This window comes from Azoarcus sp. L1K30 (assembly GCF_018122735.1).
GTDB lineage: Bacteria > Pseudomonadota > Gammaproteobacteria > Burkholderiales > Rhodocyclaceae > Parazoarcus.
In genome coordinates, this window is the sequence record NZ_JAGRRD010000001.1 from 2,374,408 (window position 1) to 2,432,078 (window position 57,671).

The following is a 57,671-nucleotide window of genomic DNA, read 5'->3' on the forward strand; positions in this document are numbered from 1 at the left end:
AAATTCATCGCCTCGAGCGCCCACGTCGACGAAGCTGCCATCGCCCCGCTGCCCAACTCGAGCAAGATCTACATTGCCGGCTCGCGTGACGACATCCAGGTACCGATGCGCGAAATCCGCCAGAGCGACACCCCGGCCTCTTTCGGCGCCGAGCCCAACCCACCGATCTACGTCTACGACTGCTCCGGCCCCTACTCCGACCCCGCGGCGAAGATCGACATCCGCTCCGGCCTGCCCGCGCTGCGCGCGCGCTGGATCGAGGAACGCGGCGACACCGAGGTGCTGCCCGACCTCTCCTCCGAGTTCGGCCGCATCCGCGCCGCCGACGCCAGGCTCGACGAGCTGCGTTTCCCGGGCCTGCACCGCAAGCCGCGTCGCGCCAGGACGGGTGCCAACCTCACTGGCAACGTCACGCAGATGCACTACGCCCGCCGCGGCATCGTTACCCCCGAGATGGAGTACATCGCCATCCGCGAGAACATGAACCGCAAGGCCTATATCGAATCGCTCCTGGCCGCCGGCCCCACCGGCAGCAAAATGGCCGCGCTGCTCGGGCGCCAGCATCCGGGCCAGCATTTCGGCGCCTCGATCCCGGCCGAGATCACCCCCGAGTTCGTGCGCGACGAGGTTGCCCGCGGCCGCGCGATCATCCCCAACAACATCAACCACCCCGAATCCGAGCCGATGATCATCGGCCGCAACTTCCTGGTGAAGATCAACGCCAACATCGGCAACTCGGCGCTGGGCTCGTCCATCTCGGAAGAGGTCGACAAGATGACCTGGGCCATCCGCTGGGGCGGCGACACGGTGATGGACCTCTCCACGGGCAAGAACATCCACGAGACCCGCGAGTGGATCATCCGCAACTCGCCGGTGCCGATCGGTACCGTACCCATCTACCAGGCGCTGGAAAAGGTCGACGGCAAGGCCGAAGATCTGACCTGGGAGATCTTCCGCGACACCCTCATCGAGCAGGCCGAACAGGGCGTGGACTACTTCACCATCCACGCCGGCGTGCTGCTGCGCTACATCCCGCTCACCGCCAACCGCATGACCGGCATCGTCTCGCGCGGTGGCTCGATCATGGCCAAGTGGTGCCTGGCACATCACCAGGAGAGCTTCCTCTACACCCATTTCGAGGACATCTGCGAGATCATGAAGGCCTACGACGTGGCCTTCAGCCTCGGCGACGGCCTGCGTCCGGGTTCGATCTACGACGCCAACGACGAAGCCCAGCTGGGCGAACTCAAGACCCTGGGCGAGCTCACCCAGATCGCGTGGAAGCACGACGTGCAGGTGATGATCGAGGGCCCCGGCCATGTGCCGCTGCACATGATCAAGGAGAACATGGACCTGCAGCTCGAGCAGTGCCATGAGGCGCCCTTCTACACCCTGGGGCCGCTGACCACCGACATCGCCCCCGGCTACGACCACATCACCAGCGGCATCGGCGCGGCCACCATCGGCTGGTACGGCACCGCGATGCTGTGCTACGTCACCCCCAAGGAGCACCTCGGCCTGCCCAACAAGCAGGACGTCAAGGAAGGCATCATCACCTACAAGCTGGCGGCGCATGCCGCCGACCTGGCCAAGGGCCACCCCGGTGCGCAGATCCGCGACAACGCACTCTCCAAGGCGCGCTTCGAGTTCCGCTGGGAAGACCAGTTCAACCTCGGCCTCGACCCCGACAAGGCCAAGGAATTCCACGACGAGACCCTGCCCAAGGACTCGGCCAAGGTCGCCCACTTCTGCTCGATGTGCGGCCCCCACTTCTGCTCGATGAAGATCACCCAGGACGTGCGCGATTTCGCCACCCAACAGGGCATCAGCGAAATCGATGCGCTGAAGAAGGGAATGGAGGTGAAAGCGGTCGAGTTCGTCAGGAGCGGCGCCGAAGTGTATCGGAACGTGTAAAGCGGTCGAGTTCGTCAGGAGCGGCGCCGAAGTGTATCGGAACGTGTAGTCACCACGCCTGCCATTGCGGGACAAAAACGGGCCGAAAACGGCCCGTTTTTTTGTCCTCTGGACGCTGTCAGGCGAGCTGTCCCCGCATCCGCTCGGCCCGCTCAGCCGGTGCCGGGTGAGTCGCCAGCCAGCCGCCGCCGGAGCCGCCGGAAAGCTTGTCCAGCTTCTCGAGCGCGGAGACGACTGCCTGCGGGTTGTAATGCTTGCCTTTCACGAAAGCCATTGCGTAGTCATCCGCTTCGTTCTCGTTGCTCTGGGAATGCTGCGCACGTACGACCTTCTCGAACAGTTCGCCCAGTTGCGAATCGGCCAGCACGGCCGCCCTGCCCCCGCTCGCCGACACCGCTTCACGCAAGCCCCCGGCAGCCAGCGCCAATTGCAGGCGCTTCTTCGAATGCCCTGCCTTGATGTGCCCCATTTCATGTCCGATGACGTAGCGGATCTCATCGTCCGTCATCAGGTCCATCAGACCACTGTAGATCCTGACCGACCCGTTCCCCATGGCAAAGGCGTTGACTTCCCTGGTCTGATAGACCTTGAAATCCAGCGTCAGTCCGTCATGTTTGCCCAGCCCCTTGGTCAGCGCTACGAGACGCTTTCCATATGAGGTTCCGGCCCCGGCGATCCGGCTTTGTGCGTCCATCTGCTTACTCATCTGCCCATAGTAGGCCTTGAGGTCGGCATCGCTGAGCGTCGCCGCCCCGGCAAGTGACTTCGCAGCCCCCAGGGCGCCGGCAAGATCGAAAGCCGAGACCGGCGCAGCGGCAGAAATACCAAGCGCAAGAAGGCAACGGCGAAGGGCATCGCGTCGATTCATGAATCATCTCCAGACATGCAATTGACAATGTCCGCATATGATGACATCAACTTCAATAAACCCAAAATAAATAATCACCATCTGCAATGCCCGGACAGCATTCCTGTCGCACCGGAAAGACAATGTGCCTACGTGCCCGCCTAGTGACGATGCGCTTGCAGATCAACGCGCTCGCGCAATGCGCCGAGCTTGACATAGAGCGTACTGCGCGAAATTCCGAGCGCCCGCGCGGCTCGGGACATGTTTCCTTTAGCATTTGAAATCGCCGCAAGAATGGCTTGGCGCTCAAGATCCTCGAGGCGGGCGCCGTCCAACAGTCCGTCATTCGCAGTACTTGCCTGCGCCTCGCCCGTGGCGGTCGCGAGCAACTCTTCCGGGAGAGATGCAAGCTCGATCACCCCTCCATCGCTGAGCGCAAACACACCTTCGAACACGTTCTGCAGCTCGCGCACATTGCCTGGCCAGCGATAGCGCAGAAAGGCGAGGCGGACCTCAGCCGAAACCGGCTTGACCGGACAGCCGTATTTCTGAGCAAGGCGCTCGTTCAGGTGATCCACGATCCGGTCGATGTCAGCGGGGCGCTCTCGCAGTGATGGCAGCCGGATGCTGGTCACGCACAGACGGTGGAAAAGGTCTTCGCGAAAGCGGCCTGCAGCGACTTCGCCCCGCAGGTCACGGTTGGTGGCAGCGATGATGCGGACTGTCACCTGGCGCTCACGCGAATCTCCCAGCCGCACGACGATGCCGTCCTGCAGCACACGCAACAGGTGGGGCTGCATATCCAGCGGCATCTCGCCGATCTCGTCGAGAAACAGTGTGCCGCCGTCGGCGAGTTCGAACTTGCCCGGCAAACCATGGCGACGCGCCCCGGTAAAAGCGCCCTCGACGTAGCCGAACAGCTCGCTGGCCAGCAGTTCGCGGGTCAGTGCACCGCAATTCACCGCCACAAACGGTGCATCTGACCTGACATCCGCCCTGTGGATGGCGCGTGCAAATACTTCCTTGCCGACACCGGTCTCACCCAGCAGCATGACCGGCAGATCCAGCGGAGCAAGGCGTCGCGCACGGTCCTTTGCGGCAAGCAACGCTGCGGATTCGCCCACGATGTCGGCAAACGGGTCGGTCTCCGCACATCTGCCGTCTTCACGCGGCGCAGACGCGCTCGCCGCGGCGACCCTGGCCGCCACCTGCGCCAGGGGGATGATCAACACGCAGCCCAGCTCACCCGACGCATCGCCAAGCACCTTCAGCCAGTCGCGCCGCAGCCACTGAGGCATCCTGATCGCGCGCTCGTCAGCCGACAGGCCAAGGTCGAGCGCGTCGATCCGCGCGCCCACGATGGACGGAATCTGGACACCGTATTGCTCTCGAGCCTGCTGCTGGCGACCGTTGCTCTTGAGCAATCGCCCCCGCCTGTCGAACAGCGCGACGAAGTCGCTCCCATAACGAACGAAGCAGTCCATCGACTGATCGAACAGACGCGCCTGCAGCTCGCGCTCGCGACTGGCCAGCACGGCTTCGACCTGCTTGGCCGCCGCGATGACCAACCCGAGACTGTGGCCGTGGAAGGTGTCCTTCACACCGGAAACATCGATCACGCCCAGCAGGGTCGTGCCCGTATGGTCGAGAATCGGCGCCGCCGCGCAGGTCCAGCGCTTGACATCGAGGCAGTAATGCTCGCTCGCATAGATCTGTACCGGTGCCTGTGCGGCGATGGCGGTACCAATCGCGTTGGTACCCATCACCTTCTCGTCCCACCGCCCGCCGGCGGCCAGATTGACCTGCTCCCCGGCATGGCGGGTCTTCGTGTCACCGTGCAGATCGATGATGGTACCGCAAGGATCGGTCAGCATGATGATGCTGCCCGAGGCCTGCAGCACTTCCTTCAAACCGACCAGCACCGGATGTGCTGCATCCTGCAATTGCCGATGCTGTTCGCGCAGCAGCCTGATGCGGGCATCGTCCGCCGCGGGTGCGGCGTTTCGCGCGGGGTCGACGGCGACCGAGCGACAGCGTCGCCATGATTCGAGCACCACTTCGCGAACCGGCGCGTCGACGAGCGGATCGTTGTGCACAAACCGCTCCCAGGACGCTGCGACGGCGCTCTCATTGCCTGTACGCGGAATCATGGGGTGTAAGGAACGCATGTCGTCATGGCCAATGCCCTGTCGCTCGTGTGGTGATCGCAGCTTTCAAGCTAATGCCTCGCCCCATTCAAGTCAACAAAACCCTTATCAGATCAATGACTTGTGCGGCGCACCATCCAGCCGGCGCACTGTCCGGCGTCCGGACAGTTCTGTCCAGCTGTCCGGATTCCGGACACCCCGGTCCAGCTCGTTCGAGAATCGGACGGAGGTCATAAAAAAAATTAAACCATTGATTCAATTCGCGATTGACCAACCTGAACCGGTTCGGTGCGCCGACTGGTACGGCCCTTGCGCTGACTGATTCGGGGGGACACCCCGGACGATAGAGACACCACGACACCGGACACAGGAACGGTAGCGGACACAAGGTGTTTTCAGGTCCAACACACCAATGACAGGAGGCGACATGCAAGTCCAGGACTCAACCGTACAGGTGATGGGCATCGATGCCGGCGGCACGATGACAGACACCTTCTTCGTTCGCGCCGACGGGCGCTTCGTAGTGGGCAAGGCGCAAAGCAATCCGGGCGACGAATCACTGGCCATCTTCAATTCATCCGAAGATGCACTGGCGCACTGGAACCGCACGGTAGACGACGTCTATCCGGAACTGGCGACCTGCGTCTATTCCGGCACCGCCATGCTCAACCGCATCCTGATGCGCAAGGGGCTCGACGTCGGCCTGATCTGCAACCGCGGCTTCGAGCAGATCCATTCGATGGGGCGCGCCCTGCAAAGCTACCTCGGCTACGCGCTGGAGGACCGCATCCATCTCAACACCCACCGCTACGACGACCCGCTGGTGCCGGTGTCGCGCACCCGCGGCGTCACCGAGCGCACCGACGTGCAGGGCAAGATCGTCATTCCGCTGCGCGAGGAAGAAGTCCGCCAGGCGGTGCGCGAGCTGGTCGAGGCGGGATCGCAGGCCATCGTGATCTGTCTGCTGCAGTCACACAAGAACGAAGCCAGCGAGCAGCGCGCACGCGACATCGCAAAGGCGGAACTGCAGGCGCTGAAGGTAGACATTCCGGTTTTCGCCTCGGTGGATTACTACCCGTCGCGCAAGGAAAGCCACCGCATGAACACCACCATTCTCGAGGCCTACGGCGCCGAACCCTCGCGCCAGACGCTGAAGAAGGTCAGCGACCGCTTCAAGAAACATGGTGCCAAGTTCGATCTGCGGGTGATGGCCACGCACGGCGGCACGATCAGCTGGAAGGCCAAGGAGCTGGCCCGCACCATCGTCTCCGGCCCCATTGGCGGCGTCATCGGCTCCAAGCTGCTCGGCGAATACCTCGGCGACGAGAACATCGCCTGCTCCGACATCGGCGGCACCAGCTTCGACGTGGCGCTGATCACCAAGGGCAATTTCGCCATCAAGTCCGACCCCGACATGGCCCGCCTGGTGCTGTCGCTGCCACTCGTCGCGATGGATTCGGTCGGCGCCGGCGCCGGCAGCTTCGTCCGTCTCGATCCGTACAGCAAGTCGATCAAGCTCGGCCCCGACTCCGCCGGATACCGCGTCGGCACCTGCTGGCCGGAAAGCGGGCTGGACACGGTCTCGGTGTCCGACTGCCATGTGGTGCTGGGCTACCTCAACCCGGAGAACTTCCTCGGTGGCGCGATCAAGCTCGACGTGCAGCGCGCCCGCGATCACATCAAGGCGCAGATCGCCGACCCGCTCGGCCTGTCGGTCGAAGATGCGGCCGCCGGCGTCATCGAACTGCTCGACCTCACCCTGTCCGAGTACCTGCGCGCCAACATCAGCGCCAAAGGATACAACCCGGCCGAGTTCACCTGCTTCTCCTACGGCGGCGCAGGACCGGTACACACCTATGGCTACACCGAAGGCGTCGGCTTCAAGGACGTTGTGGTGCCGGCCTGGGCGGCGGGCTTCTCCGCCTTCGGCTGCGCCTGCGCCGACTTCGAGTACCGCTACGACAAGTCGGTGGATCTGGGGGTTGCGCAGTTCGCTGCCGACGCCGACAAAGCCGCGGCCTGCGCCAGCCTGCAGGAGGCGTGGAGCGAACTCGCGGTCAAGGTGATCGAGGAATTCGTCATCAACGGTTACAAGGCCGAAGACGTGTTGCTGATTCCCGGCTACAAGATGCAGTACATGGGTCAGCTCAACGACCTCGAGATCGTGTCACCGGTCACCAGCGCCGCTACCGCCGACGACTGGAACAAGATCATCGACGCCTTCGAGACCACTTACGGCCGCGTTTACGCCAACTCGGCACGGTCGCCAGAACTGGGCTTCTCGATCACTGGCGCCATCCTGCGCGGCATGGTCATGACGCAGAAGCCCGTGCTGCCGGAGGACCCGGACGCCGGCCCGACCCCGCCGAAGGAAGCCTATCTCGGCACCCGCCCGTTCTACCGCCACAAGAAATGGGTGGAAGCCTCGCTGTGGAAGATGGAGTCGCTCAAGGCCGGCAACCACATCATGGGGCCAGCCATCATCGAATCCGACGCCACCACCTTCGTCGTGCCCGACGGCTTCGAAACCACGATCGACAAGCATCGCCTGTTCCATCTCAAGGAAGTCCGGTAATCACCGGCCACCCCGGGACTGACGGCACCCCTGCGGGGGCCCGTGCCGACGTCCAGGGGACCAATCAACTGTGAGGAGACAAATCATGAACATGATGAGCCACAAGGAAATGGGCATCGGCAACCTGCTCGAGAGCGGCCTGACGCTCAAGCAGCATCGCGATGCCATCATTGCCCGCACCCAGGCCACCGGCTACTACAACGGCCTGGAAAAACTGGAGCTGCGCGACAGCGACCCGATCGGCTACGAGAAACTGTTCTCAAAGCTGCGCGGCGGTCTGGTACATGCCCGCGAAACCGCGAAGAAGATCGCGGCCAGCCCGATCGTGGAGCAGGAAGGCGAGCTGTGCTTCACGCTGTACAACGCCGCTGGCGACTGCGTGCTGACCTCGACCGGGATCATCATCCACGTCGGCACCATGGGCGCGGCGATCAAGTACATGATCGAAAACAACTGGGAAGCCAACCCCACGATCAACCCCGGTGACATGTTCACCACCAACGACTGCGCCATCGGCAACGTCCACCCCTGCGACATCGCCACCATCGTGCCGATCTTCTGGGAAGGCAAGCTGATCGGCTGGGTGGGCGGCGTGACTCACGTCATCGACACCGGCGCGGTCACGCCGGGCTCGATGTCCACCGGCCAGACCCAGCGCTTCGGCGACGGCTACATGATCACCTGCCGCAAGACTGGCATCAACGACGAACCGCTGCGTGACTGGCTGCATGAGTCCCAGCGTTCGGTGCGCACGCCGAAGTACTGGATTCTCGACGAGAAGACCCGCATCGCCGGCTGCCACATGATCCGCGAACTGGTGGAAGACGTGATTCGCGCAGACGGTCTCGAAGCCTACGAGAAGTTCTCGCATGAAGTCATCGAAGAGGGCCGCCGCGGCCTGATGAGCCGGATCAAGGCCATGACCCTGCCGGGCAAGTACCGCAAGGTGTCCTTCGTCGATGTGCCGTACAAGCACGACGACGTGCAGGTCTCCAACGCCTTCGCCAAGCTCGACTCGATCATGCATTCGCCGTGCGAGATGACGATCAAACCCGACGGCAAGTGGCGGCTCGACTTCGAAGGCGCCAGCCGATGGGGCTGGCACACCTTCAACGCCCACCAGGTGGCCTTCACCTCGGGCATCTGGGTGATGATGTGCCAAACCTTGGTGCCGACCCAGCGCATCAACGACGGCGCCTATTACGCCACCGAGTTCCACCTGCCCAAGGGCACGTGGTGCAACCCGGACGACCGCCGCACCGGCCATGCCTACGCCTGGCACTTCCTGGTCTCGGGCTGGGCCGCGCTGTGGCGTGGTCTCGGCCAGTCCTACTTCAGCCGCGGCTATCTCGAAGAGGTCAACGCCGGCAATGCCAACACCTCCAACTGGCTGCAGGGCGGCGGCATCAATCAGGACGGCGAGATCCACGCAGTCAACAGCTTCGAAGCCTCCAGTTGCGGCACTGGCGCGTGCGCGGTGAAGGATGGCCTCAACCATGCGGCCGCCATCTGGAATCCGGAAGGCGACATGGGCGACATCGAGATCTGGGAAATGGCCGAACCACTCCTGTATCTGGGGCGCAACGTCAAGGCCAACTCGGGCGGCTACGGCAAGTATCGTGGCGGCTGCGGCTTCGAAACCCTGCGCATGGTGTGGAACGCCCAGGACTGGACGATGTTCTTCATGGGCAACGGCTTCATGAACAGCGACTGGGGCATGATGGGTGGCTATCCGTCGGCTACCGGCTACCGCTTCGAAGCGCACAAGACCGGCCTCGAGCATCGCATCGCCATCGGCGACTCCCTGCCCCTGGGCGGCGACATCGACCCCACGCGCCCGGACTACGAGCGCCACATCGACGCCACCGCCGTGGTCAAGCGCGACAAGCAGTGCATCACCACCGAGGACTGCTACGACAACCACGACCTCTACCTCAACTACCTGCGTGGCGGCCCCGGCTTCGGCGATCCGATCGACCGCGAGCCCAAGGCCATCGAGAACGACCTCAACCAGAAGTTCCTGCTGCCGGAGTACGCGCAAAAGGTCTATGGCGCGGTGTTCTCCGAGGATGCCAAGGGCGTGTTCACGGTCGACGTCGCAGCCACCCGACTGCGTCGCGCGGAGATGCGCAAGGAACGTCTGGCACGCGCGCTGCCGACCCGCGAGTGGATGAAGGAAGAGCGCGAACGCATCCTCAACAAGCACGCGTCGGTGCAGGTGCAGCACATGTTCGCCACCAGTTTCGCGCTGTCGGAGAAGTTCACCAACGAGTTCAAGGCGTTCTGGAGCCTGCCGGCCGACTGGACCCTGCTCGAAGAAGAACTCGGCGTACCGACCTATGGCTCGAAGCACCGCATGGACCTGTCGCTAATGCCGGACGTCACCACCGTCGTCCAGGTCGAAGAATGACCTCCGCCAAACCACATTGCTGAATCAAGGAGCACGAAATGTCTTCATACACGAATGAACAGGTCGCACACCTGGTTGACGGTTCGCTGGACTGGGAAACCACCTTCCGCATGCTCTCCATGCCCAAGGACAACAGCCGCTTCGAGCAATACGTCAATGCCTTGCAGAAGAAGGTCGGCTTCAAGGACCGCATCGTCCTGCCGCTGGGGCCCCACATGCACATCGTGCAGTCGGCCAAAACCAAGCAATGGCTGATCAAGTGCGACTGCGGCCACGAGTTCTGCGACTACCGCGAAAACTGGAAGCTGCATGCCGTCATCCATGTTCGCGACACCGAGGAAGCCATGACCGAGGTGTACCCGAAGCTGATGGCGCCCGACACGCAATGGCAGGTGTATCGCGAATACTACTGCCCGACCTGCGGAGCGATGCACGACGTCGAGGCGCCGACCCCGTGGTATCCGGTAATCCATGACTTCGAGCCTGACATCGAGGCCTTCTACAAGGAGTGGGTGAACCTGCCGGTTCCCGAACGGGCCGACTGAGCCTTGAAGCAGGCGGGGGCCGAAGGCCCAGCCCCCGCCTGCCCACTGCATTGGAAAAACCGTCAGGGGACTTCACGACATGAACAAAGTGTATGCCAATAGCACAGCCGCACTCGACGGCCTGCTCTTCGATGGCATGACCGTCGCCGCCGGAGGCTTCGGCCTGTGCGGCATCCCGGAAAATCTCATCAAGGGCCTGCTGGACGCCGGCACCCGCGAACTCACCATCATAGGCAACAACGCCGGTGTGGACGACTTCGGCATGGGACCGCTGCTCAAGACCCGCCAGGTGAAGAAAGTCGTCGCGTCATACGTCGGCGAGAACAAGGAGTTCGAGCGCCAGGTCCTGGCCGGTGAGCTGGAGCTGGAACTGGTGCCCCAAGGCACGCTGGCCGAGCGCCTGCGCGCAGGCGGCGCAGGCATCCCCGGCTTCTATACCCGCACCGCCTATGGCACCCTGCTCGCCCAGGGAAAGGAGACGCGCGAGTTCGACGGATTGAACTACGTCCTGGAGCCCGCCATCCGTGCCGACGTCTCCATCGTCAAGGCCTGGAAAGGCGACCATGCCGGCAACCTGGTGTTTCGCAAGACCGCGCGCAACTTCAACCCGATGATCGCCACCTGCGGACGGGTCACCATCGCCGAAGTCGAGGAACTGGTCGATACCGGCGCGCTCGACCCCGATCAGATCCACGTGCCGGGCATCTACGTCGATCGCATCATCGAGGGCAGGAACTACCAGAAGCGCATCGAATTCCGCACCACCGCGGACGCCGCTCCCCCCGGCAAGCACGACCCGGCGCGCGAGCGCATGGCGCGGCGGGCAGCGCAGGAGTTGAAGAACGGCTATTACGTCAATCTGGGCATCGGCATTCCGACCCTGGTCGCCAACTACATTCCGCACGACATCCACGTCACCCTGCAATCGGAGAACGGACTGCTCGGCATCGGCCCCTTTCCGAACGCGGACGAGGTCGATGCCGATCTGATCAATGCCGGCAAGCAGACCATCACGAGCATTGCCGGCAGCAGCTTCTTCTCCAGCGCCGACTCCTTCGCCATGATCCGCGGCGGCCACGTCGATCTGTCCATTCTGGGCGGTCTGGAGGTCTCGGCAAACGGCGACCTCGCCAACTGGATGGTGCCGGGCAAGATGGTCAAGGGGCCGGGCGGCGCCATGGATCTGGTCTCCGGCGTTGGTCGTGTGATCGTGCTGATGGAGCACACCGCGAAGGACGGCGCGCCCAAGATCCTGCCCGCGTGCAATCTGCCCCTGACCGGCAAGGGCGTGGTGGACATGATCATCACCGAGCTCTGTGTCTTCGTGGTGAACGATGGCGGCGGCCTGACGCTTGCCGAGCTTCAACCGGGCGTGACGCTGGAGGAAGTGCAAGCGAAGACAGGATGTCCGTTCTCGCTTCCACGCCAGCTCGCATGGCGGCTCGCGCCCGAAATGCTGTCCTGAGATGACTTCGGGGCATGCGAAGGGTCTGAAGATGCGCCGACGGGTCATGGGCAGCGATTTCGTTGCCCATGCCGCGCGAAGTACCAGCGCGTTCAGCCGCCCGCTTCAGGACTTCATCAACGCACACGCCTGGGGCAGCGTCTGGTGCCGTGAAGGACTCGACCTCAAAACCCGGAGCCTGATCACGATTGCCATGCTGACCGCGCTGGGGCGTGGCCATGAGCTCGCGGGCCACGTGCGCGGCGCGCTGAACAACGGTGCAAGCCCGGGCGAGATTCAGGAAGTCCTGCTGCATTCGACCGTCTATTGCGGCGTACCACTGGCGGCCGAAGCCTTCCGTGTTGCCGAGCGCGTAGTCGGCGGCACACCCGACGGACGCGCCGGGCCCGGCGCCGGCACCCCCACGCCGCCCTGATACGGTCGCGTCCCGCACCGCGGGTCTTGCGCCGGGTCACGCGCCCGCACCGGGCCATCGTGCACCGACCACGGCAGGCCGCCCCTTCCCCGCGGCTCCCCCTGCGGCCAAATCCCGTGGCGAAACGCACGGCTGGGCGTCATTTAAAGGTAAACTTCCGCCTTTCGCCCTCGTGTCCTCGACCGCCCGACTGCCGTGCTGCCATCACTGCCCCACTCGCTGCAAACCGCCGCATGACCGTGTTCGACACCTATTCCGAAGCGGATATCGCGACCTGGCTCGGCCAGCGCGAGCTGGAAAAGGGGCGTGCCTACGTGCGCGCCACGAGCGATTTGCAACTCGAGGGCGAACTGCTGACAGCGCAGGTGCAGGGAACGGTGCGCCTGCCATACAGGGTTGCGATCCGGATCAATCCGCACCCGCTCGCCGGGCGCACACTGCTGTCGTCCTGCAGCTGTCCGGTGGGCGGCAGCTGCAAGCATGTGGCCGCAACCCTGATTGCGTGGCTCAACCGACGTCGCGACCCGAACCGCCCGCGCGAACAGGTGCTCGCCTGGGTGGACGCATTCCGGGCCGCGTCAGGTCAGTCTGCCGCCGTGGCTGCCCGCAATACCTCCACGACCCACGGTTTGCGCTACCTGATCCGCTTGCAGCCCGAAACCCGTCGATACGTCGTAAGCTGTTTCAAGGTCAGGCTCGACCGTCAGGGACAGATTCGCAGCGCGGAGAGCTGGAGCAACTTCGAGCGTGCGCTCGACGCGCCGCCTTCCTTCATCGACGACACCGACCTCGACATCCTGCGCCTGCTCTGGGCCCATCGTCCTCGCGGCATGCATGACGACACTGCGCTGCCGCTGGCGGGACGCAACGAACAAGCCTTGCTCGAGGCCCTGCTGGACAGCGGTCGAGTGCACTTCGACGACCTGATGAGTCCCGTGCTCACTGCCGCCGCCGAACGGCCCGGACAGCTCGAATGGATCACCACCAGCGACGGTCGCCGTGCGCCGGCGCTGCGCGTCGAACCACCGGCCGAACTGGTCATGCCGCTGGTGCCGCCATGGTATGTGGAGCGCAAATCGAACCAGGCCGGGCCCATCACGCTGCAAGCGCCGCCCGAACAGGTCGTCCGTCTGCTTGCGTTGCCACCGCTCACACCGGCCGAATCCGAACTCGTCGCCGAAACACTGCGTGAGCTGGCGCCGGCGCTGCCCGGCCCCGCCAGCAGCGACGCCCCCACGGTGCGCATCGGCGGCCCTGCCATTGCCGTGCTGCGCATTGGCTCGGCGGATGTATTCGGCGTCAGCTTCCGCAATTATCCGCGCTATGGCGTGGACATCTTCGACTACGCAACGCTGGCCTTCCGCTACGGCGCGCTCACCATCGACGCCCATGACACGGCCCTGTTCCATGCGCTGCCCGACGGACGCACCGCACGCCTCGAACGCGACGCCGAATTCGAAGCCGCCGCCGCGCGCCGCCTGACACGCTGCGGATTGAACACCGTGCCGCCAGGCAAGGTCCAGACCGGTTACGACCTGCTGCCACCCAACATGCTGGGCCTGTCCGAGGAAGAGGACTGGGCGCACTTCACCGCGCGCGAGCTGCCGCTGCTGCGGGCCGAAGGCTGGGAAGTGGACATGCCTGCGGACTTCCGTCACCACGCGACGGACATCGACGACATCGTGCTCGACGTCGACGAGGACGAGAACGGTTGGCTCGACATCTCACCCGGCATCGAAGTCGACGGCCGTCCGGTGGCACTCGCGCCGCTGCTATCGACCCTGTTTGCTCAAGACGGACGCTGGCTGTCGGGGGGCCTGGAGCAGATCGGCGACGACGAATCGATCTTTCTCCATCACGAAGAGCTGGGGCGGCTGCGCATCCCGGCCCGTCGCCTCAAACCACTGGTGCGCGCGCTGGTCGACCTGTTCGACAGCCCTGGCGACCCCATGCGTCTGCCCGCCTTCGACGCCGCTAGGCTGGCCGACCTCGAACTCCCGGGACGCGGTGCGGAGACCCTCGCTGCACTCGCCGCACGCATCCGCAACGCCGAAGGCATCAAGAGCGTGCGCACGCCGCGCGGTTTCAAGGCCGAGCTGCGCCCCTACCAGCTCGAAGGCCTGGCCTGGCTGCAGCATCTGGTACGACACAATCTCGCCGGCATCCTTGCCGACGACATGGGCCTGGGCAAGACCGCCCAGGCGCTCGCCCACCTGCTGACCGAAAAGCAGGCCGGACGCCTCGATCAGCCGGCGCTGGTCATCCTGCCGACCTCGCTGGTATTCAACTGGCAGGCCGAAGCCAAGCGTTTCGCGCCGCGGCTGAAGGTACTGAACCTGCACGGCGCCGACCGCCACGCCCGCTTCGACGAGCTAGACGGTGTCGATGTGGCGCTCACCACCTATCCTTTGCTGTGGCGCGATGCCGAAGCGCTGCAGGCGCGAGAATGGAGCCTGCTCATTCTGGACGAGGCGCAGACAGTGAAGAACGCCGCCAGCAAGGGGGCGCAGGTGATTCGACAGATTCGCGCCCGGCATCGCCTGGGCCTGACGGGCACCCCGCTGGAAAACCACCTCGGCGAATTGTGGGCGCAATTCGACTTTCTCCTCCCTGGCTTTCTTGGCGACCTCAAGCAGTTCACACGCGTCTGGCGCACGCCGATCGAAAAGCACGGCGACACCGTGCGCCGCGACCTCCTTGCCGCCCGCCTCAAGCCCTTCATCCTGCGCCGGCGCAAGGAGGACGTAGCGACCGAACTGCCCCCCAAGACCATCATCGTGCGCAGCGTCGCGCTCGAGGGCGGCCAGCGCGACCTGTACGAAACCGTGCGCGCAGCGATGAACGAGAAGATCCGCGGCGAGATCGCCAGCAGGGGATTCGCCCGCAGCCAGATCGTCATTCTCGATGCGCTGCTCAAACTGCGCCAGGTGTGCTGCGACCCGCGCCTGCTCAAGTCTCCCGCCGCGGCACGTGTCGCCGAGCGCGCCAAGCTCGACATGCTGATGGACATGCTGCCCGAACTGATCGATGAAGGCCGCCGCATACTGGTGTTCTCCCAGTTCACCCAGATGCTGTCGCTGATTGCCGCGGAGCTGGACGCAGCCCAGATCGGCTGGGTCAGCCTCACCGGCGACACCCGCGACCGCCGCATCCCGGTGGAGGATTTTCAGAAAGGCCGTGCGCCGGTGTTCCTGATCAGCCTCAAGGCCGGTGGCGTCGGCCTCAACCTGACGGCGGCCGACACCGTGATCCATTACGACCCGTGGTGGAATCCGGCGGCGGAGAACCAGGCCACCGACCGCGCCCATCGCATCGGCCAGGACAAGCCGGTGTTCGTGTTCAAACTCATCTGCGCCGGCAGCATCGAAGAGCGCATCCTCAACCTGCAGGACAAGAAAGCCGCACTCGCAGCGGGTGTGCTGTCGGAAGACGGCAACGCACTGGCGAAGTTCGGCGAAGCGGACATCGCGGCACTGCTCGCACCACTTCCCGCGGTCAGAAAATAGCACCTCCGCCGGGCGCGACCGAAGGGTGGCCGTCAGTCCTCAGGCACGGAAAGCGTTGAACAGGCTGTACCCGGCCCACGTCATCAGGACCGACCCCGCCACATGCACCACGAGGTGCGCGCCGAACCACATCCATGCGCCGCGCTGGGCAAGATGAAAAGCCTCTGCCGAGAAGGTCGAGAACGTGGTCAGCCCGCCGAGCAGACCGGTCGTCAGCATGAGCTTGACGGCTGGTGACAGGGACGGCTGCGAATGCACCAGTGCAAGTGCCAGCCCCATCAGGAAACCGCCGGCGAGATTTGCCACCAGCGTACCGAGCGGCACCAGGACAAATACGGGGTTGAGCAGCACACCCAGACCCCAGCGCAGCCACGCCCCGCATGCGGCGCCCAGGCCGACGGCGGCAAAAGCAGAAATATTCATGACCCGATTCCAGAATCTTTACCGCAGTCTATCAGCCGGCGGCGGGAGCCTGCGCCACCGCCACGGTATCGATAGCACTCTCCAGGTGCACGGTACGGGTGGGGAATGCAATTTCGGCACCATGACGGGCGACGATATCGGCAATCTTCAACATGACATCCTGCTTGACCTCGTGGAAGGCCACCCACCCCGTCGTCACCGTGAAGGTGTACACCATGATGTCCAGCGACGATGCCGCAAACTGGGTGAAATTGACGATCATGGTCTGCGCCTGGTCGATCTCCGGATGCTCACGCAGCATGCGCTTGATGTCGGCTACCACGTCCGCCACCTTGTCGATGTCCGCATAGCGCAAGCCTACCGTTTCATAGATGCGGCGGTTGCTCATGCGCGACGGGTTTTCGACCGTAATCTGGGTGAAGATGGCGTTGGGCACGTATAACGGGCGCTTGTCGAAAGTGCGGATGCGCGTCAGACGCCAGCCGATCTCCTCCACCGTCCCCTCGATCTCCTTGTCGGACGAGCGGATCCATTCGCCGACGACGAAGGGGCGATCCAGATACACCATCAGTCCGCCGAAGAAGTTCGCCAGCATGTCCTTGGCCGCAAAGCCCACGGCAATGCCGCCGATGCCGCCAAAGGCGAGCACGCCGGAGATCGAGAAGCCGAGGCTTTGCAAGCCCACGAGCACGGCGGTGATCAGTACCGACACACGTAACAGCTTGCCAATGGCGTCGACGGTGGTGCGGTCGATGGACTCGCCCCGTGCCATGCGCTGCTTGATCACCCCATCCTGCACGTTGGAGATGAAGCACACCAGGAACCAGGTCAGGCAGGCAATCACGCCCACCGTGCGGATCGGACCCACGGCTTCGAACAACGCGGCATCGGCATGGCTCTGGACCATGCGCGCGGCGAAGGCAAGCCCGATGATCCAGGCCATCAGCGCCATCGGCTTGCGCGCCGCGGACACCAGCGCATTGTCCCAGGGGGTCGCCGTCAGGCGGGTGCGCTCGTCGAGTCGCGCCAGCACACGGCGCAGAAAGAAATTCGCCACCACCACCGCCAGTACGACGATGAAGACCTGCAACACAAGTGCCAGCAAGGCATCGCCACCAGTCAAGCGGGCCAGCCAGCCGTCCAGAAATTCGGGGTTCATGAGTCACACACGACAGGAAAACACCCGCCATTGTACCGAAGCCCTGCGGCCTGCCCGGACACGATCAGCCGCCAAGCGCGGTGCATCGGCTACAATTTCGCCCAGACGCCAGATCAACCCGGTGCAGCCCGCACCGCAACCCCGGATCCGCCCCACTCGATGAACCCGAATGACACCAAGGCCACAGCGGCCCCTGCAAGCAATTTCATCCGCAACATCATTGACGAGGACAATCGCAGCGGCAAATGGGCCGGCCGCGTGGAAACCCGCTTTCCGCCCGAGCCCAACGGCTACCTGCACTATGGTCACGCCAAGTCGATCTGCCTGAACTTCGGCCTCGCCGAAACCTATGGTGGCGCATGCCATCTGCGTTTCGACGACACCAACCCGGAGAAAGAGGAGCAGGAGTACGTCGACTCGATCATCGAGGCCGTGCAGTGGCTCGGTTTCGGCTGGGGAAAGCACCTGTACTTCGCCTCCGACTATTTCGACGTCATGTATGCGTGCGCGGTGTCGCTGATCAAGGCCGGCAAGGCCTACGTCGATTCGCAGTCGGCAGACGAAATGCGTGCCAATCGCGGCACACTGACCGCACCCGGCATCGACAGCCCCTGGCGCAACCGCAGCGTGGCGGAGAACCTCGATCTCTTCGCCCGCATGCGCGCGGGCGAGTTCGAAGAGGGCAGCCATATCCTGCGGGCGAAGATCGACATGGCCAGCCCCAACATCAATCTGCGCGATCCGGCGATCTACCGCATCCGCAAGGCCACGCATCACCGCACCGGCGACAATTGGTGCATCTATCCGATGTACACCTTCGCCCATCCGATCGAAGACGCCATCGAAAGCGTGACCCATTCGATCTGCACGCTCGAATTCGCCGACCAGCGCCCGTTCTACGACTGGCTGCTCGATGCGCTGGCCACGGCCGGGCATTTCCCCCGCCCGCTGCCGCAGCAGATCGAATTTGCCCGCCTCAACCTGACCTATGTCGTGCTTTCCAAGCGCAAGCTGATCCAGCTCGTCGACGAAGGTCATGTCGACGGCTGGGACGACCCGCGCCTGCCGACCCTTGTCGGCGCACGCCGCCGCGGCTTCACGCCCGAAGGCTTCCGCCTGTTCGCCGAGCGCATCGGGGTCTCCAAGGGAGACGCCTGGATCGACATGAGTGTGCTCGAGGAATGCATGCGCGAACACCTCAACGACAGCGCACCGCGCCGGGTGGCAGTGCTCGACCCGCTCAAGCTCGAGCTGACCAATTATCCTGTCGGCGACAGCGAGTTGTGCCATGCCCCGAACCACCCCCTCAAACCCGAACTGGGTAAGCGCGAAATGCCGTTCGGGCGGGAACTGTGGATCGAGCGCGAGGATTTCATGGAAGAGCCTTCCAAAGGTTTCCATCGTCTCTACCCGGGCAATACCGTGCGCCTGCGCTACGGCTACGTGGTGAAATGCACCGGTTTCGAAAAGGACGCCGAAGGCCGTGTCACCAAGGTGCTGGCCGAATACATGCCCGATTCGAAGTCGGGCACTCCCGGCGCCGACAACTACAAGGTCAAGGGTAACCTGCACTGGGTATCGGCCGAGCGCGGCTACGCGACCGAGATCCGCCTCTACGACCGCCTGTTCGCGCATCCGCATCCGGGTCAGCGCCGCGAAGGCGATGCCGAGGGCATGGAGCGCAATTTCCTTGACGACATCAATCCGGAATCGAAGCAGGTCCTCACCGCCTGGCTCGAACCTGCGCTGCGGGCGGCCCGTGCCGAAGAGCACTTCCAGTTCGAACGCCACGGCTACTTCGTGGCCGACCGTGTCGACTCACAGGACGGCAGCCCCGTGTTCAACCGCACCGTGACGCTCAAGGACTCGTGGGCCAAGGCGGGGCAGAAGGGGCGCTGAGACAACGGTGAAGGCGGCGCCCGCAAGCGGGCGCCAACCTGCGGCGCAGAACGACACAGCTGCCCATTCGACGCACTGACGGATTTCCAGCCATGAAGATCACCCGCGGCGTGTTCTACATTGTCATCGTCTTGATCATGCTCGGTGCGACCGCGTGGTGGTTTTCAAGACCGAAGCCGATTCCCGTGCAGGTTCACGAAGTCGGCCGCGGCCGGGTCGAAGCGAGCATCGCGAACACCCGTGCCGGCGAACTCGAAGCCTGCCAGCGCACGAAGATGTCCACCATCGTCGGCGGCCGTATCGAGGACCTGCTGGTCAAGGAGGGCGACCGCGTCAAGGCCGGACAGGTGATGATGAGGTTGTGGAACCAGGACCTCGACGCCCGCCTCGACATCAACCGCGCCCAGCTGGCAAGCGCGGGGCGCAGGCAGCAGGAATCCTGTGCCGTTGCCGACAACGCCGAGCGCGAGGCCGAACGCCAGGCCATGCTGGTCAAACGCGGTTTCGTCTCTGCCAGCGCAGAGGACAAGGCCCGTACCGAAGCCCGGGCGCGCCGCGCCGCCTGCGAAACCGCGCGCGCCGACATGGCCACCGCACGGGCGCAGATCGCCGCGACCAATACCGATCGCCAGCGCACGATACTGGTTGCCCCCTTCGACGGCACTGTCGCCAAGATCACCGGCGAACTCGGCGAGTACGCGACGCCCTCGCCGCCCGGCGTGCCGACCCCCCCCGCGATCGATCTGATCGATGATTCCTGCCTCTATGTGAAAGCCCCCATGGACGAGGTCGACGCGCCCAAGATACGGCCCGGTCAGACCGTGCGCATCAGTTTCGAGGCACTGCCGGGCACCATCTTCGCCGGCCACGTGAAACGCATCGCGCCCTACATCACCGCAGTCGAAAAACAGGCCCGGACGGTCGAGGTCGATGTCGACTTCGACGAGCCGGCACAGGCACACGGCCTGCTGGTGGGCTATAGCGCCGACGTCGAGATCATCCTCGCCACCCGCGACGACACGCTGCGCGTCCCCACTGCGGCACTGCGCGAGGGCAGACGGGTGCTGATCCTGGGTGAAGACGGCGTCCTCATCGAACGCGAACTGAAGACCGGCCTCGCCAACTGGGAGCAGACCGAAGTGCTCGAGGGCCTGAGCAGTGGCGAGCGCGTCGTGACCTCGCTCGAACGCGAGGGCGTCAAGGCCGGCGCGCTTGCGATTGCGGACGGCAGTGCGCGCTGAGCGCTGGACGGCAGCGGCCATGGCACAGATCGAACTGTCCGGCATCGAGCGCACCTTCACGCTGGGCGACAGTGAGGTCCATGCGCTGGACAAAGTTTCGCTGCGCATCGAGGCCGGCGAATACGTTGCGGTGATGGGGCCTTCGGGCTCGGGCAAGTCCACCCTGCTCAACCTGCTCGGCCTGCTCGACCGCCCCGACGCCGGGCACTATCTGCTCGAGGGGCGCGATGTAACCACGCTGTCGGCGGACGAGCAGGCCACCGTGCGGCGCGCCCGCATCGGCTTCGTATTCCAGAGCTTTCATCTCGTCCCCCGCCTGACCGCCGCGGAGAACGTGGCCCTGCCGCTGATGCTGGCGGGCGTGCCCGCGCACGAGCGCACCCCGCGCGTGGCGCGGGCACTGAAGGATTTCGGCCTGCAGGCGCGCGCCGACCACCGCCCGGAAGAGCTCTCCGGCGGGCAGCGCCAGCGCGTGGCCATCGCCCGCGCCACCATCATGCAACCCGCGGTCCTGCTGGCCGACGAGCCCACCGGCAATCTCGATCGCCATACCGGGGAAGAGGTCACCGCGCTGCTCGAGGCGCTCAACGCCGACGGAACGACACTGATCGTGGTCACGCACGACCCCGCGATGGGGGGGCGCGCGCGCCGTCGCCTGATGATGGAAGATGGCGCCCTGCGCCAGGACCTGCGCGCCGGCGCCGCCACATCGCCGACCGCCGCGCCGACATGACTTCCGCCGACACCCTGCGCTTTGCCGCCCGCGCCGCGCTCGGCTACCCCCTGCGCACCTCGCTGATGGTGCTTGCAATGGCGATCGGGGTGGCTGCGGTGGTCGTGCTGACCGCACTCGGCGATGGCGCCCGGCGCTACGTGGTCGGCGAATTTGCCTCGCTCGGCGCCAATCTCATCATCGTCTTGCCCGGCCGTAACGAAACCGGTGGTGTCAATGCGGGCAGTTTCGTGACCAGCACGCCGCGCGATCTCACGGTCAGCGATGCGACGGCCCTGCTGCGTGCGCCGCTGGTCAGTCGCATCGCGCCACTGTCGGTGGGCAACTCCGAGATCTCCGTTGGCGGCAAGCTGCGCGACGTCATGGTGCTCGGCACCAACGCCGACTACATCGACATCCGCCAATATCACATGGCGCAGGGCCAGTTCCTGCCACGGGAGGAACTCGGCCGCGCAAGTGCAGTGGCCGTCATCGGCGACAAGATCCGACGCGAGCTGTTCGGGGCGACGGCCGCCGTGGGCCGCATGATCCGTGTCGGCGACAATCGCCTGCGCATCATCGGCGTGCTGGCGCCCGCCGGTCAGGGTCTGGGCATGAGCACCGACGAACTGGTGATCGTGCCAGTCGCCACCGCCCAGGCCATGTTCAACACCAACACGCTGTTCCGCATCATGGTCGAGGCCCGCCATCGCGATGCCCTCGCGCCAGCGCAGAAGCAGCTCGAAGACATCCTGCGTGCCCGTCGCGAGGGCGAACTCGATGTCACCCTCATCACCCAGGACGCGGTGCTGGGCACCTTCGACCGCATCCTCGGCGCCCTGACCCTTGGCGTAGCCGGGATCGCCGCGATCAGCCTGGCGGTGGCCGGCATCCTGGTAATGAACGTGATGCTGGTGGCCGTGACCCAGCGTACGGGCGAAATCGGACTGCTCAAGGCCCTTGGCGCCACCGGCCGCGACATCCGCCTCGCCTTTCTCAGTGAGGCTGCGCTGCTATCCATCGCCGGCGCTCTGGTCGGCTATGGTCTCGGCCACCTCGGCGCCTGGGGCATTCGTCTGGCCTACCCGGTGTTGCCGGCGTGGCCACCGAACTGGGCGGTCGCCGCCGGCCTGGGCACTGCACTGGGCACCGGCCTGTTGTTCGGCGTGCTGCCGGCGCGACGCGCATCGCGGCTCGATCCGGTACAGGCGCTGGCAAAGCGATAGACCCCATGCTGTGGCGAGACTTTCTCCAGCTTGCGTTACGCGCCCTGATCGCCCATCGCATGCGCAGCTTTCTGACCCTGCTCGGCATTGGTGTCGGCATTGCCGCGGTGATCCTGTTGACCTCTATCGGCGAGGGCCTGCATCAGTTCGTACTCAAGGAGTTCACCCAGTTCGGCACCAACCTCATCCAGATCACCCCCGGTCGTCGCGGCACCCGCGGCGGTCCCCCCGGCCTGCCATCGACCACTCGCGACATCACCCTGGACGACGCCGCCGCACTGCTGCGGGCCCCCTTCGTCAGCGGCGTAACGCCCAATGTATCGGGCAACTCGGAAGTTCGCGCCAACGGCCGAGTGCGACGCACCTTCATCATGGGCGTGGGCGCCGACATGCAGCGCGTGTTTTCCATGCGGGTCAAGAGCGGCCAGTTTCTGCCGCCAGACGATGCCGCCAGCGCGCGCGCCTTCATCGTGCTCGGCTCCACGCTGAAGCAGGAGCTTTTCGGCGCCGAGAGTCCCCTGGGCGAACGCGTGCAGATCGGCAACGAACGTTTTCGTGTCATCGGCGTCATGGAGAGCAAGGGACAGTTTCTCGGCATCGATCTGGACGACACCGCCTATATACCCACCGCGCGCGCACTCGCCCTCTACAACCGCGACGGGCTGATGGAGATCAACGTCACCTACGATGAAGGGATGGCCGCCTCACGGGTTGCCGCCGGCATCCGCAAGATCCTGCTCAGCCGCCACGGACGTGAAGACTTCACCCTCACCACACAGGAAGACATGCTTGCCAGCCTGTCCAACATTCTCGACATCCTGACCGCCGCGGTCGGCGCGCTGGGCGGCATCTCACTGTTGGTAGGCGGCGTCGGCATCGTCACCATCATGACCATCGCCGTCGCAGAACGCACCAACGAGATCGGTCTGCTGGTGGCGCTGGGCGCGCGCCGTGGAACCATCCTCGGCCTGTTCCTGGGCGAGGCCGTGGCACTGGCGGCGATCGGCGGGTTGCTCGGACTGGCGCTGGGCGCCGGCATGGCGCAGCTGATCGGACTCTTCGTACCGGCACTGCCGGTCACCACGCCATGGCACTTCGTCGTCGTTGCCGAAGCGAGCGCGGTGGGGATCGGGTTGGCGGCTGGCGTACTGCCGGCACGGCGCGCCGCCGGGCTGGACCCGGTTCAGGCATTGCGCGCAGACTGAAACGAACATGAACACGATGAGGCATCCACTCCCGATCCTGCTGCTGTTGGCCACAGCGAATCTGGCCATCGGCGCACCGGCGCCCTGGTACCGATGGGAGAGTCGGATAGACGGCCGCCAGGTCTGCGCTCAGGCCTCGCCCGGCGCAGGCTGGCGGCAACTGCCTCGCGCCTACGTCGACCTGAACTGCAGGCATCCGGCACGCACCGACCAGCCATCCCCTCCTGCTGCATTTGAGCCAGGTCAACCCGACGCCAAGTTGCCGATCATTTCGCCACCGCAACGCCTAGACTGACATTGACATGCGGATGCGAGAGTGATTCCGATACCAATTGCAGGAGACAATCATGAGCATATTCGACTCCCCCATCGGCCGCTGCGAAGCCGTCAAGGAAATGGTGCTCCTCGACGAAACGCAGACGGAATGTGCGCGTGAGCACGCGTGCCCACCGGGCAGGGCATGCCCGCTGGATGGCTGCTTCACCCCGGTCAGCGGCGTATCGGCCGAGCACGCGGCAGCCATGGCTCGAGCACCGGCAAAGCGAAGATCCCGGACCCGCTAAGTTGAATCGCGCACACCGCAATCTACCACCAGCGCGCGCGGATCAGCGGGCGCGCGCCCGCTGACGCGCCGAATGCAGCAGGCTGACGCTCACCGACAGCGCCAGCAACACCGCCACGACGCCGAGCGACACCATCACCGGAATCCGTACCCACTCGACGATCAGCATCTTGGTTCCGATGAACACCAGGATCGCCGCAAGACCGTACTTGAGCAGAGAAAAGCGGTCGCCCAGGTCGGCCAGCAGGAAGTACATCGCCCGCAACCCCAGAATCGCGAACAGGTTCGAGGTCAGCACGATGAACGGGTCGGTAGTGATCGCAAAGACTGCCGGGATGCTGTCGACGGCAAAGATCACATCCGAAATCTCGACCAGTACCAGCGCAAGCATCAACGGCGTTGCCATGCGAACACCGTTGCGCATCACGAAAAAGCGCTCGCCCTCGAGACCCTCGGTAATCGGGTAGTGATTGCGTATCCACCGGATGAAGGGATTCGTTGCCAGATCCGGATCGTGCCCGGCAAACCACACCATCTTGATCCCGGTGACCACCAGGAAAGCCCCGAACACGTAGAGCAGCCAGTGGAACTCGGTGACCAGCCAACTGCCCGCAAAAATCATCGCCGTGCGCAGGACGACTGCGCCGACGATGCCATACAGCAGCACACGCCGCTGCAATTCGAGGGGCACGGCGAAATAGCCGAAGATCATCATCCAGACGAAGACATTGTCCACCGCCAGCGACTTCTCGACCAGATAGCCGGTCAGGAACGCCACTGTCCTGTCGTTGGCAATCACCCTGCCGAAGCTGAGATCGAGATACCACCACAATCCCGCCGCGAACAGCAGTGCCACTGAGACCCAGGCTACCGACCAGGCGGCTGCCTCCCTGAACGACACGCGGTGCTGCTGTCCGCCCTTGAACAGAAGAAGATCTGCCGCCAGCATCGCCAGCACGATGACGGCAAATACAATCCACATCCACCAAGTTCCGATTGATTCCACCCGGGACTCCGCACAGAAGAGAAAAAGGGCCTGTTCCCGAAGGACACAGACCCTGTTTGCACACGACTTCTGCACGGACCTTGCCCTCGGGCAAGGTCTTGCTTGCGACAGCATCCTGTCGCCCGAAGCACCGGGCAGCCGTCGCGAGACGAACCTGCCGTGATGACGATGCTGCGGCCTTGAAAAGCTACTCCCCTTGATTGATCTGAGTCTATATTGCGCCACCGCAAAGTCAAGTCGGGGCCGCTAGCGTGTGGAATGGACGCCGGGCGGAACAAGCCTTGAATTCCCGGTCACATCGGCTCTCCGCCGGATAATCATCTCACCCGACTGACCGCGGCCATACGCCGTGCGCCATGCTCAGGCAAACGATTCGTCGTCGGCCAGATAGCGCCATTGCCCGAGGGGCAGATCGCGCAGTGCAACCTTGCCGATTCTCACCCGCTTGAGACCGACGACGCTCAGCCCAACCAGCTCGCACATGCGCCGGATCTGACGCTTGCGCCCCTCGCGCAGCACGAAGCGCAATTGATCTTCGTTGATCCACTCGACCTTGGCCTCGCGCAGCGGACGATCGTCCAGCCACAGCCCGTGGTTGAGCAGGGCAAGCCCGTTCTCGGCCAGCTTGCCTTCGACCCGCACGATGTATTCCTTCTCGACCGTCGAATTCTCGCCGATCAACTGCCTCGCAATGCGCCCATCCTGAGTGAACACCAGCAGGCCGGTCGAATCGATGTCGAGTCGCCCCGCGGGCGCCAGACCCTTGAACAGCGAGGGATGAAAACGCTGGGCCGTATCACGGTCATATTGGGTGTCGCTGCCGATCAGCGCCATCGCCGGCTGGTATCCCGGCTCGGGCTGACCGGAGACGTAGCCCACCGGTTTGTGCAGCAGGATGGTGACGCGCTGTGCCTGCTCCTGCTTTGCTTCGGGCGCAAGGGCAATTCGTGCGTCGGGATCGATGCGCGTACCCAAGGCCGATACACGCTTGCCGTCGACGAAGACCCAGCCGCGTTCGATCAACTCGTCGGCCTCACGCCGCGAACAGATTCCGCGATCGGCCATGACCTTGGACAGACGCAAACCTTCAGCCGTCGACGTGCGTGGGGTCAGTGGCGGACCGGACGGATGCGGACGCGACTCCCGCGTTGCCTGCCCGCGCCCGACGCGGTCGCCGTTACGGCGTGAAGCGCCACTTTCGTCCGATCGACCGGACTCTCGGGCGGCGGGCTTGCCGGCAGGCCGGGACGACTTCGCTTCCCGCGCACGCCCGTCGTCAGTGCGCGCATCGCGGCTGCGCCGCTCTTTGTGCCCGCCATCCCGCTCCGATTTGCGCCTCACTTCTTCCGCCTCGGGCGGTGTCACCTCTACGGGCTGGCGTTTTGCCTTGAGCGTGCCGGAAATGCGGGATGGTGCCGGCTGCGGCGGATTCTTGCGAACAGAGTTCAAGACAGACCTCGGGCGTCGGACGACGTTTTCAGATAAACAGGTTCAATTATGCGCCGAAGCGCGGTGCAAGGCGCGCACAACAATGCAGGCCTTGCAACCTCGTTCCACTCCGCAGACGGCTGAGGGCGGCTTTTGCTGCGCCAAACGCAAAACCCGGCACGCGGCCGGGTTTTGCGGTGTGCCGCAACGCCTGCAGCTTACATCATGCCCAGTGCCCTGGGCAGGAAGGTCGAGATGCTCGGAATGTAAGTAATCATCATCAGGAATGCCAACATGGTGTACAACCACGGCATCACCGCCTTGCTCATCTCGGTCAGGCCGGCATTGGTAATGCCGCTCGCCACGAACAGGTTGAGCCCCACCGGTGGCGTGATCATGCCGATCTCCATGTTGACGGTGATCATGACGCCGAAGTGGATCGGGTCGATGCCCAGCGCGACGGCCACGGGGAACAGGATCGGTGCCAGGATGAGGATGATCGACGACGGCTCCATCAGCGCGCCGGCAACCAGCAACAGCAGGTTTACCACCACCAGGAAACCGATCTGACCCATGCCGCTGGCCACAATGGCATCGGCCATGCGTTGCGGAATCTGCTCCGAAGTGAGGATGAACGAGAACAGGATCGCACTGGCGATGATGAACAGCAGCATCGCGCTCATGTTCGCCGAGTCGAGCAACACGCGCGGAATCTGCTTGAAGGTCAGATCCTTGTACACGAACACGGCGATGAAAAAGGCGTACACCGCGCTCATTGCCGCCGCTTCGGTCGGCGTAAACATGCCGGAGTAGATGCCGCCCATGACCACGACGATCAGCATCAGCCCCCAGAATGCATCCTTGAAGTAGCGAAACTTCAGCTTCCAGGGTGCGCGCGGCAAGGTCGGATAATTATTCTTCCGGGCGACATACCAGGTGCACAGACCGAGCATGACGGCCAGCAGCAAACCCGGAAACACCCCTGCCATGAACAGCGCGCCGACCGACGAGTTGGTGGTCACCGCGTACATCACCATGACGATGGACGGCGGAATCAGGATACCCAGACCACCGGCCGACGCCACCACCCCGGCGCCAAAACGCACCGGGTAGCCCTGCTTGACCATCGCCGGGATCAGGATCGAGCCGATTGCCACCACGGTCGCAGGACTGGAACCCGACACGGCGGCGAACAGTGCGCAGGCAAGCACCGCCGACATGCCCAGTCCGCCACGCAGGTGACCGACCATGGCAGTGGCGAAGTTGATCATGCGTCTGGCCACCCCGCCATGGGTGAGGAAGTTGCCCGCCAGGATGAAGAACGGGATCGCCATGATCTCGAATTTCTCGATCCCGGTGAACATCTTGAGCGCAACCGCCTCGAGCGGAACGTCCGTGAAGATGAACATGAAACTCAGCACCGTGAGGCCAAGTGCCACGCCTACCGGCATGCCGATCGCCATCAGGACGACGAGCAGGCCAAAAATCGCAAGTGTATTTGTCATTCTTGCATGCTCCTGTTAGCGCTTGCCGCCGGTGTCGGCTCGTCCGGAATCGGGTTTGCCGGCACGTCCGTGCTCGATATCCTCGGCCAGCGAAATCGCCTCGCCTTCGAGAAGAACGCTCTCGTCCTGATCCTCATCCAGCCCCTCGACATGGCCGTGGTCATGCCGCGGCAGTTCGCCGGTCCGGGCAAAGCTGACCATCACCTGCAGGAAGCGGAAACACATCAGGAAAGAGCCGAGCGGCACCGCTGCATACACCGCCCAGGTCGGCCACTCGAGGTCGGGCGTGGTCGGCCCCTCGTAATAGCCACCACCATCGCCGCCGAACAGGCTCAGCACCGCGTGCGCCATGCCGTTCTCCCAGATGAACAGTGCGCCGAAGACACCGATGAGTCCGGTAAACACGACACCGCATATCAGGCCGATATTGACCAGCACGGTGCGAGGCTTCTCGCCAACCTTGTTGATGAGGATGTCGACACCGACGTGAATGCCGGTACGCACCCCGTAGGCCGCACCGAACTTGGCCATCCAGACGAACAGGATGATGCAGAATTCCTGCGCCCAGCCGAAGTTCATCGACAGCAGCCAATCCTGCACGACGGGAATCGAGAAACCGGACCCGTAGCGATGGACTACCGAGACGAAGATGACCACAGTGGCCACCGCCATCAGGGTCCCAATGATGAACTCTTCGAGCCGATCGAGATATTTGATCATGATATGTCTCCCCGCAAAAAACGCCCGTCAGGAGAGAGCCTGACGGGCGTTCTGGAGTACAGGCAAATTAGAGCTTGGACGGGTCGAACCCGGTTTCCTTGTAGATGGATTGGATCAGTTCGGCACCGATCCGCGATTCCATCTTCTTGTGCACCGGCAACAGCGCCTTCTTGAACGCGAGCTTTTCAGCCGGTGTGGGCTGGTACACCTCGGTCTTGCCCGACGCGCGCACTGCAGCGAGCGCCTTTTCGTTCTCTTCACGGGCGATGGCGTTGGCGAACGTGGTGGATTCAGCCATTGCCTTCTCGAGTTCGGTACGGACATCCGACGGCAGGCCGTCCCAGAACTTCTTGTTGGTGATCACCGCATAACCCAGGTAACCATGCTCGGTCAGCGAGACATTGCTCTGCACCTCGTGCATCTTCTGCGTATAGAGGTTGGAGTGCGGATTCTCGGTGCCATCGACAACGCCGGTCTGCAGCGCCTGGTAGACCTCGGAGAAGGCCATCACCTGCGGCAGGGCCTTGAGTTCGCGCATCTGCTCCTCGAGCACCTTGGACGACTGGATGCGCATCTTCTTGCCCTTCAGATCCTCGGGCGCCTTGATCGGGCTGTTGGCCGAGAACGACTTGAATCCATTGTCCCAGAACGCCAGCCCCTTGATGCCCTTGGGCTCGAGCTTGCTCAGCATCATCTTGCCCACCGGACCGGTCGTGACCTTGTGCAGATCGTCGTAGCCGTCAAAGATATAGGGCAGGTCGAACACCTCGAATTCGCGCACGCCGAGGGGGCCGAACTTGGCCAGCGACGGCGCCAGCATCTGCACCGCGCCAAGCTGCAGCGCTTCCATCTCTTCCTTGTCCTTGTACAGCGTGCTGTTGGCATAGACTTCAACCTTCACCGCACCCTTGGTGTACTTCTCGGCCAGCTCCTTGAACTTCTCGGCAGCCTTACCCTTCGGGGTGTCGGTTGCAACGACGTGGCTGAACTTGATGACGATCGGATCGGCAGCAGCGGCAGTAGCAGTGATACCTGCAGCGACGAGACCCAGCAGAAGCGCACGAATTTTCATAACCCATCTCCTCCAATTGAAAAACTGACGCACTGGATGCGTTTTCGACCTGCCTGCGGGGCGCAGCGCACCATCACTGGCAAGACCTTCGAAAGCGGGCAACCCGCCGGAAAGTGGAGTGATAATGGTCCATCGACGCAAACGTCGCTATTGTGGAATACCGCAAATCCATTCGATGCGCGCATAAGATCAGTCAATATAGCCCCCTGCAGGGACAACCGCCCGCCGCCACCATTTGCTGCCGCTCAATGCCCTCGACACTCACGAACAGTCCCTCCGCAAGAAGGCGCAACCGCTGGATCGGCCGCCTGCCTTATTTCGCACTCGCCTTCTTCCTTGCCACCATCGCCTTGTTGGTCTGGCTCACGCGCCAATACGACGCGGAGGAACAGCAGTCGGCCCTGATCACCGATGTCTTGTGGATGGAGCAGAACCTGCGCTTCCAGCTCGACCGCAATGAAGCCCTGCTGCAGCAAATCGGGCCGGAATTGCTGGACCGCAGCACGCGCCCCTCGAACCAGACCGAGGCCCAGCTCCGCCAACTGATGAGCCAGGATCGCGGCATCGTCCGCGTGCTGTGGATCGACGCCCAGGGGGCGCTGAAGGGTTCGCTGCCGCCACAGACGGAGACCAGTGTCGTCGGCGAGAGCGAGGGCGCGTCGCCTTCTGAGTCGGTGATGAAGCTGGCGCGCGCGCTGGGACGTCCGGTCTACGGCCCGGCTTACCCTGTGCTTGGCGACGAATACCATTTCGAAGTCTATGTTCCCGCTTGGTCCGAGGAAGCCTTTCTAGGCGTCGTGGTCGCGGAGTACTCGCTCTCGGACCTCGTTTCGCGAGAACTTCCGTGGTGGTTCTCGGAACGCTACCGGGTCGCCGTGCTCGACCCCGACGGACGCGAGATCGCGGCGAAGTCCAAGATTTCGCCGCTCGCCTCGCACCTGAGCTATACCACCCCATTCGAGCCACCGGGCCGCGGGCTGACGCTGCAGATCACCGCCTACAAGGGTGAAACGCGCTGGATGCCAGTGCTGCTGATCGCCTCCATCGTGCTCTTCGGCGCGGTCATCGTGTGGAGTATTTGGCAGTTGCGACGGCAGCTTGCTCGACGCCAGGAGGCCGAGCAGGCATTACGCAGCGAATCGGCGTTCCGCAAGGCGATGGAGGATTCGGTGATCACCGGACTGCGGGCGCGCGACCTCGACGGCCGCATCACCCACGTCAACCCGGCCTTCTGTCGCATGACCGGATTCAGCGCCGACGAGCTGATCGGCGCCATGCCCCCCATGCCCTACTGGGACCCGGACCAGATCGACAACACGCTACAGGTTCACGACGTCGTCATGGCCAGCGGCACCCCGCCCGACGGGCTGGAAGTGTCGCTGCGGCGTAAGAATGGCGAGCGCTTCAGCGCCCTCATTTTCGAAGCCCCCCTGATCGACGCCGAGGGCCACAACAACGGCTGGATGGGCTCGGTACTGGACATCACCGAACAGAAACGGGCGCGCGAACTGGCCCGCCAGCAGGAGGAAAGACTGCAGGCGACATCACGCCTGATCACCATGGGCGAAATGGCCTCCACGCTCGCACACGAACTCAACCAGCCTCTGGCGGCCATCGCGAGCTACAACAGCGGCTGCATCAACCGAATCGACGCCGGCGAGGTCGACCCCGCCGAACTGCGCGAAATTCACGAAAAGATCGGGCGTCAGGCGAGAAGGGCTGGTGAAATCATCCGCCGTGTCCATGATTTCGTGCGTCGATCCGAGCCCAAGCATGAATCCATCGACCTCAACGGCGTGATCCGCGAAGCCGTGGGTCTGGTCGAGGCCGATTCGCGCAAACGCCAGATGCGATTAGAGATCGATCTCGCGCCCCAGTCGCCTCGCGTCATGGCCGACCCGGTGATGATCGAGCAGATCATGGTCAATCTGGTACGCAATGGCATGGACGCGATGCGCACCACCCCGGCAAAATCACGGGTCATTCGCATCCGCACCCGTTCCGCGGCGAACACCGCCGAGGTGCGCGTCATCGACCACGGCAGCGGCATTGATGGCGAGACAGCAGAGCATCTTTTCCAGCCGTTCTTCACCACCAAGAATGAAGGCATGGGAATGGGCCTCAACATCTGCCGCTCCATCGCGGAACTGCATCATGGCCGCCTGACGTTTGAACCGAACCCTTCAGGCGGTACCATCTTCATCCTTACGCTACCGGTGGAACGCCCATGAACGATGCCTGTGCCCACATCATCGACGACGACGAAGCCATTCGTGATGCCCTGCAATGGCAATTCCGCACCCGTGGCGTGGCGTGCAGAATGTGGTCGGGCGCGGAGGCCTTTCTCGAGGCCTGGCAGCCGGACTGGCGCGGTTGCATCGTCCTCGACATCCGCATGGAGGGGATGAGCGGGCTCGAGTGCTTCGACGAACTGCTCGACCGCAACTGCACGCTGCCGGTCATTTTCATCACTGGTCACGGCGACGTGCCGATGGCCGTCGGCGCGCTCAAGAAGGGCGCTTTCGATTTCATCGAGAAGCCATTCAACGACAATGACCTGATCGAGCACGTCCAGCGCGCGATGGCGCAGGACGAGGCCAGCCAACGCGCGGCCGCCGACCGCGACACCGTGGAAGCGCGCCTGGCCACCTTGACCGCACGCGAGCGGGAGGTCATGGAATTGATTCTGGAAGGAAAGTTCAACAAGGTGATCGCCGACGAACTGTCGATCTCGATGCGAACAGTGGAAGCCCACCGCTCGCGCATCTTCGACAAAATGATGGTGCGCTCGGCCGTTGAGCTGGCGCAGATGCTGACTGCGCTCAGGACCTGATCGGCACCCATTCCGGCAATACGCCCTCGGCCTGGGGCGGGCAGGCAAAAGCAGCGTCGACACCAATCCCCCCAATCCACGCGACCCTGCCATCGATCTCGAGCACGGGCAGTCGGTCCCGCATCCAGGGTGGAATGGCAGCTTCCTGGCACAGGTTCTTGAACGAGCGCGGAGGCCGGTTCATTGCCAGCCGCAGCCGCAACCCGGCAAAGCGCGGGACCAGTCGCGGCCCCGGATCGCACGCCAACGCCGAGCGCGCAATACCCTCCCCCCGCACGCCCCGGAACACCACCCGGCCTTCGCCCCAATCGGCGGACACGGGCGTCGGGGAGGACAGATCGACTTCGCACGCTGCAGGAAGCGCTGCAGCGGTCCACTCCAGCCAGACCTCGCCGCGGTATGCACAGCATGACAGCGGACCGAGATCGACACGCAGCGGATGGGTCGCACCTGACGTACGCAACTGGCGCATCGCCTCGAACAGGCGCGCACGCGAGCTCGCCTCCGCCCCCCGGCAACGCGCCTGCCAACGCAGCAGATTGGCCAAGCGCGCATCCGACAGCCGCAATAGCGCCGCGTGACCCAGCACGTCGCCCCCACAGCGGCGCGCGTCCTCCTCGGCAAGCTCGTCGAGCAGCGCCCCCGCCTCACGGAAATGCGTCGCGGCTCGCGCGATCGACGTCGACGCGGCGGGGAAGGCGGACTCGATGGCAGGCAGGATCCGATGGCGAATGTCGTTGCGGGCGAAGCGCCGGTCGCGGTTGCTGTCGTCTTCGACCCACTGCAGGTGCCGGCGCCGGGCCCACACCAGGATCGCACGTCGCCCCACCTCGAGCAAGGGACGCAGCCGCCCCGGTCCGGTCGCTGCGCCGGTCTCGACCGCGCGCATCGCGCCCGCCCCCCGCACCCCGGTGCCACGAAACAATCTGAACAGCAGTGTTTCCGCCTGGTCGTCCCGATGATGGCCGAACACCAGCCAGTCGCACACGACCGTCTTCAGGGCGTCATGACGCGCCACGCGGGCAGCGGCCTCGAGCCCGTCGGGGTGGTCACGCACCACCTCCACCGCAAACGTCTGCAGCGGAACGGCCAGCGCCGCACACCGCTGAACGCAGAAATCGCGCCAAGCCCCGGCCGACGGGTTCAGGCCATGATGAACATGCGCCGCCTGCAGATCGAAGCCAAGGCGGGAACGCAGTTCGACCAGCAGATCGAGCAACACCACCGAATCGACGCCGCCGGACAGCGCACAGCACAGACGACTGCATGCATCAATGCCGGCCGTCTCGAGGACCGCCGACACCTCGTCCAGCAACGACCGTTCAGCTTGCGAGTTCCTTGAAACGCCCATAGCTCATCAGCTTCTCCATCCGCTGGGCCACCAGATCGGTCGGAGACAGGGAATCCACCTGGCGCAAGGCATCGGTCAGGGCACGCTTGAGCGACTGCGCCATGGCGCGGTGGTCACGGTGGGCGCCGCCGACGGGCTCGTTGACGATCTTGTCGATCAGGCCAAGGGATTTCAGCCGCGCAGCCGTGATTCCCATGGTCTCGGCCGCCTCGGCAGCCTTGTCCGCGCTCTTCCACAGGATGGAGGCGCAACCTTCTGGGGAAATCACCGAGTAGGTGGAGTATTGCAGCATCATGACCTGATCGCCCACCGCGATCGCCAGCGCGCCACCGGACCCGCCCTCGCCGATGATGGTGCAGATCAGCGGCACCTTGAGTTCGGCCATCACATACAGATTGTGCCCGATCGCCTCTGACTGGCCACGCTCTTCGGCGCCGATGCCTGGATAGGCGCCGGGGGTATCGACGAAGGTAAACACCGGCAGACCAAACTTCTCCGCCAGTTTCATCAGCCGCATCGCCTTGCGGTAGCCCTCGGGACGGGGCATGCCGAAGTTGCGCACGATCTTTTCCTTGGTGTCGCGTCCCTTCTGGTGGCCGATGACCACGCAGCTCTGGCCGTTGAAGCGGGCCAGGCCACCGACGATGGCCTTGTCGTCGGCAAAGGCGCGATCGCCATGCAACTCCTCGAAATCCGTAAAGATGTGCTGAACGTAGTCGAGGGTATACGGGCGCTGCGGATGGCGGGCGACCTGCGCGATCTGCCACGGCGTAAGTTTGCCGTACAGATCCTTGGTCATGGTCAGACTCTTGGCCTCGAGCCGACCGATCTCTTCGGAGATATCGACCGCAGAATCATCCTGCACGAATCGCAACTGCTCAATCTTGCCTTCAAGCTCGGCAATCGAATGTTCGAAGTCCAGAAAGGTGGTCTTCATCTGACCTTTCCCGTTGAAAAAAGTCGCCCATTGTAACCGCTCGCGCACCGTGCAATGGCAGCAAACGCAAAAGCAAGGGGGCGACTGCCCTGCGGCAACCGCCCCCAAGTCCGGACCAATCTTGAGGGATCAGTCGTCGCTCATGAATCCCAGCAAGTGCAGCAGACTGGTAAAGAGATTGTAGATCGTCACGTACAAGGTGACCGTCGCCATCACATAGTTGGTTTCTCCACCATGGATGATATTGCTGGTTTCGTAGAGGATCAGCCCCGACATCAGCAGCACGAACATCGCCGATACTGCCAGCGACAGGCCCGCCATATCGAAAAACACCGCCCCCAGTCCGGCCAGGAAAGCCACCAGGATGCCGACCATCAGGAAGCCGCCCATGAAGGAGAAATCCTTGCGCGTCGTCAGCGCATAGGCCGACAGCCCGAGGAAGATGGCCGCCGTGCCGCCCATCGCCTGAATCACCACCTGCGTGCCGTTAGGCAGCGCCAGGTAGTGCGAGATGATCGGTCCCAGGGTGAAACCCATGAAACCGGTCAGCGCAAACACGAACAGCACGCCCAGACTACTGTTGCGGAACTTCGTGGTCAGGAACAGCAAACCGAAATAGCCCACCAGCGTGACGATGATGCCGAGTCGCGGAGCCCCCATCGCCATCGACAGCCCCGCCGTCAGGGCGGAGAAGGCAAGCGTCAGCGACAGCAGCATGTAGGTGTTTCGAATGACCTTGTTGGTCGAAAGCGCCGAGGCTTCCGACCGGGTCATCGAGGCAATGCGATTTTCCATGTGTGACTCTCCTTGATTCGTGCGGCAACGCCGCAATCCCGTTTGTCGTTAGATTTTCAGCCGCGCCCGGTCTTCAGGCCGGCATTTCGGTCAGCGCCGCGGCGCGGGTGTGTACGACCCGTCGCGTGCGCCGCAGGCGCTGGGCCAGCACGCGCGACACGCGGTCCGCAGCCTCGTCCACCGCCGCGCGCACATCGAGCTGAGTAATGGCGAACACGACGTCGGGCAGATTGCGCAGCCTCAACTGCACCACGCAGCGCTTGTCCGCGCCGCCCCTCGGTCCATTGACGTCCGCCACCTTCACTCTGGCCCACTGGATATGATCACGAAACCGGCCGATCGCAAAGCGCATGCGCCGTGCCACGTAATCCTGCAGCCCCGGTGCCGCTTCCACGCCATCACAATGCAGATCGATTCGCATACTTTGTCTCCTAGGTCTGAAGCATTCACCGTCCTGCTCAAACACAGTTCGGATGCTAAGGCTCAGACTGTTCGATAAACTCCGGGTTCAACTGAATGTTAATCTGGTTTTTTCGAACAATAGGCGCGATGATCAATTTCAAGCAGCTTCATCATTTCTGGAGCGTCGCCCGCGCTGGCGGTGTCGTGCGGGCCAGCGAACGCAGCGGCCTCGCACCGCAGACGCTGTCCGGACAGATTGCGGCACTCGAAACCACCCTCGGCGTCAGTCTTTTCCGCCGTCAGGGGCGCAGGCTGGTGCTGACAGAAACCGGCGACATGGTGCTCGATTACGCGGAGGAGATCTTTCGCCTGGGCAACGAACTCGAGGACGCGCTGAGCACGCGCTCGGCCGGACGTGCGCTTCCGTTCCGCGTCGGCGTATCGGACGTCGTTCCGAAAGCGATTGCCTATGTGCTGCTGGCCCCCTCGATGGCGATCCCCGAACCGATGCGCATCGTCTGCCGCGAGAGCAAGCTCGATCAGCTGCTGGGTGAGCTTGCGGTGCACAAGCTCGACGTCGTGCTTGCCGACAGCCCGCTCCCGCCCAATATGGATGTACGCGGCTACAGCCACAAACTGGGAGAGTCGCCGGTCAGCTTCTTCGCCACACCAGCCGTCACCGCGACACTGAAGGGCGCCTTCCCCGCTTGCCTGGACGGCGCGCCGCTGCTGCTTCCGGGCGCGGACGCCTCGGTGCGGCGCCCGCTGCTGCGCTGGCTGGAAGAGAGCAAGGTGCGCCCGCGCATCGTGGGCGAATTCGACGATAGCGCCTTGATGAACGCCTTCGGCGAAGCCGGCGTCGGGATCTTTCCTACGGCAGACCTGATCGCGGACGAAGTCTGCCGCCAGCATGGGGTGCTCAAGCTCGGCACCGCCGAGAGCGTCATGGAGTCCTTCTACGCGATTTCGGTGGAGCGCCGCCTGACGCATCCTGCGGTACGCGCGATCAGCAGCGCCGCACCGATGCAGGCCGCACCGGAAAAAGCCGGGTGAAAAGTAGGGTGTTATCCGCGCCGGACTGCGGCGCGCGGTCCCGGGCATCGCCACCGCCGCAACATGCAGCCGGACGGAACGGTCAAGCTGACACAAAAGGGTTTTGACGAAAGCTGCTAGAATCCGCCGCTTTCGATGCGCGCCGACTTGCCTGGTGCCGGGAGAGGGACTCGAACCCTCACACTGTTACCAGCGGCGGATTTTGAATCCGCTGCGTCTACCGATTCCGCCATCCCGGCAGGGAAGGGCTCGCATTATCACTGAACATGACCGATTGCGGCAAGCCGTTACGGTGAATTGATGCCTTTGACCCTCAACGATTTCGATTACGACCTTCCGCCCGAGCTGATCGCGCAAGCACCGCTCGCCGAGCGCAGTGCAAGCCGTCTGCTGATCGTAGGTGACACTCTTGATGACCGGCAGTTTGCAGACTTGCCCGAGTACCTGCGCGCGGGCGATCTGCTGGTATTCAACGATACCCGCGTGCTTCATGCCCGACTGTATGGCACGAAGGCCTCCGGCGGCCACATCGAGGTGCTGATCGAGCGCCCCATCGGCCCCCACGAAGCGCTTGCCCAGATTCGCGCGTCGAAGTCTCCCAAGCCCGGCAGCACCCTGCGTCTGGCCGATGCCTTCGATGTCACCGTGCTCGGCCGCGCAGGCGAATTCTTCCACCTGCGCTTCCCCGACACCGAAGACCTCGTCGTCCTGCTCGAGCGGCACGGCAAGCTGCCGCTGCCGCCCTATATCCAGCGTGCGGCAGGTGACACGGACGAAAGCCGCTACCAGACGGTGTACGCCCGCTCGCCGGGCTCGGTCGCCGCACCGACGGCCGGTCTTCACTTCGATCAGGCGCTGCTCGAACGCCTTGCCCAGTGCGGAGTGAAGTGCGCGTGGCTCACCCTCCATGTCGGCGCTGGCACCTTCCAGCCGGTCCGTGTAGACGACCTCGGCGAGCATCGCATGCACCGCGAACGCTATGTGATTCCGCAGGAAACGGTCGACGCCATCGACGCCACCCGCGCCGCGGGCGGACGCGTGATCGCGGTCGGCACCACCAGCATGCGCGCACTCGAAGCGGCCGCGCAGGACGGCCCGCTGCTGGCCGGCACGGGAGAAACGGAGATTTTCATCCTACCCGGCTTCCGTTTCCGCGTTGTCGACGCGCTGATCACCAATTTCCACCTGCCCAAATCCACCCTGCTGATGCTTGTCTCCGCCTTTGCCGGCATGGAAACCATGCGTCAAGCCTACCGCCACGCCATTGCCCAGCGCTATCGCTTCTTCAGCTACGGCGACGCCATGCTCCTGACCCGGAACGATCATGCAGTTTGAACTCCTCACCACCAGCGGCGGCGCCCGTCGCGGCCGCCTGACGCTGGCACACGGCGTCGTTGAAACGCCCGTATTCATGCCCGTCGGCACCTACGGCACGGTCAAGGCCATGACCCCGGACATGCTCGAAGGCATCGGCGCACAGATCTGTCTTGGCAACACCTTCCATCTGTGGCTGCGCCCCGGCCTCGACGTCGTCGCCGCGCACGGCGGACTACATGGCTTCATGGGCTGGAACAAGCCCATCCTCACCGACTCGGGCGGATTTCAGGTCTTCAGCCTGGGCGCGCTGCGCAAGATCACCGAGGAAGGGGTGAAATTCGCCAGCCCGATCGACGGCGCAAAGTGCTTTCTCACCCCCGAGATCTCGATGCAGATCCAGCACACGCTGGATTCCGACGTGGTCATGATCTTCGACGAGTGCACGCCCTATCCGGCAAGCCGCGACGAAGCGGCCAAGTCGATGCGACTGTCGCAACGTTGGGCACAGCGCTCGCGCGATGAATTCGATCGACTGGAAAACACCAACGCACTTTTCGGCATCGTCCAGGGCGGCATGTACGAAGACCTCCGCGACGAGTCGCTCGCCGCGCTCGATGAAATCGGCTTCCACGGCTTTGCCATCGGCGGCCTGTCCGTGGGCGAACCCAAGGAAGACATGCAGCGCATCCTTGCCCATACTGCCCCGCGCCTGCCGACGGATAAACCGCGTTACCTGATGGGCGTGGGAACGCCAGAGGACATTGTCGAAGGTGTTGCCGCCGGTATCGACATGTTCGACTGCGTGATGCCGACCCGCAATGCCCGCAATGGCTGGCTATTTACCCGGTTTGGCGACATCAAGATAAAAAATGCAGCGCACAAGCTTGATACCCGTCCGCTCGACCCCACCTGCGACTGCTATACCTGTCGCAACTTCAGCAGGGCTTACCTGCACCACCTTCACCGTACCGGCGAGATTCTGGGCAGCATGCTCAACACCATCCACAACCTGCGCTACTACCAGATGCTCACCGCCGAGATTCGTGAATCCATCGCCACCGACGCCTTTGGTGCGTTCGTCCAGCGCTTCCGCAGTGAGCGCAGTACCGGAACCGCCTGATCGTCACGAGGGCAACATGGCTTCGCTGCTATAATTCAACGCTTTTTGCAAACTCTGGAGTAACAACGTGCTGATTTCCAACGCATACGCTCAAGCCGCAGGCGCAGCCGACCCGACCGGCGGACTGATGGGCATGCTGCCTCTGATCCTGATGTTCGTGGTCCTGTGGTTCCTGATGATCCGCCCGCAGATGAAGAAAGCGAAGGAGCACAAGGCCATGGTCGAGGCCCTGAGCAAGGGCGATGAGGTCGTCACCGGTGGTGGCATCGCCGGCCGCGTCACCGATGTCGGCGACAGCTTCGTGCAGGTCGAGATCGCGGCCAACACCGTCGTCGCGGTGCAGAAGCAGGCCGTCGCAATGGTGTTACCCAAGGGCACACTGAAGGCCCTCTGAGCCGTTTTCAACCCGGGGGCGGCCCGCGCCGGCCCCGCGAGCGACACTCCTGCGCTGCCGAGGCGCCGGGGATGCCTTTCTCGTTGAGCGAGCGACCCGCTCCCGGGCGTGTCCGATCGCAGCAACCTCATCCTCACCGCACAGCCCTCTACAATGAATCGCTATCCACTCTGGAAGAACATCCTCATCGGGCTTGTCCTGTTGTGGGGCCTGATCTATACGTTGCCCAACTTCTACGGCGAAGTGCCCGCGGTACAGGTTTCCAGCGGCAAGGCCACGCTCAGGCTCGACCCGACCGCCGTCACCAGCCAAGTGGCGGAAGCGCTGCGCAGCGCAGGCATCGAACATAACGGGATATTCTCCGACGCCACCAGCGTACGTGCCCGCTTTGCCAGCACCGACATCCAGATCAGGGCGAAGGACGCCATCGAGCGCGCCTTCAATCCGAATCCCCAGGACCCCTCCTACGTCGTCGCCCTGAACCTGCTGTCGGCCTCGCCTTCCTGGCTCACCGCGATTCACGCGCTGCCGATGTATCTCGGGCTGGACCTGCGCGGCGGTGTGCACTTCCTGCTTCAGGTCGACATGCCCGGCGCCCTTACCAAGCGTCTCGACTCGACCACGGGCGATCTGCGCACGCTGATGCGCGACAAGAACGTCCGCCATGCCGGCATCACCCGCGAAGGCAATACGATCCACATCCGCTTCCGCGATGCCGAACAACGCGAAGCCGGCCGGCGCGCCATCCAGGACAGCACCAAGGACCTCCAGCTCACTGACCGCGACGACGGCAGTGACGACTTCAAGCTGGTGGCCACGCTGACGGCGCAAGCGCAGCAGACCATGCGCGACTTCGCCATCAAGCAGAACATCACTACGTTGCACAACCGCATCAACGAACTCGGTGTCGCCGAGCCGGTGATCCAGCAACAGGGCGCCGAACGCATTGTCGTCCAGCTGCCTGGCGTGCAGGACGTGGCCAAGGCCAAGGACATCCTCGGGCGCACGGCCACGCTCGAAGTGCGCATGGTCGATGACACGCCGGGTGCGCTGGAAAACGCGTTGGCCGGCAACGTGCCATTCGGCACCGAGCTCTATTCCGAACGCGGCGGCCAGCCGTTGCTGGTGAAGAAACAAGTGGTCCTGACCGGCGACCGCCTGACCGATGCGCAGCCCGGGTTCGACAGCCAGACCAACGAGGCGGCGGTCCATCTTACGCTGGACGCCGCCGGCGCCCGTATCTTCCGTGATGTGACGCGCGAAAATGTCGGCAAGCGCATGGCGATCCTGCTGATCGAGAAGGGCAAGGGCGAGGTGGTGACCGCGCCGGTAATCCGTGGCGAGATCGGTGGCGGGCGAGTGCAGATATCCGGACGCATGACCACCACCGAAGCCAACGATGTCGCACTGCTGCTGCGCGCGGGATCGCTCGCGGCACCGATGGAGATCATCGAGGAGCGCACGGTCGGACCGAGCCTGGGCGCGGAGAACATCGCCAAGGGCTTCAACTCCACGCTGTGGGGTTTCCTCGCCATCGCGGTGTTCATGTGTGCGTATTACGCCCTGTTCGGCGTGGTTTCCACCATCGCCCTGGCGGCCAACCTGTTGTTGCTGGTGGCGCTGCTGTCGCTGCTGCAGGCCACCCTCACCCTGCCGGGCATCGCCGCCATGGCACTGACGCTGGGCATGGCCATCGACGCCAACGTGCTCATCAACGAACGCATCCGAGAGGAACTGCGCAATGGCTCGACCCCGCAGGCGGCCATCGCGGCAGGTTACGACCGCGCCTTTGACACCATTCTCGACTCCAACATCACCACCCTGATTGCAGGCATTGCGCTGCTGGTGTTCGGATCCGGTCCTGTGCGCGGATTTGCGGTCGTGCATTGCCTGGGCATCCTGACCTCGATGTTCAGTGCGGTGCTGGTATCGCGGATGATGATCAACCTGATCTACGGCCGCCGTCGCAAGGTGGAATCGCTGGCCATCGGCCAGGTGTGGAAACCGGGTAACAACTGAGCGGAAGACGAGGACACGCAATCATGGAATTTTTCCGCATCAAGAAAGACATCCCGTTCATGCGCCATGCGCTGGTGTTCAACATCATTTCGTTGATCACCTTCATCCTGGCCGTGTTCTTCCTCGCCACCCGGGGCCTGCACCTGTCGGTGGAGTTCACCGGCGGCACGCTGATCGAGGTGAGCTACGCCGATTCGGCGCGGCTCGAACCGATTCGCGACGCACTGGGCAAGGACGGCTATCCGGACGCTCAGGTGCAGAACTTCGGCAGCGCGCGCGACGTGCTCATCCGCCTGCCGAACCGGGAGGATCTCGATACCAACCGCGTATCCGAGCGGGTGATGAACACGCTGGGCACAATCGATGGCCCCAAGGCCGAGCTGCGCCGGGTGGAATTCGTCGGGCCGCAGGTCGGCAAGGAGCTCGCGACCGATGGCGCAATGGCGCTGCTGCTGGTGATCGTGGGCATCATGCTGTATCTGGCTGTGCGTTTCGAATGGCGCTTCGCGGTATCGGCCATCATCGCCAACCTGCACGACGTCATCATCATCCTCGGCTTTTTTGCCTTCTTCCAGTGGGAGTTTTCGCTGCCGGTGCTGGCGGCGGTCCTGGCTGTGCTGGGCTATTCGGTCAACGAGTCGGTGGTCGTGTTCGACCGCGTGCGGGAAACCTTCAAGAAGAAGCGCGCCATGAGCACCCCCGATGTGCTCAACCACGCCATCACCAGCACGATCTCTCGGACCGTGATCACGCACGGCAGCACCCAGATGATGGTGCTGGCGATGCTGGTATTCGGCGGCGAGACGCTGTATTACTTCGCCCTCGCCCTGACCATCGGCATCCTGTTCGGCATCTATTCCTCGGTACTGGTAGCCAGTCCGCTGGTGATGTGGCTTGGCGTCTCGCGCGAGCAGTTCATCAAGCCGAAGAAAGAAAAGGAAGAGGCCGTGGTCTGAGTACGCCATGCTCCACAATCAAGAAGGGCACCGGTCGGTGCCCTTTTTCATGTCATGGCCCTGCCTTCTGCACGACAGCCGCTCAGACGGCGAACACCTGCTTGACCCGTAATGTCTCACCGCGCTCGATCAGGCCGATCAGGCGGTCGATGTTCGGATGCTTGCCCGGGTTCATGCGCGCATCCTCGGTATGCTCGGCATACAGCTCCAGGCCCTTCGATGCCGCCTCGGGCGTGATCGCACCATGAATCTGGGCCAGATGGTTGTACACCGCCAGCGAACCGCCCTGGCCGGGCTTGTTCTCGATGGTCGCGACCACCGCGTCCGCCGCGTCGATCAGGTTGATCGCGGCCAGGTGGGATACCTTGGGCAACTGCTTGAGGTTGTCGGCAAATGCCATCCTTCATCACTCCGTTCTCGATAAAAAACGCCACCCCCTCGGGTGGCGTCGAATTCATGCCGGCAATCCGGCCAGCATCCTTGTGCCTCAGATCGCGCGAGCCAGCTCCGCGGCCTTGCCGATATAGCTCGCCGGCGTCATGGCCAGCAGGCGCTCACGCTCGGACTGCGGAATGGCCAGCGTGGAAATGAATGCGTGCAAGGCCTCGCGCGTAATGCCCTTGCCGCGCGTCATGGCCTTGAGCTGCTCGTAGGGATTTTCGATCGCGAACCGACGCATGACAGTCTGCACCGGTTCGGCCAGAACCTCCCAGCAATCGTCGAGATCGGCCGCCAGGCGGGCCGGCTCCGCCTCGAGCTTGGACAGGCCGCGCAGCGCGCTGTCGAGCGCGAGCACTGTGTGGCCGAATCCCACCCCCATGTTGCGCAGTACGGTGGAATCGGTCAGGTCGCGTTGCATGCGCGACACCGGGAGCTTTTCCGAGAAGTGGCGCAACACCGCGTTGGCGATGCCGAGGTTGCCTTCCGCGTTCTCGAAATCGATCGGGTTGACCTTGTGCGGCATGGTGGACGAACCCACTTCGCCGTCCTTGAGTTTCTGCTTGAAATAGCCCAGCGAGATGTACATCCAGATATCGCGACAGGCGTCGATCAGGATGGTATTCATGCGACCCGTGGCATCGAACAGCTCGGCCATGGCGTCATGGGGCTCGATCTGGATGGTGTAGGGGTTGAACGCCAGCCCCAGCGATTCGATGAAGCGACGATTGAATCCCTCCCAGTCGAACTCGGGCCACGCCGACAGGTGGGCGTTGTAATTGCCGACCGCACCGTTGAACTTCGCAGTGAGGGACACGGCCGCAATCTGCGCACGGACGCGGATCAGACGCGCGGCGATATTGGCCATTTCCTTGCCCAGTGTGGTCGGGCTGGCGGGCTGGCCGTGCGTGCGCGACAGCATCGGCAGATCGGCAAGCTGATGCGCAAGTTCGCGGAAGCGGGCAATGACCCGGTCCACCGCGGGCAGCAATACCTCGTCACGCCCCGCCTTCAGCATCAGGGCATGAGACGTGTTGTTGATATCTTCGGAGGTGCACGCGAAGTGAATGAACTCAGACACTTTCATCACTTCGGCGTTATGTCCGAGACGCTTCTTGAGCCAGTATTCCATGGCCTTGACATCGTGGTTGGTGGTGGCCTCGATGGCCTTCACCGCCTCACTGTCTTCCGGTGCAAATGCGCTTACCACGGCGTCGAGTTCAGCTACGGTGGCGGCGGAGAAGGGGGCGATCTCGGCCAGACCGGCATCAGCGGCCAGGGCCTTGAGCCACTCCACTTCGACTTTCACCCGGTTGCGGATCAGACCGTGCTCGGAAAAATGATCGCGCAAGCCCCCGACCTTGCCGTGGTAACGGCCATCGAGCGGGGACAGGGCAGTAAGGGCGGAGACGGACATGACGGATTTTCCGGACAAAAATGTTATTTTACCGCTCTGATTCCCGTCTTGCCCGATTTCGCGGCGAGAATGCCATCAACACCCGGCGGCGGCTGGTGCGTCAGCACCGCCTCCAATGCTCAATCCAGGAGAATTACGCGCGTGAGTACGTCAGACGCCTATCGCATCGCGGTCGAAGCGGTCGCCGAGTTCATTCCGGCTCAATCCAATCCCGACGAGGATCATTTCGTCTTCGCCTATCACATCACGATTCGCAATACCGGTACCGTACCGGCACGACTGGTGAGCCGCCACTGGGTGATCACCGACGGCACCGGCAAGGTGCAGGAAGTACACGGCCAGGGCGTCATCGGCGAGCAGCCGGAACTGGCGCCGGGCGAAGTGTTCCGCTATTCGAGCGGCTCGGTGCTCGAGACCGCAGTAGGCACCATGCACGGCAGCTATCAGATGGAAGCGGCCGACGGACATCGCTTCGAAGCAGAAATTCCTCCCTTCATGCTGGCCATGCCGCGGGTATTGCATTAAGCAAGCGGCAGCAGCGCGGCGATGCATGCCGCCGGTCCAAGCATGGCGCGCAATGCGAACGGGCCGGACTTGCGGCCCTGAGACCGGAAGCACGACCCGTTTTCGCCTCGGGCCCGATGGCCCGCTCGCCCGCGTCAGATCAGACGAAAGTGTCTGCCATCAGCGACCTGAACCACTTGTTCATCTGCTCGTAGTTGTTCTTGGACGGCGCAGCCGCCTCGCCCGACGCATTGGGCACCACCTTCATCGTCTGAGTGGCCGGATCGTATCCGAACACGGCCGTTAGCCACGACGCGGTGTTCGAGGTAATCGGCGAGTAGCAGGCCGAATTCGTCACCGGCGACGGATCCGGCGACATCCCGGCAAACAGACGCGTGATTGCATCGGCACAGACCTTGGCCTCGGCATTTGCGATATGGCCGGCCTTCGGCTGTGTCGTGGCGCTCGCGTCGCCGATGATGTGTACCGACTCCGCACCCGCGACCGTTGATTGATACGACAGCACGTCGACACCGGCCCAACGGTCATTGACATTCACCAGCCCCGTGTCCGCTGCGATACTGCCTGCCCGCTGGGACGGGATCGGATTGATGACGCGTCCGTTCCAGGCCCCCATGGTGGTATAGACCATGCGATTCGCGCGGTCGATGTGGTCGATTTCCGCGTTTGGAATGTAATCGATGACGCCGCGATGGATGACGTCGAATGCATTCTGGAAGGTGTGTGCTTCGGCCATGATCCCCGGATTGGCATCGAGCACCACCACGCGTGCGCCAGGACGGTTCTTCTTCAGCCAGTCGGCAACGAGGCAGGCTCTTTCGTACGGCCCCGGTGGGCAGCGATACGGCGCCTTGGGAATGGTCATGACGAAGGTCTCGCCGGACTGCATGGCGCGGATCTGCTGACCGAGCAGGGTGGTCTGCGCACCGCCCTTCCACGCGTGGGGGAAGAGTGTATCGTAGTCCCCGGCATCAAGCCCCGGCAGCATATCGAAGTCGATCCCCGGCGCCACCACCAGCCGATCGAAATCGAGCACCTTGCCACCTGCCAGCCACACCTTCCTGCCTGTCGGGTCGATGTCGACAACCGAATCGTTCTCGACGGCAATGCCATAGTTGGCCTTCAACGCGTCGTAGCCGAAATAGAGCTCCTCGATGGTGCGCTGCTGGTTGAGCACGAGGTTGCTCATGATGGACGAAATATAGAACGATGAGCGTTCGACCAGAGTGACCTGGACGCCCTGCCCGCCCCACAACCGCAGGAACTTGGCGACCGTCGCACCGCCCATGCCGCCTCCGATTACGACCACGCGACCATTTGCGCCGGTGTTGCCCGGCACACCCGACGACGGCGTCGAGGACGAACGACTGCGCTTCTTGTCGTCTGCCAGGGAGAGCGCCGGAACACCGGCCACGGCAGCGACACCACACATCTCGATAAACTGTCTACGCTTCATGCTGATATCTCCTTATTCGAGGTATGCGGCTCAGCGGCCGACATTGGCAAAATAGTCGGCCAGCAGACGCAACTGCTCATCGCTGTAGCCGAAGGCATGCACGCGCATGATCCCTTTGTCGTCCTCGTACTTGCTGCGCATTTCAGTGAGCTCACCGATGATTTCCCGTGAGGACTCTCCTGCCAGGGAATCAAACCCGCCGTTGCGCCCATCCGTGCCGTGACACTGAAAGCAGTTCGACGCAAGGAGGCGCCCCGGATGCCCCACAATCGCCGATCCTGCACTGGTCCCTGCACTGGAAGAAGTGCTCGCAGCGGCAAGTGACGACTTGTCTTGCTTACTGCTCGTCCTGACTTTCTTCTCCAGGCGGGAACTCACGGTATAGCCCGACTCGCTCGCGCCCTCGCTATCGTCGTCCCGACCTTCGGCAAATGCTGCTGTGGTAGCACACAGCACGCCCACGGCCAGCAACCCCGCCTTCCACGTCAATCCATTCATGTCCATCTCCTCTATGTGCGAGAAAAAAACCCACGCCTACTGCATATGAACTCTAGCAGCAAAATTACGCAGCGTGTGACAAAAACCCACAATTAACACATGGTTACTTTATCCGGCAGACGTTAACGACAGCTGAACGCCACCGCCTTCCGACTCAAATCCGCCCGGCAGCCGCAGGCTCAGACGGGTGCGCAATCGACGCGCGCGCCGCCGACGGCCGTTTCCGCCCTTGCCACAGCTCGCTACGGCGGGGATTGCAGACGAACGCAGGATGGCAAATACTCCGTCACTTCTTCATCGACCGTTGTCGCACCAGGAAACCTGTACATGTACCGACGGGCAAGCTGATCCATGTGGGCCGAAGCTGTCAGCGCCGTACGTGATCTCGGCCGCCTGCATGACATCGCCCGCGTCCTCGTGCGCTATGGCTTTGGCGACCTCGTGCGCCGGATCGGATTGGCCGGTGCGCTGGAGCGTGCAGGACGGGCGCTGAAATGGAACGATGCCGACACGTTTGCACAGATCGCCCCACCAATGCGGGTGCGGCGCGCCCTCGAAGAACTGGGGCCCAGCTTCATCAAGCTTGGACAAATTGCGTCAACACGTGTCGATCTGTTCCCGCCCGAATGGACAGATGAGCTCGGCAAGCTGCAGGACGCGGCGCCCGCGCTGCCCTACACAAGCATCCACGAACAATTGACTCACGCGCTGGGCGCGGCGCCGGAATCGATCTTTGCGCGACTGGACACCACTGCACTGGCCGCGGCATCGCTCGCCCAGGTCCATCGTGCCTGGCTTGCCGACGGCACCGCGGTCGTCCTCAAGGTCAGACGCCCTGGCATCGGTCCGACGATCGAGGCCGATTTGCGCCTGCTCGCGCGTCTGGCCATGATCATCGAGGCCGATGCGCCCGAGCTGAGGCGCTATCGTCCGCGCGAAGTCGTACGCCAGTTCTCCCGCTCATTGCGCCGCGAACTGGATTTCTCCGCGGAGGCCCGCAGTGCCGAACGCATCGCGGCGAATTTCGCCCACCGTCCCGACATCGTCATCCCCCGTATTCACTGGCAATGGACGAGCGAGCAGCTCAACGTGCAGGACTGCATCGAGGGCATCCCGGGGCACCAACTGATGGCGGCCGAGGCCGCCGGGCTCGACCGCAAGCTGCTCGCACGCCGGGGGGCGAATGCCGTGCTGCAGATGATTCTGGAGAACGGCTTCTTCCATGCCGACCCGCACCCCGGCAATCTCTTCTACTTGCCGGGCAATCGCATTGCTTTCATCGATTTCGGCATGGTCGGGCGCCTGAGCGAGGCCAGGCGCCATCAACTGGCAATGCTCTTGGACGGTCTGGCCAGTCGTGATTCGGCGCGCGTCGCCGACATCCTGCTGGACTGGAGCGGCAACGGCAACGGCGACCGCGACATGGATGCCCTGGAGGAAGAGATCGATGCCTTTGTCGACCAGTACCACGGGGTTCCCCTCAAAGCGCTCGCGCTTACCGCCATGCTCTCGGATCTGGTCACGATTCTGCGCGAACACGAACTGGCGCTTCCACCGGATCTCGCACTACTGATCAAGACCTTCATTACGCTGGAAGGACTGGGCCGCCGCCTCGATCCGGACTTCGACATGGTGGCCGAAGCGAAGCCGTTTCTGCAGCATCAGTTGCTTGCCCACACCGCCCCGACCGCCATGCTAAAACGGGGTTGGCGCACAGTTGGAAGTTCTCTCGAATTCGTCTCGGGACTGCCGCGCGACCTGCGCCAATTGTTGCGCGCGGCACGCCAGGGCACGCTGCAGGTGAAGGTCGATGTCGTGCCGCTACAGCGATTCGGCGAACGCCTCGACCGCGCCATCAGCCGACTCGCGCTGAGCATCGTGACCGCGGCCCTGATCATCGGATCGGCGATCATCCTCACCGTTGATCGGGAAGCCGCCTTGCCGGGAGGCATCTCGTTCGGCTGGCTGGGCTTCGGCGCCGCCGTCGTCGGCGGCCTGTGGGTATTGCTGTCGATCTGGCGGGCGACCCGTCGGGACTGACGACCGGTCTCGCCAGCGTGCGTTCAGAACTCGACCTGGGCGCCCAGCTCCACCACCCGGTTGTCCGGAATGCAGAAATAGTCGGCGATGCTCCCCGCGTTGCGAAACAGTACGATGAACAGCTTTTCGCGCCATGGCGCCATGCCCGAACTGTGTCGCGACACCAGCGTCTCGCGCCCGACGAAAAACGAGGTATCCATCATCTCGAACGCGAGCCCCCTGGCCGCACACTGTGCCAACGCAGCCGGAATATCCGGGTCTTCCTTGAAGCCGTAGCGCACGAGCACGCGCCAGAAGCCATAGTCGAGCGCCTCGATCTCCAGCCGCTGCGCGTCCGCCACGCGCGGGATGTCTGCCGTCTCCACCTTCAGCAGGACGACGCGCTCGTGTAACACCTTGTTGTGGTAAAGATTGTGCAACAAGGCACGTGGAACACCTTCGAGCCAGGGCGTCAGAAACACCGCCGTGCCGGTCACACGCGGGGGCGGATCGTTGAACAAGGATGGAATGAATATGTCGAGCCCCATCGTCTCCACACGCACACGTTCATTCAGCACACCACGTCCGCGTTTCCACGTCGTCAGCACGGTGAATATCAGCGCCCCGATCAGCAGCGGAAACCAGCCCCCGGCGAGGACCTTGACCATCGTCGCCGAAAAGAATGCGATGTCGACGGTAATGAAGACGCCGATGAACACCAGCGACTTCACTGCACGCCAATGCCACAGCGAATGCACCACCACGAGAACGAGAACGGTGTCGATCAGCATCGTCAGCGTCACCGCGATGCCATAAGCCGACGCCAGCGCGCTGGACGAGCGGAATCCGATCACCAACGCGATCACGGCACCCAGCAACATCCAGTTCACGCCCGGCACATACACCTGCCCGATCTCCCGTTCGGAGGTATGCACCATCATCATGCGCGGCGCGTAACCAAGCTGGATCGCCTGACGCGTGAGCGAGAATGCGCCGGATATCACCGCCTGGCTGGCGATGATGGTGGCCAGGGCGGACAAGGCCACCATCGGATACAGGAACCAGTCGGGCACCAGAAGGAAGAAGGGGCTGCTGACCTTGGCCGGATGATCGAGAATCAGCGCCCCCTGTCCAAGATAGTTCAGGTACAGCGCCGGAAATACAACCAGGAACCAGCTCAGCTTGATTGGCCGTCGGCCGAAATGCCCCATGTCGGCATAGAGCGCCTCACCGCCAGTAATTGCCAGCACGACCGCACCAAGCGCAAGCCATGCCACCAGGGGCTGGGTGGCGAAGAAGTGCAGCGCCCAGTATGGATTGAGCGCGCCAAGGATTTCGGGATGCAGCCGTATGCCGCCGACGCCCAACAAGGCCAGCACGGCAAACCAGCTCAGCATGACAGGACCGAAGATGGCGCCGACACTGCCGGTGCCCCTGCGCTGCATCACGAACAGGCCCACCAGCAGGACCAGGGCAATGGGCAGCACGAAAGGCCTGAAGGCGGGAGTTGCCACTTCGAGCCCTTCCACCGCGGACAGCACCGAGATTGCCGGCGTAATCATTCCGTCGCCGTAGAATAGGGCCGCACCGAACACTCCCAGCGTGGACAGCCACCACGCCTGGCGCCCGGGTTTGACCGCACGCAGGGCAAGCGAGGTTAGCGCCATGATTCCGCCCTCGCCATTGTTGTCGGCGCGCATGATGAACAGCACGTATTTTGCCGACACCACCAACATCAACGCCCAGAATACGAGCGACAGGATGCCGTAGACGTTCTCTGGCGTCACCGGCACCGCGTGCTCGCCATTGAACACTTCCTTCAGCGTATAGAGCGGACTGGTGCCGATATCGCCGTAGACGACGCCAATGGCCGAGACGACAAGCCCCGTCATTCCGGCCTTGTGCGCCTGTGTTGTTGCGCCCGCTGGCGCCTTGGGATCAGGCTCGGCCATCGTCACGCGCGCTGTCCATGGTCCCGCATACTGCACAGCGGCTCACCCGTTAAGCCGGTGCGCGGCATGATCGGCTTCAAATTGCCCCCCACTATCGTCATTTTGTCGTCCGATCACGATTGGTTTTGCCGACGGCTGGCGCCCCTTCAGGCGCGGCCCTGCTTGTATGCGCTGCAGCATTCTGCCTGAAGACAGCTCTGTTTGCGGTGTGGCCACTCGCCAGCCGTTGCCGCCGCGCAACGACACCGATCTCGCCGTACTTGGCGAAGTCCGCGTGCAGAACGTGAACAGACCGAGAGCGGAAGCCTGCTTCACACGCGATGTCGGGGGGCGCACAGAACGCGGCGTTGGGCCCACGCTACCTCAGCTCTCGAAATCCGAGGGCGCGAGCCGCTCGAGAGCATTTCCGCCTTCGCCCGGCTGACCGCAGTGATCTGTTTCGCCTTCATGTTTTACTACAATCCACTTGTCGCCCCAGCCTTCACCGGTCCGATGGCGGCAGGACATACCCGCTTCATTCTTGTAGGCGCGCCTTCGCAGGACGCACCCGTAATCATGGCAGCAACTCCTGAGGCAGTTCGATGAGCGGATATCGTCACACGGTCGGCCAACGCAGCTACGATTTCGAGAACCTGCGCACGCTGATGGCGCGCGCCACACCCGAGCGTGCCGGCGACCTGCTGGCCGGCGTGGCGGCAGCCAGCGCCACCGAGCGTGTCGCCGCGCAGATGGCGCTGGCAGAGGTGCCCCTGCGCGCCTTCCTCAGCGAGGTGCTGGTGCCCTACGAAAGCGACGAAGTCACACGGCTGATCGTCGACACCCACGATACCGAGGCCTTTGCGCCGGTCGCCCACCTGACGGTGGGTGACTTCCGAAACTGGCTCCTGTCCGACGAGGTCGATGGCGCGACGCTGGCCCGGCTTGCGCCCGGCCTGACGCCTGAGATGGTTGCGGCTGTGAGCAAGCTGATGCGCAATCAGGACCTGATCCTGGTCGCGCGGAAATGCAGGGTCATTACGCGCTTTCGCGGCACGCTCGGCGAGGCCGGCCGGCTGTCCACCCGGCTGCAACCCAACCATCCCACCGATGACGCGGCAGGGATCGCGGCCAGCATTCTCGATGGCCTGCTCTACGGCAGCGGCGATGCGGTCATCGGCATCAACCCGGCAAGCGACAACCTGCCACAGGTAATGCGCCTGCTAGACATGCTGGACGGCATCATCGAGCGTTATGCCATTCCCACCCAATCCTGCATCCTGACCCACGTCACCAACACGATCGCCGCCATCGAACGCGGGGCGGCGGTCGACCTCGTGTTCCAGTCCATCGCCGGCACCGAAGCCGCCAATCACGGTTTCGGAATCGATCTCGCAGTGCTGGGCGAAGCGCGCGATGCGGCGCTGTCGCTGCGCCGCGCCGCCGACTTCGACGGTCACCCCGGCGATAACGTCATGTACTTCGAAACCGGCCAGGGCAGCGCACTCTCATCCAATGCGCATCATGGCTGCGACCAGCAGACCATTGAAGCGCGCGCCTATGCCGTCGCACGTCATTTCAAGCCCCTGCTGGTGAACACCGTCGTCGGCTTCATCGGCCCCGAGTATCTGTTCGACGGCAAACAGATCATCCGCGCGGGCCTCGAGGATCACTTCTGCGGCAAGCTGCTGGGCCTGCCGATGGGCTGCGACGTGTGTTACACCAACCATGCCGAAGCCGATCAGAACGACATGGACGTACTGCTGACACTGCTCGGCGTGGCGGGCTGCACCTTCGTGATGGGCATTCCGGGCTCGGACGACATCATGCTCAATTATCAGACCACCTCCTTCCACGACGCCCTCTACGCGCGCAAGGTGCTGGGACTGCGTCCGGCACCGGAATTCGAGGCCTGGCTGCAGCGCATGCAGATCATCGCCCCCGGTGAAGGCTTCCGTCTCGAGTCGGGCTTTCCCGGCGCGTTCCGGCGCGCACTCGGTCATGCCTCGGAGGGGCCATGAACACGCACGACAGCAACGCATCGGATACGATCATCGCCAACCCGTGGCAGGCACTCAGGCGATTCACCGCCGCACGCATCGCCCTTGGGCGCGCCGGCACCAGCCTACCCACCGCCGCCCAGCTGGATTTCCAGTTGGCCCATGCACTTGCACGCGACGCGGTACATACGGCGCTCGATGCGGAAGCGCTTGAAGCCTGCCTCCAAGGCGCAGGGCTGGAAACGATAAAGGTACGCAGCGCGGCGCCCGACCGCAATGTGTATCTGCAGCGTCCGGATCTCGGCCGCAGATTGAGCGAGGATTCGTGTCACGCGCTGGATGCCCGCGTCGCGCGGGATGCGCCCCGGCCCCGACGCGATCTGGCCTTCGTCCTTGCCGATGGCCTGTCGGCACGCGCTGTCCAGGCCCATGCCGCGGCACTCGTCTCGGCCACGATGGACCTGTTGCGCGGCCAGGACTGGCACATCGGGCCGGCCGCCGTCGCGCATCAGGGGCGCGTCGCGATCGGCGACGAAATCGGCGCCCGGCTGGGCGCCGCCATCGTTGCGGTCCTGATCGGCGAACGTCCCGGCCTGTCCTCGCCAGACAGCCTCGGCGTTTATCTCACGCATTCCCCGCGCACAGGTTGTGTTGATTCGATGCGCAACTGCATCTCCAACATCCGCCCCGAAGGCCTGAGCATTCCGCTGGCCGCGCAAAAGCTGCACTATCTGCTGACGGAATCACGCCGCAGACAGGTTTCCGGGGTCGCCCTCAAGGATGAATCGGCGGTCGAACGATCAATCGGTAGCCGTACGAGCAACTTTCTCACCGCCGAGTGACCCGGCGTCGCAGTCTTCTGTGGCGCACGCCGGACGCGAGTGGACAAGCAGGACACCTCAAGAAAAACCGGGCCGCGCGACAAGCACGCGGCCCGGTTCGTTCGTGATTAGACCGGGCAGGTCAGCTACGGTAATCCGCGTTGATCTTCACGTAGTCGTAGGAGAAATCGCAGGTCCACACGGTCGCTGCCGCATCGCCGCGAGCAAGGTCGATACGAACGGTCAGTTCGGCTTCCTTCATGATCCGCGAGCCGGCCTCTTCGACATAGCTCGCAGCGCGACCGCCATGCTCGGCGACCAGCACCGATTCGGTCGGGCTGCCAAGCCACACCCGCAGCTTCGAGACATCGAGATCATCGATGCCGGCATAGCCGATAGCGGCAAGAATTCGGCCCAGGTTGGGGTCGGACGCAAAGAATGCGGTCTTGACCAGCGGGGAATGCCCCACCGCATACGCCACCTTGCGGCACTCCTCGCGACTGCCGCCGCCTTCGACCACGATGCTCATGAACTTCGTTGCGCCCTCGCCGTCGCGTACGATCGCCTGCGCCAGACGGATCGACACGTCTATCACCGCGTCGCGCAGCGCCCGGTAGTCGGCACTGGCATCATCGGTGATTTCGGCATTGCCGGCCTTGCCGGTGGCGATCACGATGAAGGAATCGTTGGTCGAGGTATCGCCATCCACGGTAATGCTGTTGAAAGACAGATCGGCCGCTTCGCGCGTCAGCGCCTCCAGCAGCGGCTGACTGACTGCCGCATCGCAGGCCAGGAAGCCCAGCATGGTTGCCATATTGGGCTTGATCATGCCCGCCCCCTTGCTGATGCCGGTCAGGGTCACCGTGCGCCCGCCCACCTGCACCTGCCTGGACACTGCCTTTGCCAGCGTATCGGTGGTCATGATCGCGTGTGCGGCATCGAACCAGGCGTCGGCCCGCAGGTCGGCCACCGCCCTGGGCAAGCCCGCCACCAGACGATCCACCGGCAGCGGCTCGAGAATCACGCCGGTCGAGAACGGCAACACCTGCTCGGCGGCAATGCCGAGTTGTGCGGCCACGGCAGCGCAACATGCACGTGCATTGGCCAGGCCGGATTCACCGGTACCAGCATTGGCGACCCCGGTATTGATCACCAGGGCACGGATCGCCGACTGCGCCAGATGCGACTTGCACACCTGCACCGGGGCGGCGCAAAAGCGGTTCAGCGTAAACACACCTGCCACGCGGCTGTCGGCGGCGAGTTCTACGACGGTGAGATCGCGCCGGTTGACCTTGCGGATGCCGGCCTCGGCCACACCAAGGCGGACTCCCGCGACGGGGTGAAGATCGGCCGGATTCGGGGTGCTCAGGTTTACAGCCATGAATTGCTCCTGAAATGGACTCAGCTCAGCTTACCGTGACAGTGTTTGTATTTCTTGCCCGAGCCACACGGGCAGGCATCGTTGCGCCCGACCTTGGGCGCCGCATTGACCTGCGGCGCGACTGTCGCCTGCGCATCGCCTGCCGTGCCCAGGGCTTCGTCATAGTCGGCATGGTGATACTGCACGTTCTCGACTTCCGGCTGCGGCTCGACGTCGTCGAGCTGGGATTCGGTGCGAATCTGCACCGTCATCAGCAACTTGGTGACGTCGGCCCGAACCGCGTCGAGCAGGGTTTCGAACAGTTCGAAAGCCTCGCGCTTGTATTCCTGCTTGGGGTTCTTCTGTGCATAGCCGCGCAGATGAATGCCCTGACGCAGGTGATCGAGCGCGGCCAGATGTTCGCGCCAGTGCGTATCGAGACTTTGCAGCATCACATTGCGCTCGAACTGCTGCCATGCGGTCAGGTCGACACCGGCGGTCTTGTCTGCATAGGCCTTTTCCGCGGCCTCGATGATACGTGCAAGGATGGCCTCGGCATCGAGGCCGGGGTCCGCGGCAATCCACTCCGCGACCGGCAGCTTGAGCTGGAAATCCGATGCCAGCGCCTGCTCCAGCGCGGCGACCTCCCACTGCTCCTCAACGCTGTCCAGCGGCACGTAAAGGCGGAAGGTGTCGTGCAACACACCCTGCCGCATCGCGGTGATGGTATCCGAGATGTTCGCACTCTCGAGCAACTCGTTGCGCTGCTGATAGATGACCTTGCGCTGGTCGTTGGAGACGTCGTCGTACTCAAGCAGCTGCTTGCGGATGTCGAAGTTGCGTTGCTCGACCTTGCGCTGTGCCGACTCCAGCGAACGCGTCACCATGGCGTGCTCGATGGCCTCACCCTCGGGCATTTTCAGGCGCACCATGATGGCGTTGAGGCGATCGCCGGCGAAGATCTTCATCAACGGATCTTCCAGCGACAGGTAGAAGCGGCTCGATCCGGGGTCGCCCTGGCGGCCCGAGCGACCACGCAGCTGATTGTCGATGCGGCGTGACTCATGGCGCTCTGTACCGATGATGTGCAGACCGCCTGCGGCAACCACCTGCTCGTGCACCTGCTGCCATTCGGCGCGAAGGGCGGCAATGCGTGCCTCTTTGTCAGCCTCGGGGATACTATCGTCCTCGCGCATCAGCGAGACCGGCTTCTCGATGTTGCCACCAAGCACGATGTCAGTGCCGCGGCCGGCCATGTTGGTGGCGATGGTCACCACGCCGGGGCGGCCGGCCTGGGCCACGATCTGAGCTTCGCTGTCGTGCTGCTTGGCATTGAGCAACTGGTGAGCGATCTTGGCCTTGTTGAGCAGACCGGACAGATATTCGTTGGTCTCGATCGAGGTCGTGCCGACCAGCACCGGCTGACCACGCGATACGCAGGCCTCGATATCTGCGATCACGGCGTCCCACTTCTCCTTGGCGGTGCGATAGACCTTGTCGTTCTCGTCACGGCGCGCAGCCGGACGATTGGTCGGAATCACGACGGTTTCAAGACCGTAGATGGAGTGAAACTCGAACGCCTCGGTGTCTGCAGTACCAGTCATGCCGGCCAACTTGCCGTACATGCGGAAATAGTTCTGAAAGGTGATCGAGGCCAGGGTCTGGTTTTCCGCCTGGATGCGGGCGCCCTCCTTGGCCTCGACTGCCTGGTGCAGGCCATCGGACCAGCGCCGGCCGGCCATCAGGCGACCGGTGAATTCGTCGACGATGACCACTTCGCCGTTCTGCACCACGTAATGCTGGTCCTTGTGGTACAACGCATGCGCACGCAGCGCCGCATACAGGTGATGGACCAGCAGGATGTTGCCCGGCTCATACAGGCCGCGCCCTTCCTTCAACAGGCCCATACGCACCAGCAGCTGCTCTGCGGTCTCGTGCCCCTGCTCGGTCAGCAACACCTGATGCGCCTTGAGATCGACCGTGTAGTCACCCGGTACCGTGACGTTGTCACCCTCGCCTTCCTGCTGCTTGAGCAGCGGCGCCACCTGAT

Annotated in this window: 46 protein-coding genes, 1 tRNA gene and 1 pseudogene (1 of these 48 running past the window's edge); 27 read left to right on the forward strand and 21 right to left on the reverse strand. The window is 63.6% G+C overall.

Annotated features, from left to right (window positions below; genetic code table 11):
- The first annotated feature begins 6 nt into the window (after nt 1–6).
- The gene (thiC, locus tag J5J83_RS10870) at nt 7–1,914 is read left to right on the forward strand and encodes a phosphomethylpyrimidine synthase ThiC (RefSeq protein ID WP_349251949.1); all 1,908 of its coding nucleotides are present in this window, start codon (nt 7–9) and stop codon (nt 1,912–1,914) included.
- Between the two features lie 118 nt (nt 1,915–2,032).
- Here the strand turns inward: thiC and J5J83_RS10875 are convergent, their stop codons facing one another.
- Complete coding sequence (locus tag J5J83_RS10875) at nt 2,033–2,782, reverse strand: M48 family metallopeptidase (RefSeq protein ID WP_212349000.1); 750 nt, start codon at nt 2,780–2,782, stop codon at nt 2,033–2,035.
- 140 nt (nt 2,783–2,922) lie between these two features.
- Entirely contained in the window at nt 2,923–4,857 is a 1,935-nt protein-coding gene (locus tag J5J83_RS10880) for a sigma-54-dependent Fis family transcriptional regulator (RefSeq protein WP_349251884.1), read from the reverse strand.
- 478 nt (nt 4,858–5,335) lie between these two features.
- On the opposite strand from J5J83_RS10880, the gene J5J83_RS10885 reads away from it, so the two are divergent.
- The 7 genes and pseudogenes from J5J83_RS10885 (at nt 5,336) to J5J83_RS10910 (ending at nt 15,824) form a co-directional block, all read left to right on the forward strand.
- On the forward strand, nt 5,336–7,483 hold the full coding sequence (locus tag J5J83_RS10885; protein ID WP_212349003.1) for a hydantoinase/oxoprolinase family protein: 2,148 nt from the start codon (nt 5,336–5,338) through the stop codon (nt 7,481–7,483).
- A gap of 85 nt (nt 7,484–7,568) precedes the next feature.
- Nucleotides 7,569–9,893: a hydantoinase B/oxoprolinase family protein gene (locus tag J5J83_RS10890; RefSeq protein WP_212349005.1), complete on the forward strand. Its 2,325-nt coding sequence runs from the start codon at nt 7,569–7,571 to the stop codon at nt 9,891–9,893.
- Nucleotides 9,894–9,931: 38 nt separating this feature from the next.
- Nucleotides 9,932–10,438 carry an acetone carboxylase subunit gamma gene (locus tag J5J83_RS10895; RefSeq protein WP_212349007.1) on the forward strand — a complete coding sequence of 169 codons (507 nt, stop codon included), beginning with the start codon at nt 9,932–9,934 and terminating at the stop codon, nt 10,436–10,438.
- Nucleotides 10,439–10,517: 79 nt separating this feature from the next.
- Nucleotides 10,518–11,192 (forward strand): annotated as a pseudogene (locus J5J83_RS23245) (CoA transferase subunit A); the annotation flags it as partial.
- 57 nt (nt 11,193–11,249) lie between these two features.
- Nucleotides 11,250–11,903 (forward strand): 3-oxoacid CoA-transferase subunit B, encoded by a 654-nt coding sequence (locus tag J5J83_RS23250; protein WP_249115957.1) that lies wholly within the window; start codon nt 11,250–11,252, stop codon nt 11,901–11,903.
- Between the two features lies 1 nt (nt 11,904).
- Entirely contained in the window at nt 11,905–12,318 is a 414-nt protein-coding gene (locus tag J5J83_RS10905; RefSeq protein ID WP_212349011.1) for a carboxymuconolactone decarboxylase family protein, read from the forward strand.
- 233 nt (nt 12,319–12,551) lie between these two features.
- Nucleotides 12,552–15,824: a DEAD/DEAH box helicase gene (locus J5J83_RS10910; RefSeq protein WP_212349013.1), complete on the forward strand. Its 3,273-nt coding sequence runs from the start codon at nt 12,552–12,554 to the stop codon at nt 15,822–15,824.
- A 39-nt stretch (nt 15,825–15,863) separates the two neighbouring features.
- Here J5J83_RS10910 and crcB read toward each other — a convergent pair whose 3' ends face one another.
- On the reverse strand, nt 15,864–16,247 hold the full coding sequence (gene crcB / locus J5J83_RS10915) for a fluoride efflux transporter CrcB (RefSeq protein ID WP_212349015.1): 384 nt from the start codon (nt 16,245–16,247) through the stop codon (nt 15,864–15,866).
- A 31-nt stretch (nt 16,248–16,278) separates the two neighbouring features.
- The gene (locus tag J5J83_RS10920) at nt 16,279–17,406 is read right to left on the reverse strand and encodes a mechanosensitive ion channel family protein (protein ID WP_212349017.1); all 1,128 of its coding nucleotides are present in this window, start codon (nt 17,404–17,406) and stop codon (nt 16,279–16,281) included.
- Between the two features lie 159 nt (nt 17,407–17,565).
- Here J5J83_RS10920 and J5J83_RS10925 point away from each other — a divergent pair, with 159 nt between their 5' ends.
- From J5J83_RS10925 to J5J83_RS10955, 7 genes are all read left to right on the forward strand, one after another.
- Nucleotides 17,566–19,305: a glutamine--tRNA ligase/YqeY domain fusion protein gene (locus J5J83_RS10925; RefSeq protein WP_212349019.1), complete on the forward strand. Its 1,740-nt coding sequence runs from the start codon at nt 17,566–17,568 to the stop codon at nt 19,303–19,305.
- 92 nt (nt 19,306–19,397) lie between these two features.
- Complete coding sequence (locus tag J5J83_RS10930) at nt 19,398–20,546, forward strand: efflux RND transporter periplasmic adaptor subunit (protein WP_212349021.1); 1,149 nt, start codon at nt 19,398–19,400, stop codon at nt 20,544–20,546.
- A 19-nt stretch (nt 20,547–20,565) separates the two neighbouring features.
- The gene (locus tag J5J83_RS10935) at nt 20,566–21,279 is read left to right on the forward strand and encodes an ABC transporter ATP-binding protein (RefSeq protein ID WP_212349023.1); all 714 of its coding nucleotides are present in this window, start codon (nt 20,566–20,568) and stop codon (nt 21,277–21,279) included.
- Complete coding sequence (locus tag J5J83_RS10940; RefSeq protein ID WP_212349025.1) at nt 21,276–22,484, forward strand: ABC transporter permease; 1,209 nt, start codon at nt 21,276–21,278, stop codon at nt 22,482–22,484. The genes J5J83_RS10935 and J5J83_RS10940 overlap by 4 nt, the downstream gene beginning before the upstream one ends.
- A 5-nt stretch (nt 22,485–22,489) precedes the next feature.
- On the forward strand, nt 22,490–23,689 hold the full coding sequence (locus J5J83_RS10945) for an ABC transporter permease (protein ID WP_212349027.1): 1,200 nt from the start codon (nt 22,490–22,492) through the stop codon (nt 23,687–23,689).
- Between the two features lie 7 nt (nt 23,690–23,696).
- Nucleotides 23,697–23,984 carry a hypothetical protein gene (locus J5J83_RS10950; protein ID WP_212349029.1) on the forward strand — a complete coding sequence of 96 codons (288 nt, stop codon included), beginning with the start codon at nt 23,697–23,699 and terminating at the stop codon, nt 23,982–23,984.
- Between the two features lie 52 nt (nt 23,985–24,036).
- Nucleotides 24,037–24,252, forward strand: coding sequence for a hypothetical protein (locus tag J5J83_RS10955; RefSeq protein WP_212349031.1), 216 nt, complete (start codon nt 24,037–24,039; stop codon nt 24,250–24,252).
- A gap of 42 nt (nt 24,253–24,294) precedes the next feature.
- Here the strand turns inward: J5J83_RS10955 and J5J83_RS10960 are convergent, their stop codons facing one another.
- The 5 genes from J5J83_RS10960 to J5J83_RS10980 all read right to left on the reverse strand — a co-directional run bounded on the left by J5J83_RS10960 (nt 24,295) and on the right by J5J83_RS10980 (nt 29,982).
- Nucleotides 24,295–25,257: a TerC family protein gene (locus tag J5J83_RS10960; protein ID WP_212349033.1), complete on the reverse strand. Its 963-nt coding sequence runs from the start codon at nt 25,255–25,257 to the stop codon at nt 24,295–24,297.
- 360 nt (nt 25,258–25,617) lie between these two features.
- Nucleotides 25,618–26,706 carry a pseudouridine synthase gene (locus J5J83_RS22960; RefSeq protein ID WP_249115689.1) on the reverse strand — a complete coding sequence of 363 codons (1,089 nt, stop codon included), beginning with the start codon at nt 26,704–26,706 and terminating at the stop codon, nt 25,618–25,620.
- Between the two features lie 197 nt (nt 26,707–26,903).
- Nucleotides 26,904–28,190 (reverse strand): TRAP transporter large permease subunit, encoded by a 1,287-nt coding sequence (locus J5J83_RS10970; protein WP_212349035.1) that lies wholly within the window; start codon nt 28,188–28,190, stop codon nt 26,904–26,906.
- A 15-nt stretch (nt 28,191–28,205) separates the two neighbouring features.
- The gene (locus J5J83_RS10975) at nt 28,206–28,910 is read right to left on the reverse strand and encodes a TRAP transporter small permease (protein WP_212349037.1); all 705 of its coding nucleotides are present in this window, start codon (nt 28,908–28,910) and stop codon (nt 28,206–28,208) included.
- Between the two features lie 67 nt (nt 28,911–28,977).
- Nucleotides 28,978–29,982: a TRAP transporter substrate-binding protein gene (locus J5J83_RS10980; RefSeq protein ID WP_212349039.1), complete on the reverse strand. Its 1,005-nt coding sequence runs from the start codon at nt 29,980–29,982 to the stop codon at nt 28,978–28,980.
- A 248-nt stretch (nt 29,983–30,230) separates the two neighbouring features.
- Between J5J83_RS10980 and J5J83_RS10985 the strand changes: the two genes are divergently transcribed.
- Nucleotides 30,231–32,213 (forward strand): ATP-binding protein, encoded by a 1,983-nt coding sequence (locus J5J83_RS10985; RefSeq protein ID WP_212349041.1) that lies wholly within the window; start codon nt 30,231–30,233, stop codon nt 32,211–32,213.
- The gene (locus tag J5J83_RS10990; RefSeq protein ID WP_212349043.1) at nt 32,210–32,815 is read left to right on the forward strand and encodes a response regulator; all 606 of its coding nucleotides are present in this window, start codon (nt 32,210–32,212) and stop codon (nt 32,813–32,815) included. Before J5J83_RS10985 ends, J5J83_RS10990 begins: the two co-directional genes overlap by 4 nt.
- Here the strand turns inward: J5J83_RS10990 and tilS are convergent.
- From tilS to J5J83_RS11010, 4 genes are all read right to left on the reverse strand, one after another.
- Nucleotides 32,805–34,166, reverse strand: a complete 1,362-nt coding sequence (gene tilS / locus J5J83_RS10995; protein ID WP_212349045.1) for a tRNA lysidine(34) synthetase TilS — start codon at nt 34,164–34,166, stop codon at nt 32,805–32,807. The genes J5J83_RS10990 and tilS overlap by 11 nt on opposite strands.
- Entirely contained in the window at nt 34,138–35,103 is a 966-nt protein-coding gene (locus J5J83_RS11000) for an acetyl-CoA carboxylase carboxyltransferase subunit alpha (protein WP_212349048.1), read from the reverse strand. The genes tilS and J5J83_RS11000 overlap by 29 nt, the downstream gene beginning before the upstream one ends.
- Nucleotides 35,104–35,232: 129 nt before the next feature.
- Entirely contained in the window at nt 35,233–35,898 is a 666-nt protein-coding gene (locus tag J5J83_RS11005) for a Bax inhibitor-1/YccA family protein (protein ID WP_212349050.1), read from the reverse strand.
- A gap of 73 nt (nt 35,899–35,971) precedes the next feature.
- Complete coding sequence (locus J5J83_RS11010) at nt 35,972–36,319, reverse strand: HPF/RaiA family ribosome-associated protein (RefSeq protein ID WP_212349052.1); 348 nt, start codon at nt 36,317–36,319, stop codon at nt 35,972–35,974.
- 128 nt (nt 36,320–36,447) lie between these two features.
- Between J5J83_RS11010 and nhaR the strand changes: the two genes are divergently transcribed.
- On the forward strand, nt 36,448–37,353 hold the full coding sequence (nhaR, locus tag J5J83_RS11015) for a transcriptional activator NhaR (protein WP_212349055.1): 906 nt from the start codon (nt 36,448–36,450) through the stop codon (nt 37,351–37,353).
- Nucleotides 37,354–37,505: 152 nt separating this feature from the next.
- Here nhaR and J5J83_RS11020 read toward each other — a convergent pair.
- Nucleotides 37,506–37,592, reverse strand: a tRNA-Leu gene (locus J5J83_RS11020).
- A 61-nt stretch (nt 37,593–37,653) separates the two neighbouring features.
- Here J5J83_RS11020 and queA point away from each other — a divergent pair.
- From queA to secF, 5 genes are all read left to right on the forward strand, one after another.
- Entirely contained in the window at nt 37,654–38,688 is a 1,035-nt protein-coding gene (gene queA / locus J5J83_RS11025; protein ID WP_212349057.1) for a tRNA preQ1(34) S-adenosylmethionine ribosyltransferase-isomerase QueA, read from the forward strand.
- A complete protein-coding gene (gene tgt / locus J5J83_RS11030; protein ID WP_212349059.1) occupies nt 38,678–39,790 on the forward strand; it encodes a tRNA guanosine(34) transglycosylase Tgt in 1,113 nt (370 codons plus the stop codon). Before queA ends, tgt begins: the two co-directional genes overlap by 11 nt.
- Nucleotides 39,791–39,857: 67 nt before the next feature.
- Nucleotides 39,858–40,184: a preprotein translocase subunit YajC gene (yajC, locus tag J5J83_RS11035; RefSeq protein WP_212349061.1), complete on the forward strand. Its 327-nt coding sequence runs from the start codon at nt 39,858–39,860 to the stop codon at nt 40,182–40,184.
- Nucleotides 40,185–40,337: 153 nt separating this feature from the next.
- Nucleotides 40,338–42,203 carry a protein translocase subunit SecD gene (gene secD, locus J5J83_RS11040; RefSeq protein WP_212349063.1) on the forward strand — a complete coding sequence of 622 codons (1,866 nt, stop codon included), beginning with the start codon at nt 40,338–40,340 and terminating at the stop codon, nt 42,201–42,203.
- Nucleotides 42,204–42,226: 23 nt separating this feature from the next.
- On the forward strand, nt 42,227–43,159 hold the full coding sequence (secF, locus tag J5J83_RS11045; protein WP_212349065.1) for a protein translocase subunit SecF: 933 nt from the start codon (nt 42,227–42,229) through the stop codon (nt 43,157–43,159).
- An 82-nt stretch (nt 43,160–43,241) separates the two neighbouring features.
- On the opposite strand, the gene J5J83_RS11050 is transcribed toward secF, so the two are convergent.
- Nucleotides 43,242–43,559, reverse strand: a complete 318-nt coding sequence (locus J5J83_RS11050; RefSeq protein ID WP_212349067.1) for a DUF2322 family protein — start codon at nt 43,557–43,559, stop codon at nt 43,242–43,244.
- Nucleotides 43,560–43,646: 87 nt separating this feature from the next.
- Nucleotides 43,647–45,014: an adenylosuccinate lyase gene (gene purB, locus J5J83_RS11055; protein WP_212349068.1), complete on the reverse strand. Its 1,368-nt coding sequence runs from the start codon at nt 45,012–45,014 to the stop codon at nt 43,647–43,649.
- A gap of 141 nt (nt 45,015–45,155) precedes the next feature.
- Between purB and apaG the strand changes: the two genes are divergently transcribed.
- Complete coding sequence (gene apaG / locus J5J83_RS11060; protein WP_212349070.1) at nt 45,156–45,539, forward strand: Co2+/Mg2+ efflux protein ApaG; 384 nt, start codon at nt 45,156–45,158, stop codon at nt 45,537–45,539.
- A 139-nt stretch (nt 45,540–45,678) separates the two neighbouring features.
- Here the strand turns inward: apaG and J5J83_RS11065 are convergent, their stop codons facing one another.
- Together J5J83_RS11065 and J5J83_RS11070 are read right to left on the reverse strand one after the other, a co-directional pair.
- Nucleotides 45,679–46,995 carry an FAD/NAD(P)-binding oxidoreductase gene (locus tag J5J83_RS11065; protein WP_212349072.1) on the reverse strand — a complete coding sequence of 439 codons (1,317 nt, stop codon included), beginning with the start codon at nt 46,993–46,995 and terminating at the stop codon, nt 45,679–45,681.
- A 30-nt stretch (nt 46,996–47,025) separates the two neighbouring features.
- A complete protein-coding gene (locus J5J83_RS11070) occupies nt 47,026–47,493 on the reverse strand; it encodes a hypothetical protein (RefSeq protein ID WP_212349074.1) in 468 nt (155 codons plus the stop codon).
- Nucleotides 47,494–47,844: 351 nt separating this feature from the next.
- Between J5J83_RS11070 and J5J83_RS11075 the strand changes: the two genes are divergently transcribed.
- Nucleotides 47,845–49,533 (forward strand): AarF/UbiB family protein, encoded by a 1,689-nt coding sequence (locus J5J83_RS11075; RefSeq protein ID WP_212349076.1) that lies wholly within the window; start codon nt 47,845–47,847, stop codon nt 49,531–49,533.
- Between the two features lie 23 nt (nt 49,534–49,556).
- Here the strand turns inward: J5J83_RS11075 and J5J83_RS11080 are convergent, their stop codons facing one another.
- Entirely contained in the window at nt 49,557–51,464 is a 1,908-nt protein-coding gene (locus J5J83_RS11080; RefSeq protein ID WP_212353012.1) for a potassium transporter Kup, read from the reverse strand.
- A 581-nt stretch (nt 51,465–52,045) separates the two neighbouring features.
- Here J5J83_RS11080 and J5J83_RS11085 point away from each other — a divergent pair.
- Together J5J83_RS11085 and eutC are read left to right on the forward strand one after the other, a co-directional pair.
- Nucleotides 52,046–53,461: an ethanolamine ammonia-lyase subunit EutB gene (locus J5J83_RS11085; protein WP_212349078.1), complete on the forward strand. Its 1,416-nt coding sequence runs from the start codon at nt 52,046–52,048 to the stop codon at nt 53,459–53,461.
- Nucleotides 53,458–54,282 (forward strand): ethanolamine ammonia-lyase subunit EutC, encoded by an 825-nt coding sequence (gene eutC, locus J5J83_RS11090; RefSeq protein WP_212349080.1) that lies wholly within the window; start codon nt 53,458–53,460, stop codon nt 54,280–54,282. Before J5J83_RS11085 ends, eutC begins: the two co-directional genes overlap by 4 nt.
- A 121-nt stretch (nt 54,283–54,403) precedes the next feature.
- Here the strand turns inward: eutC and argJ are convergent, their stop codons facing one another.
- Both argJ and secA read right to left on the reverse strand, forming a co-directional pair.
- On the reverse strand, nt 54,404–55,642 hold the full coding sequence (gene argJ, locus J5J83_RS11095) for a bifunctional glutamate N-acetyltransferase/amino-acid acetyltransferase ArgJ (protein WP_212349082.1): 1,239 nt from the start codon (nt 55,640–55,642) through the stop codon (nt 54,404–54,406).
- Between the two features lie 20 nt (nt 55,643–55,662).
- A protein-coding gene (gene secA / locus J5J83_RS11100; RefSeq protein WP_212349084.1) for a preprotein translocase subunit SecA crosses the window boundary here: on the reverse strand, nt 55,663–57,671 show its 3' portion. 718 nt of this gene lie beyond the right edge of the window; only the last 2,009 of its 2,727 coding nucleotides appear in the window; the start codon falls outside the window, past its right edge — the gene reads right to left on this strand; its stop codon occupies nt 55,663–55,665.

Bases quoted from the DNA above. Each gene is read 5' to 3' on its own strand.
- J5J83_RS11070 (WP_212349074.1), bottom strand. From the start codon at position 47,493: ATGAATGGATTGACGTGGAAGGCGGGGTTGCTGGCCGTGGGCGTGCTG.
- J5J83_RS10940 (WP_212349025.1), top strand. From the start codon at position 21,276: ATGACTTCCGCCGACACCCTGCGCTTTGCCGCCCGCGCCGCGCTCGGC.
- J5J83_RS10890 (WP_212349005.1), top strand. From the start codon at position 7,569: ATGAACATGATGAGCCACAAGGAAATGGGCATCGGCAACCTGCTCGAG.
- J5J83_RS10895 (WP_212349007.1), top strand. From the start codon at position 9,932: ATGTCTTCATACACGAATGAACAGGTCGCACACCTGGTTGACGGTTCG.
- crcB (WP_212349015.1), bottom strand. From the start codon at position 16,247: ATGAATATTTCTGCTTTTGCCGCCGTCGGCCTGGGCGCCGCATGCGGG.
- J5J83_RS11075 (WP_212349076.1), top strand. From the start codon at position 47,845: ATGTGGGCCGAAGCTGTCAGCGCCGTACGTGATCTCGGCCGCCTGCAT.
- J5J83_RS11085 (WP_212349078.1), top strand. From the start codon at position 52,046: ATGAGCGGATATCGTCACACGGTCGGCCAACGCAGCTACGATTTCGAG.
- J5J83_RS10975 (WP_212349037.1), bottom strand. From the start codon at position 28,910: ATGATCAAATATCTCGATCGGCTCGAAGAGTTCATCATTGGGACCCTG.
- tgt (WP_212349059.1), top strand. From the start codon at position 38,678: ATGCAGTTTGAACTCCTCACCACCAGCGGCGGCGCCCGTCGCGGCCGC.
- J5J83_RS10970 (WP_212349035.1), bottom strand. From the start codon at position 28,190: ATGACAAATACACTTGCGATTTTTGGCCTGCTCGTCGTCCTGATGGCG.
- J5J83_RS10945 (WP_212349027.1), top strand. From the start codon at position 22,490: ATGCTGTGGCGAGACTTTCTCCAGCTTGCGTTACGCGCCCTGATCGCC.
- J5J83_RS10875 (WP_212349000.1), bottom strand. From the start codon at position 2,782: ATGAATCGACGCGATGCCCTTCGCCGTTGCCTTCTTGCGCTTGGTATT.
- J5J83_RS10985 (WP_212349041.1), top strand. From the start codon at position 30,231: ATGCCCTCGACACTCACGAACAGTCCCTCCGCAAGAAGGCGCAACCGC.
- queA (WP_212349057.1), top strand. From the start codon at position 37,654: ATGCCTTTGACCCTCAACGATTTCGATTACGACCTTCCGCCCGAGCTG.
- purB (WP_212349068.1), bottom strand. From the start codon at position 45,014: ATGTCCGTCTCCGCCCTTACTGCCCTGTCCCCGCTCGATGGCCGTTAC.
- nhaR (WP_212349055.1), top strand. From the start codon at position 36,448: ATGATCAATTTCAAGCAGCTTCATCATTTCTGGAGCGTCGCCCGCGCT.
- secF (WP_212349065.1), top strand. From the start codon at position 42,227: ATGGAATTTTTCCGCATCAAGAAAGACATCCCGTTCATGCGCCATGCG.
- J5J83_RS11000 (WP_212349048.1), bottom strand. From the start codon at position 35,103: ATGAAGACCACCTTTCTGGACTTCGAACATTCGATTGCCGAGCTTGAA.
- J5J83_RS10910 (WP_212349013.1), top strand. From the start codon at position 12,552: ATGACCGTGTTCGACACCTATTCCGAAGCGGATATCGCGACCTGGCTC.
- J5J83_RS10950 (WP_212349029.1), top strand. From the start codon at position 23,697: ATGAACACGATGAGGCATCCACTCCCGATCCTGCTGCTGTTGGCCACA.
- J5J83_RS10980 (WP_212349039.1), bottom strand. From the start codon at position 29,982: ATGAAAATTCGTGCGCTTCTGCTGGGTCTCGTCGCTGCAGGTATCACT.
- J5J83_RS23250 (WP_249115957.1), top strand. From the start codon at position 11,250: ATGGCGCGGCGGGCAGCGCAGGAGTTGAAGAACGGCTATTACGTCAAT.
- J5J83_RS11005 (WP_212349050.1), bottom strand. From the start codon at position 35,898: ATGGAAAATCGCATTGCCTCGATGACCCGGTCGGAAGCCTCGGCGCTT.
- J5J83_RS11010 (WP_212349052.1), bottom strand. From the start codon at position 36,319: ATGCGAATCGATCTGCATTGTGATGGCGTGGAAGCGGCACCGGGGCTG.
- J5J83_RS10930 (WP_212349021.1), top strand. From the start codon at position 19,398: ATGAAGATCACCCGCGGCGTGTTCTACATTGTCATCGTCTTGATCATG.
- argJ (WP_212349082.1), bottom strand. From the start codon at position 55,642: ATGGCTGTAAACCTGAGCACCCCGAATCCGGCCGATCTTCACCCCGTC.
- J5J83_RS11050 (WP_212349067.1), bottom strand. From the start codon at position 43,559: ATGGCATTTGCCGACAACCTCAAGCAGTTGCCCAAGGTATCCCACCTG.
- J5J83_RS10885 (WP_212349003.1), top strand. From the start codon at position 5,336: ATGCAAGTCCAGGACTCAACCGTACAGGTGATGGGCATCGATGCCGGC.
- secD (WP_212349063.1), top strand. From the start codon at position 40,338: ATGAATCGCTATCCACTCTGGAAGAACATCCTCATCGGGCTTGTCCTG.
- eutC (WP_212349080.1), top strand. From the start codon at position 53,458: ATGAACACGCACGACAGCAACGCATCGGATACGATCATCGCCAACCCG.
- J5J83_RS11065 (WP_212349072.1), bottom strand. From the start codon at position 46,995: ATGAAGCGTAGACAGTTTATCGAGATGTGTGGTGTCGCTGCCGTGGCC.
- J5J83_RS10955 (WP_212349031.1), top strand. From the start codon at position 24,037: ATGAGCATATTCGACTCCCCCATCGGCCGCTGCGAAGCCGTCAAGGAA.
- tilS (WP_212349045.1), bottom strand. From the start codon at position 34,166: ATGGGCGTTTCAAGGAACTCGCAAGCTGAACGGTCGTTGCTGGACGAG.
- J5J83_RS10925 (WP_212349019.1), top strand. From the start codon at position 17,566: ATGAACCCGAATGACACCAAGGCCACAGCGGCCCCTGCAAGCAATTTC.
- J5J83_RS10935 (WP_212349023.1), top strand. From the start codon at position 20,566: ATGGCACAGATCGAACTGTCCGGCATCGAGCGCACCTTCACGCTGGGC.
- J5J83_RS10990 (WP_212349043.1), top strand. From the start codon at position 32,210: ATGAACGATGCCTGTGCCCACATCATCGACGACGACGAAGCCATTCGT.
- J5J83_RS11080 (WP_212353012.1), bottom strand. From the start codon at position 51,464: ATGGCCGAGCCTGATCCCAAGGCGCCAGCGGGCGCAACAACACAGGCG.
- J5J83_RS10905 (WP_212349011.1), top strand. From the start codon at position 11,905: ATGACTTCGGGGCATGCGAAGGGTCTGAAGATGCGCCGACGGGTCATG.
- J5J83_RS10920 (WP_212349017.1), bottom strand. From the start codon at position 17,406: ATGAACCCCGAATTTCTGGACGGCTGGCTGGCCCGCTTGACTGGTGGC.